At 72.9% G+C, this 57,671-nt stretch carries 46 protein-coding genes and 2 pseudogenes (1 of these 48 running past the window's edge); 28 read left to right on the forward strand and 20 right to left on the reverse strand.

Translation table 11 applies throughout. The annotated features are described in order from the left end of the window. Positions 1-176: 176 nt before the first annotated feature. The 4 genes and pseudogenes from EFE23_RS11350 to EFE23_RS11365 all read left to right on the forward strand — a co-directional run. Positions 177-797: pseudogene (locus EFE23_RS11350) on the forward strand (hypothetical protein); the annotation flags it as partial. A gap of 257 nt (positions 798-1,054) precedes the next feature. After that, positions 1,055-1,861 (forward strand): SDR family NAD(P)-dependent oxidoreductase, encoded by an 807-nt coding sequence (locus EFE23_RS11355; protein ID WP_123240911.1) that lies wholly within the window; start codon positions 1,055-1,057, stop codon positions 1,859-1,861. Between the two features lie 166 nt (positions 1,862-2,027). Continuing rightward, complete coding sequence (pyrE, locus tag EFE23_RS11360; protein ID WP_123240912.1) at positions 2,028-2,567, forward strand: orotate phosphoribosyltransferase; 540 nt, start codon at positions 2,028-2,030, stop codon at positions 2,565-2,567. 57 nt (positions 2,568-2,624) lie between these two features. Further along, positions 2,625-3,002: an ArsR/SmtB family transcription factor gene (locus tag EFE23_RS11365; RefSeq protein WP_007073957.1), complete on the forward strand. Its 378-nt coding sequence runs from the start codon at positions 2,625-2,627 to the stop codon at positions 3,000-3,002. A 181-nt stretch (positions 3,003-3,183) separates the two neighbouring features. On the opposite strand, the gene EFE23_RS11370 is transcribed toward EFE23_RS11365, so the two are convergent. The 5 genes from EFE23_RS11370 to EFE23_RS11390 all read right to left on the reverse strand — a co-directional run bounded on the left by EFE23_RS11370 (position 3,184) and on the right by EFE23_RS11390 (position 11,511). After that, positions 3,184-3,966 (reverse strand): DedA family protein, encoded by a 783-nt coding sequence (locus EFE23_RS11370; RefSeq protein ID WP_123240863.1) that lies wholly within the window; start codon positions 3,964-3,966, stop codon positions 3,184-3,186. 178 nt (positions 3,967-4,144) lie between these two features. Then, entirely contained in the window at positions 4,145-6,661 is a 2,517-nt protein-coding gene (locus tag EFE23_RS11375; RefSeq protein WP_123240864.1) for a polynucleotide kinase-phosphatase, read from the reverse strand. Next, on the reverse strand, positions 6,658-8,085 hold the full coding sequence (locus EFE23_RS11380) for a 3' terminal RNA ribose 2'-O-methyltransferase Hen1 (RefSeq protein WP_123240865.1): 1,428 nt from the start codon (positions 8,083-8,085) through the stop codon (positions 6,658-6,660). The genes EFE23_RS11375 and EFE23_RS11380 overlap by 4 nt, the downstream gene beginning before the upstream one ends. Before the next feature lie 111 nt (positions 8,086-8,196). Next, on the reverse strand, positions 8,197-9,768 hold the full coding sequence (locus tag EFE23_RS11385) for an LPXTG cell wall anchor domain-containing protein (RefSeq protein ID WP_123240866.1): 1,572 nt from the start codon (positions 9,766-9,768) through the stop codon (positions 8,197-8,199). Between the two features lie 201 nt (positions 9,769-9,969). Beyond that, the gene (locus EFE23_RS11390) at positions 9,970-11,511 is read right to left on the reverse strand and encodes an LPXTG cell wall anchor domain-containing protein (protein ID WP_123240867.1); all 1,542 of its coding nucleotides are present in this window, start codon (positions 11,509-11,511) and stop codon (positions 9,970-9,972) included. 177 nt (positions 11,512-11,688) lie between these two features. On the opposite strand from EFE23_RS11390, the gene EFE23_RS11395 reads away from it, so the two are divergent. Both EFE23_RS11395 and EFE23_RS11400 read left to right on the forward strand, forming a co-directional pair. After that, positions 11,689-12,171: a SigE family RNA polymerase sigma factor gene (locus tag EFE23_RS11395; protein WP_123240868.1), complete on the forward strand. Its 483-nt coding sequence runs from the start codon at positions 11,689-11,691 to the stop codon at positions 12,169-12,171. Continuing rightward, positions 12,171-13,220: an LCP family protein gene (locus EFE23_RS11400; protein WP_123240869.1), complete on the forward strand. Its 1,050-nt coding sequence runs from the start codon at positions 12,171-12,173 to the stop codon at positions 13,218-13,220. Before EFE23_RS11395 ends, EFE23_RS11400 begins: the two co-directional genes overlap by 1 nt. Positions 13,221-13,255: 35 nt before the next feature. On the opposite strand, the gene EFE23_RS11405 is transcribed toward EFE23_RS11400, so the two are convergent. Next, entirely contained in the window at positions 13,256-13,468 is a 213-nt protein-coding gene (locus tag EFE23_RS11405; RefSeq protein WP_123240870.1) for a hypothetical protein, read from the reverse strand. A 169-nt stretch (positions 13,469-13,637) separates the two neighbouring features. Here EFE23_RS11405 and EFE23_RS11410 point away from each other — a divergent pair, with 169 nt between their 5' ends. Both EFE23_RS11410 and fbaA read left to right on the forward strand, forming a co-directional pair. Next, complete coding sequence (locus EFE23_RS11410; RefSeq protein WP_123240871.1) at positions 13,638-14,021, forward strand: phage holin family protein; 384 nt, start codon at positions 13,638-13,640, stop codon at positions 14,019-14,021. A gap of 162 nt (positions 14,022-14,183) precedes the next feature. Further along, on the forward strand, positions 14,184-15,206 hold the full coding sequence (fbaA, locus tag EFE23_RS11415) for a class II fructose-bisphosphate aldolase (protein WP_123240872.1): 1,023 nt from the start codon (positions 14,184-14,186) through the stop codon (positions 15,204-15,206). Between the two features lie 61 nt (positions 15,207-15,267). On the opposite strand, the gene EFE23_RS11420 is transcribed toward fbaA, so the two are convergent. Next, positions 15,268-16,479, reverse strand: a complete 1,212-nt coding sequence (locus EFE23_RS11420; RefSeq protein WP_123240873.1) for an LOG family protein — start codon at positions 16,477-16,479, stop codon at positions 15,268-15,270. Positions 16,480-16,761: 282 nt separating this feature from the next. On the opposite strand from EFE23_RS11420, the gene EFE23_RS11425 reads away from it, so the two are divergent. Beyond that, positions 16,762-17,190 (forward strand): DUF3151 domain-containing protein, encoded by a 429-nt coding sequence (locus EFE23_RS11425; RefSeq protein ID WP_123240874.1) that lies wholly within the window; start codon positions 16,762-16,764, stop codon positions 17,188-17,190. A gap of 51 nt (positions 17,191-17,241) precedes the next feature. On the opposite strand, the gene EFE23_RS11430 is transcribed toward EFE23_RS11425, so the two are convergent. Together EFE23_RS11430 and EFE23_RS11435 are read right to left on the reverse strand one after the other, a co-directional pair. Next, complete coding sequence (locus EFE23_RS11430; RefSeq protein WP_123240875.1) at positions 17,242-19,302, reverse strand: chromosome partitioning protein; 2,061 nt, start codon at positions 19,300-19,302, stop codon at positions 17,242-17,244. Positions 19,303-19,376: 74 nt separating this feature from the next. Next, positions 19,377-20,372: a diacylglycerol kinase family protein gene (locus EFE23_RS11435; RefSeq protein WP_123240876.1), complete on the reverse strand. Its 996-nt coding sequence runs from the start codon at positions 20,370-20,372 to the stop codon at positions 19,377-19,379. A 122-nt stretch (positions 20,373-20,494) separates the two neighbouring features. Here EFE23_RS11435 and EFE23_RS11440 point away from each other — a divergent pair, with 122 nt between their 5' ends. The 6 genes from EFE23_RS11440 (at position 20,495) to EFE23_RS11465 (ending at position 32,399) form a co-directional block, all read left to right on the forward strand. Beyond that, positions 20,495-21,784, forward strand: coding sequence for an adenylosuccinate synthase (locus EFE23_RS11440; protein WP_123240877.1), 1,290 nt, complete (start codon positions 20,495-20,497; stop codon positions 21,782-21,784). A 181-nt stretch (positions 21,785-21,965) separates the two neighbouring features. Next, a complete protein-coding gene (locus tag EFE23_RS11445; RefSeq protein WP_123240913.1) occupies positions 21,966-22,901 on the forward strand; it encodes a type IV toxin-antitoxin system AbiEi family antitoxin domain-containing protein in 936 nt (311 codons plus the stop codon). Positions 22,902-22,986: 85 nt separating this feature from the next. Beyond that, the gene (purD, locus tag EFE23_RS11450) at positions 22,987-24,234 is read left to right on the forward strand and encodes a phosphoribosylamine--glycine ligase (RefSeq protein WP_123240878.1); all 1,248 of its coding nucleotides are present in this window, start codon (positions 22,987-22,989) and stop codon (positions 24,232-24,234) included. A gap of 255 nt (positions 24,235-24,489) precedes the next feature. Next, a complete protein-coding gene (locus EFE23_RS11455; protein WP_123240879.1) occupies positions 24,490-25,128 on the forward strand; it encodes a DUF1449 family protein in 639 nt (212 codons plus the stop codon). Between the two features lie 64 nt (positions 25,129-25,192). Then, positions 25,193-27,259 (forward strand): flotillin family protein, encoded by a 2,067-nt coding sequence (locus EFE23_RS11460; RefSeq protein ID WP_233600947.1) that lies wholly within the window; start codon positions 25,193-25,195, stop codon positions 27,257-27,259. Next, the gene (locus EFE23_RS11465) at positions 27,252-32,399 is read left to right on the forward strand and encodes a DNA repair ATPase (protein ID WP_233600948.1); all 5,148 of its coding nucleotides are present in this window, start codon (positions 27,252-27,254) and stop codon (positions 32,397-32,399) included. The genes EFE23_RS11460 and EFE23_RS11465 overlap by 8 nt, the downstream gene beginning before the upstream one ends. Before the next feature lie 55 nt (positions 32,400-32,454). On the opposite strand, the gene EFE23_RS11470 is transcribed toward EFE23_RS11465, so the two are convergent. The 3 genes from EFE23_RS11470 to EFE23_RS11480 all read right to left on the reverse strand — a co-directional run bounded on the left by EFE23_RS11470 (position 32,455) and on the right by EFE23_RS11480 (position 35,899). Further along, positions 32,455-34,020 (reverse strand): AMP-binding protein, encoded by a 1,566-nt coding sequence (locus tag EFE23_RS11470; RefSeq protein WP_123240881.1) that lies wholly within the window; start codon positions 34,018-34,020, stop codon positions 32,455-32,457. A gap of 209 nt (positions 34,021-34,229) precedes the next feature. Beyond that, complete coding sequence (locus EFE23_RS11475) at positions 34,230-35,444, reverse strand: acyl-CoA dehydrogenase family protein (protein ID WP_123240882.1); 1,215 nt, start codon at positions 35,442-35,444, stop codon at positions 34,230-34,232. A gap of 2 nt (positions 35,445-35,446) precedes the next feature. Next, a complete protein-coding gene (locus EFE23_RS11480) occupies positions 35,447-35,899 on the reverse strand; it encodes an SCP2 sterol-binding domain-containing protein (RefSeq protein WP_123240883.1) in 453 nt (150 codons plus the stop codon). A 68-nt stretch (positions 35,900-35,967) separates the two neighbouring features. Between EFE23_RS11480 and EFE23_RS11485 the strand changes: the two genes are divergently transcribed. Further along, the gene (locus EFE23_RS11485; protein WP_199737016.1) at positions 35,968-36,606 is read left to right on the forward strand and encodes a TetR/AcrR family transcriptional regulator; all 639 of its coding nucleotides are present in this window, start codon (positions 35,968-35,970) and stop codon (positions 36,604-36,606) included. A 119-nt stretch (positions 36,607-36,725) separates the two neighbouring features. Here EFE23_RS11485 and EFE23_RS11490 read toward each other — a convergent pair whose 3' ends face one another. The 3 genes from EFE23_RS11490 to EFE23_RS11500 form a co-directional block, all read right to left on the reverse strand. Further along, entirely contained in the window at positions 36,726-37,343 is a 618-nt protein-coding gene (locus EFE23_RS11490; protein WP_123240885.1) for a DedA family protein, read from the reverse strand. A gap of 60 nt (positions 37,344-37,403) precedes the next feature. After that, positions 37,404-38,312: a MaoC/PaaZ C-terminal domain-containing protein gene (locus tag EFE23_RS11495; protein ID WP_233600949.1), complete on the reverse strand. Its 909-nt coding sequence runs from the start codon at positions 38,310-38,312 to the stop codon at positions 37,404-37,406. 284 nt (positions 38,313-38,596) lie between these two features. After that, a complete protein-coding gene (locus EFE23_RS11500) occupies positions 38,597-39,955 on the reverse strand; it encodes a 3-oxoacyl-ACP reductase (protein ID WP_123240886.1) in 1,359 nt (452 codons plus the stop codon). 54 nt (positions 39,956-40,009) lie between these two features. Here EFE23_RS11500 and EFE23_RS11505 point away from each other — a divergent pair, with 54 nt between their 5' ends. From EFE23_RS11505 to purB, 3 genes are all read left to right on the forward strand, one after another. Beyond that, positions 40,010-41,302, forward strand: a complete 1,293-nt coding sequence (locus EFE23_RS11505) for an acetyl-CoA C-acetyltransferase (RefSeq protein ID WP_123240887.1) — start codon at positions 40,010-40,012, stop codon at positions 41,300-41,302. Between the two features lie 156 nt (positions 41,303-41,458). Further along, positions 41,459-42,055: a hypothetical protein gene (locus EFE23_RS11510; protein WP_123240888.1), complete on the forward strand. Its 597-nt coding sequence runs from the start codon at positions 41,459-41,461 to the stop codon at positions 42,053-42,055. 376 nt (positions 42,056-42,431) lie between these two features. Further along, positions 42,432-43,856, forward strand: a complete 1,425-nt coding sequence (gene purB / locus EFE23_RS11515) for an adenylosuccinate lyase (RefSeq protein ID WP_123240889.1) — start codon at positions 42,432-42,434, stop codon at positions 43,854-43,856. A gap of 132 nt (positions 43,857-43,988) precedes the next feature. On the opposite strand, the gene EFE23_RS11520 is transcribed toward purB, so the two are convergent. Both EFE23_RS11520 and EFE23_RS28845 read right to left on the reverse strand, forming a co-directional pair. Beyond that, on the reverse strand, positions 43,989-44,510 hold the full coding sequence (locus tag EFE23_RS11520; protein ID WP_199737019.1) for a YbjQ family protein: 522 nt from the start codon (positions 44,508-44,510) through the stop codon (positions 43,989-43,991). Positions 44,511-44,579: 69 nt separating this feature from the next. After that, positions 44,580-44,695: pseudogene (locus EFE23_RS28845) on the reverse strand (peptidase S1); the annotation flags it as partial. Between the two features lie 426 nt (positions 44,696-45,121). Between EFE23_RS28845 and purS the strand changes: the two are divergent. The 4 genes from purS to EFE23_RS11545 all read left to right on the forward strand — a co-directional run bounded on the left by purS (position 45,122) and on the right by EFE23_RS11545 (position 49,574). Beyond that, complete coding sequence (gene purS, locus EFE23_RS11530) at positions 45,122-45,385, forward strand: phosphoribosylformylglycinamidine synthase subunit PurS (RefSeq protein WP_123240890.1); 264 nt, start codon at positions 45,122-45,124, stop codon at positions 45,383-45,385. Next, on the forward strand, positions 45,382-46,065 hold the full coding sequence (purQ, locus tag EFE23_RS11535) for a phosphoribosylformylglycinamidine synthase subunit PurQ (protein ID WP_123240891.1): 684 nt from the start codon (positions 45,382-45,384) through the stop codon (positions 46,063-46,065). The genes purS and purQ overlap by 4 nt, the downstream gene beginning before the upstream one ends. A 67-nt stretch (positions 46,066-46,132) precedes the next feature. Continuing rightward, the gene (gene purL / locus EFE23_RS11540) at positions 46,133-48,814 is read left to right on the forward strand and encodes a phosphoribosylformylglycinamidine synthase subunit PurL (protein ID WP_123240892.1); all 2,682 of its coding nucleotides are present in this window, start codon (positions 46,133-46,135) and stop codon (positions 48,812-48,814) included. Positions 48,815-48,824: 10 nt separating this feature from the next. Next, positions 48,825-49,574, forward strand: coding sequence for a 2-phosphosulfolactate phosphatase (locus EFE23_RS11545; protein WP_123240917.1), 750 nt, complete (start codon positions 48,825-48,827; stop codon positions 49,572-49,574). 149 nt (positions 49,575-49,723) lie between these two features. Here the strand turns inward: EFE23_RS11545 and EFE23_RS11550 are convergent, their stop codons facing one another. Next, positions 49,724-51,631 (reverse strand): carboxypeptidase regulatory-like domain-containing protein, encoded by a 1,908-nt coding sequence (locus tag EFE23_RS11550; protein ID WP_123240918.1) that lies wholly within the window; start codon positions 51,629-51,631, stop codon positions 49,724-49,726. 163 nt (positions 51,632-51,794) lie between these two features. Here EFE23_RS11550 and EFE23_RS11555 point away from each other — a divergent pair, with 163 nt between their 5' ends. From EFE23_RS11555 to amcA, 5 genes are all read left to right on the forward strand, one after another. Next, positions 51,795-52,148: a sterol carrier family protein gene (locus EFE23_RS11555; protein WP_123240893.1), complete on the forward strand. Its 354-nt coding sequence runs from the start codon at positions 51,795-51,797 to the stop codon at positions 52,146-52,148. A 159-nt stretch (positions 52,149-52,307) separates the two neighbouring features. After that, positions 52,308-53,828 (forward strand): amidophosphoribosyltransferase, encoded by a 1,521-nt coding sequence (gene purF, locus EFE23_RS11560; RefSeq protein WP_123240894.1) that lies wholly within the window; start codon positions 52,308-52,310, stop codon positions 53,826-53,828. 62 nt (positions 53,829-53,890) lie between these two features. Beyond that, positions 53,891-55,045: a phosphoribosylformylglycinamidine cyclo-ligase gene (gene purM, locus EFE23_RS11565; protein WP_123240895.1), complete on the forward strand. Its 1,155-nt coding sequence runs from the start codon at positions 53,891-53,893 to the stop codon at positions 55,043-55,045. 123 nt (positions 55,046-55,168) lie between these two features. Further along, entirely contained in the window at positions 55,169-56,272 is a 1,104-nt protein-coding gene (amcB, locus tag EFE23_RS11570) for a cyclophane-forming radical SAM peptide maturase AmcB (RefSeq protein WP_199737022.1), read from the forward strand. Next, positions 56,241-56,477 (forward strand): multiple cyclophane-containing RiPP AmcA, encoded by a 237-nt coding sequence (gene amcA / locus EFE23_RS11575; RefSeq protein WP_123240897.1) that lies wholly within the window; start codon positions 56,241-56,243, stop codon positions 56,475-56,477. Before amcB ends, amcA begins: the two co-directional genes overlap by 32 nt. Before the next feature lie 145 nt (positions 56,478-56,622). Here the strand turns inward: amcA and EFE23_RS11580 are convergent, their stop codons facing one another. Together EFE23_RS11580 and EFE23_RS11585 are read right to left on the reverse strand one after the other, a co-directional pair. Then, complete coding sequence (locus tag EFE23_RS11580; protein ID WP_091081690.1) at positions 56,623-56,838, reverse strand: DUF3073 domain-containing protein; 216 nt, start codon at positions 56,836-56,838, stop codon at positions 56,623-56,625. 303 nt (positions 56,839-57,141) lie between these two features. Continuing rightward, positions 57,142-57,671: the final stretch of a Glu/Leu/Phe/Val family dehydrogenase gene (locus EFE23_RS11585; RefSeq protein WP_123240898.1), read on the reverse strand. The gene runs 553 nt beyond the window's last position; 530 of the gene's 1,083 nt are visible here — the last part of the coding sequence; its start codon lies beyond the right edge, outside the window; its stop codon occupies positions 57,142-57,144.

A 57,671-nucleotide genomic window follows, 5' to 3' on the forward strand; every position in this document is an offset into this window, starting at 1 on the left:
CGCCGGTGTCGGGCGAGAGCACCGCGCCGGGGTCGGCGGACCGGACCGCCCCGCCGCCCGGGTCGGGCGAGCGCCGCGAACCCGAGCCGCCACCCGGAAGCTGACTCCCGGATAAGAGCGACGCCGACGATCCCTCCGAGTAGGTTGCAAGCCGACGCCTACCGGAGGGATTCGTCGTGTCGTACCCCGTTCAGGCCGCGCCCCGCCGTCCGGGGGCGGTGGTCTCGGCCGCGGTGGTGCTGCTGCTGATGGCGGCCGGCGCCGTCGTGTACGCGGTCGCCGGCCTGGCGGTGCTCGGCGGCACGGTGAGCCGGTTCCGCGACGCGGCGAGCGCCGGCGGGGCCGGGCAGCGCGAGATCGACGAGGTGGTGTCGGTGCTGCGCGCCACCACGGCACTGTCCGCCGTGGTCGGCGTGGTGACCGGCCTGGTACTGGTCGGACTCGCCCTCGGGCTGCTCTCCGGCCGCCCGGGCGCCCGGGCGGGCACCTGGGTGGTCGCCGGCCTCGGCCTGTTCTGCGGCTGCTGCGGCCTGGCCGTGCTGGTCGGCCAGCGGTCGGCTCCGTTGCAGATCAGCGCCGACGGACGGGCCACCGCCGAGTTGTTCGGCCGGCTCGGCGACGCGTACCCGGACTGGTGGATCCCGGTGAATGCCGTCGTGGCGGTGGCGCAGGTCCTCGGTTACCTGGTGGTCGCCGCGCTGCTGCTCTCCCCGGCGGCCGGTGCCTTCCTCCGCCGCCACCCCGCTCCCGCCGGCCCGACCCCCGGCCACGGCCCGGCGTCCGCGCCGCCGGCTCCCGGTTATGGCCCGCCGTCCGCCCCGCCGCCCGGTTACGGCCCGCCGTCCGCCCCGCCGCCCGGTTACGGTCCGCCGTCCGCGCCGCCCGCTCCCGGTTACGGTCCGGCGTCCGCGCCGCCCGCTCACGGGCCGGCCGCGCCGGCATCCGGCCCGTGGTCGCCCTGGGCGCCTGCCGCGCCGACGACCCCGCCCGTGCCACCACCGACCGCGCCACCCACCCCGCCGTCCGGACCGACCCCGCCCCCCGAGGACCGCACGTGACCGACGTATCCCCCGCCCCGCGTACCGCCCTGATCACCGGGGCCAGCCTGGGCATCGGTGAGGCGTTCGCCCGCCGGCTGGCCGCCGACGGGTGGGACCTGATCCTGGTGGCCCGGGACGCCGACCGGCTGGCCGCCCGCGCCGCCGAGCTGACCGGTCGATACGGCCACCAGGTCGAGACCATCTCCGCCGATCTGTCCACCGACGACGGTTGTGCCGCGGTGGAGCGCCGGCTCGTCGCGGGGCCCCCGGTCGAGCTGCTCGTGAACAACGCGGGGATCAGCCTCAACACCCCGTTCGTCCGCTCGGCCGTCGAGGACGAGGCCCGCCTGCTCCGGCTGAACGTGCTCGCGGTGCTGCGGCTGACCCATGCGGCGCTTGGACCGATGATCGAACGGGGCAGCGGGGCAGTGATAAATGTCTCTTCGGTCGCGGGGTTCGGCGTGCCCATGCCGGGTTCGACGTACTCGGCCAGCAAGGCCTGGGTGACAAATTTCAGTGAGTCGATCGGCCTGTCGGTGGCTCCGCTGGGCGTACGGGTGATGGCTCTCTGCCCCGGCTACACCCGGACCGGCTACCACGAGCGGGCCGGCATCGACATGTCCCGCACGCCGCGCCGGCTCTGGCTGCGGGCCGACGACGTGGTCGACGAAGCGCTCCGTGACCTGCGAAAAGGCAAGCTGGTGAGCGTGCCGGACTGGAAGTACAAGCTCGCCGCCGCGGGCCTGCGGCACGCCCCGCGCCGGTTGCTGCGGGCCGTCTCGCGGGACACCCGGGGACGGGTCACGCGGGACGGCGACTGACCGGAAGCGCACCGGACGGACGTCCCGCGGGTGGGATCGGCGGCCGTCGGGGTCGGAGTGCGGTCGCACAGCGTAGTCGAACATCGCCACCCGTCGGTCGCCCGCAGGGTTGACCCAGGTGGACCCGACAGACGGCTCCCAGACTTGCGCAGTACCCTCTATCGCCATGGGGCACCGCGACGACCTGCGTAAATTCATCACTGAGCTGGCTGTGGTCCACGGCCGCGTGGTGCTCTCGTCCGGCCGTGAGGCGGACTGGTACGTCGATCTGCGTCGCGTCACGCTCCATCACCGGGCGGCACCGTTGGTCGGCCGGGTGATGTGCGACCTCACGGCCGACTGGGAGTACGACGCCGTCGGCGGTCTGACCCTCGGGGCCGATCCGGTCGCCGCCGCGATGCTGCACGCGTCGGCCGAGACCGACCGGGCGCTCGACGCGTTCGTGGTCCGCAAGGCGGGCAAGGCGCACGGACTCCAGCGGCGGATCGAGGGCCCGGACGTCGCCGGTCGGCGGGTGCTCGCGGTCGAGGATACGTCCACGACCGGCGGCAGTGTGTTGACCGCCGTCGAGGCGTTGCGTGAGGCCGGAGCCGAGGTGGTCGGTGTTGCGGTTATTGTTGATCGAGGCGCCGGCGACGCGGTGCGAGCCGCCGGATTGCCGTATCGGGCGGCCTATACGTTGGCTGACCTCGGCCTTGTGTCGTAAAAGTTTGCCGATTCGGATCTGCTGATATGCAGGCGGATCGATGCTGCTGGTGGAAGGATGGAATACGTGGGAACTGCGTTGGCTGAAATGACCATGCCTCAGATCTCGCCGCTTGCCGGCGAGCCGATCGAACGTGCCGATGCCGAGCGTCTCGCCGGGGTCCTCAAGGCCCTCGCCGACCCCGCCCGGCTGCGGCTGCTCAGCCTGATCCAGTCGGCGCCCGAGGGCGAAGCGTGCGTGTGTGACCTCACCGCGCCGCTCGGCCTCTCGCAGCCGACGGTCAGCCACCACCTGCGCATCCTCACCGAGGCCGGCTTGCTGGAGCGGGAGAAGCGTGGTGTCTGGGCGTACTACCGGCTGGTGCCGACCGCGATCGCCACGATCGCGGATCTGCTCACCCCGCCGCGCAAGCGGGCCACCAAGAAGGCCCGCTGAAACCGAAGGTGCCCGACCGACGGCCGCCCGCCGAACCCGGACGGCCGTAGACCGCCTCGACCGAGGGCGGTGCCGGGTGGCGTACCAGGGGTGGCGCCACACCGGACGGTGACGGCTGCTCGTCACACAGGTCGACGATGGCCGGCCCTCGAGAGGGGACCGGCCATCGGCGTACCCGGGATCAGCGGCGGTGCTGCCCGCCCTGCCCGTGCCGGTGGTCGTCGCCCTCGATCGCGTCCCGCACCGCCTCGACCGCGCCGGCCGCGCTGGCCGCCGCGATCACCGCGGCCGCCTCGCCGCGCTTGCGCGCCCGCCGGTCGCGGAGGAACTCGAAGAAGATCGGCAGCACCGAGATCAGGATGATCACCGCGACCACCGGCAGGATGTACCGGTCGATCTTGTCGCCGATGGCGTTGTAGATCTGGTCGGCCAGCAGGTAGCCGATCAGCAGGATGCCGTCCACCCAGAGGACCGCCCCGACCACGTTCCAGATGAAGAACTGCCGGGCGGGCATGCCGAGCACCCCGGCCACCGGGTTGAGGAAGGTCCGCACGATCGGGATGAACCGGGCCAGCACGACGGCCTTGGCCGGGCCGAACTTCTGGAAGTAGTACTCGGCCTTCTCCACGTACTCCCGCTTGAACAGGCGGGAGTTGGGCTTGTCGAACATCCGCCGGCCGTACCGGGCGCCGAGCCAGTGACCGAGTTGCGCCCCGGCGATCGCGCAGATCGGGCCGCCGATCAGCAGCCCGGCCAGGGACAGCCGGGTCCCGGCCCCGAAGATCGCGTCGGCCACCGGGGAAGCGGCCACCCCGGCCAGGAAGAGCAGCGAGTCGCCCGGGAAGAAGAAGCCGACCAGCAGGCCGGTCTCGGCGAAGAGGATCACCCAGACGCCGATCATCCCGAAGGTGTGGATCAGATCCTTCGGGTCGAGCGGGTTCAGAGCGACGCTCTCGGAGATCATCCGGGTCTTCTCAGCTGTGTCCACGGCCACAAAGGGTACCCGGGCCTGTTCCGGCGGCGCGCCGGACCGCCCCCCGGACCGGCGCCGGAAGCCGCACTTTCCCGGAAAGAGTGGCCATTCGACGTCGAATGACCACTCTTTCCGTGAATCAGGGCGCTCGGGGCCGCCGGGCGGGGGGTCAGAGGCGCGGGTCTACCGGTTCGGACTCGCAGGCGAGGATGGCGAAGACCAGCTCGTGGCGGCGCCAGAGCGGGGCGTCCTCGGCGAGCGCGTCCAGGGCGGCCAGGCCGAGGGCGTGCTCGTGCAGCGCCAGCCCGCGCTTGCGGCCCAGCGAGCGGTTGCGCAGCGCGGGGAGCCGGCCCGGCTCGGTGTACCCGGGGCCGTAGATGATCCGCAGGTACTCCCGGCCCCGGCACTTGATCCCCGGCTGGAGCAGCGACCCCTTCGGTGACCGCGCGGCCAGGCCGGCGTACGGCTTCACCACCATGCCCTCGCCGCCGGACCCGGTCAGCGCCAGCCACCAGTCGGTCGCCGCCGACACCGCCGCCGCTTCGGTCAGGTCCACCACCAGCCGCCGGGTCGGAGTGAAGAACTCCGGGTCGGCCGCGCAGAGCCGGTCGGCCAGGGTCAGGTGCCACCCGTGGTCGCGGTCTGCGTAACTCGCCCCGGCCCCGGCCAGCACCGCGAACGGCGCCAGGGTCACCCCGCGCAGCCCGTCGGTCGGCCCGACGTACGCCCGGTACGCCGCCGAGTACGCCTCGACCTCGGCCCCCCGGTCGGCCATCCGGCCGCGCAGCTCAGCCACCGGCAGGCCCCGCCCGGCGGCGGCGTCCAGCGCGGCGAGCACCGCCGGCACGGCGGCCCGGCCGGCCGCGCCGACCCCGGCGTACTGCTCCCGGATCAGGCTGCCCGCCTTCGCCGACCAAGGCAGCAGCTCGCAGTCGAGCAGCAGCCAGTCGGTGCCCAGCTCGGCCCAGAGGCCGGCGGCGGTGACCGCCGACCGGACCCGGGCCAGCAGCTCGTCGTCGAGCGGCGGCCCGAAGAACGGCCGGCCGGTACGGGTGTGCACCGCCCCGCCGCCGAACCGCCCCGGCTCCCGTTCCACCAGCACCACGGCCCGGGAGCCCATGTGCTTCTCCTCGCAGACCACCCGCTCGACGCCCGCCGCCCGGTAGTCGGCGAACGCCTGCTCCGGGTGCTCCAGGAACCCGTCGAGGGGCGACGTCGAGCACGGCGCCATGGTCGGCGGCAGCCAGACCAGCCGACCCGGGTCGAGCGCGTACCGGCTCATCACCTCGAGCGCGGCGGCGGCGTTCTCCGCCGGCACGGTCAGCGACCCGTACGCGTGGGTGAGGTGCCGACGCCCGGTGACGTCGGCCAGGTCCAGCACCGAGTCCGGGCGGGCGGGCGTGGCGGGGACCAGCGGCCGGGCCGGGGCGTACCACTCCTTGACCGCCGGGACGGAGACCAGCTCCTTCTCCGGGTAGCGCAGCGCGGTCAGCTTGCCGCCGAAGACGCAGCCGGTGTCGACGCAGATGGTGTTGTTCACCCACTCCGGCTCCGGCGTCGGGGTGTGCCCGTACACGACCGTGGCGGAACCCCGGTAGTCGCGCGCCCACGGGTAGCGGACCGGCAGGCCGTACTCGTCGGTCTCGCCGGTGGTCTCCCCGTAGAGCGCGAAGGACCGCACCCGGCCCGACGCCCGGCCGTGGTAGGCCTCCTTCAGCCCGGCGTGCGCCACCACCAGCCGGCCGCCGTCCAGCACGTAGTGGCTGACCAGGCCGTCGATGAAGGTCGCCGCCTCGGCCACGAAGCTCTCCGGCTCCGCCGCCAGCTGCGCCATCGTCTCGGCCAGGCCGTGGGTGAGCCGCACGTCCCGGCCGCGCAGCTTGCGCAGCAGCTTCTGCTCGTGGTTGCCCGGCACGCAGACCGCGTGGCCGGCCGCCACCATGCCCATCACCAGGCGGAGCACCCCGGGCGAGTCCGGGCCGCGGTCCACCAGGTCACCCACGAAGACGGCGGTACGCCCGGCCGGCGGCACCGCGTCCACCGGGCGGCCCGCGTCGTCGCGGTGCACGGCGTAGCCCAGCCGGACCAGCAGCGCCTCCAGTTCCTCGCGGCAGCCGTGCACGTCCCCGACGATGTCGAACGGCCCGGTCAGCTCGCGCCGGTCGTTGAACAGCTTCTCGTAGCGGATCTCCGCCGCGTCGATCTCCTCGGTCCCGCGCAGCACGTGCACCTTGCGGAACCCCTCCCGGGCCAGCCGCCCGTACGACTGACGCAGGTCCCGCTGCATCCGGGCGAGCACCTGCCGGCCGTGGGTCCGGTCGGCCCGGGCCTGCGTACGCTCCCAGGCCAGCGCCTCCGGCACGTCCAGCACGATCGCCACCGGCAGCACGTCGTGCTCGCGGGCCACCTTCACCAGGGCGGCCCGGGCGTGCGGCTGGAGATTGGTCGCGTCGACCACGGTCAGGTGCCCCCGGCGCAGCCGGATCCCGGCGACGTGGTGCAGGGCGTCGAACGCGTCGCCGGAGGCCGCCTGGTCGTTCTCGTCGTCGGCCACCATGCCCCGGAAGGCGTCCGAGGAGAGCACCTGGCTGGGCCGGAAGTGCCGGCGGGCGAAGGTGGACTTGCCGGAGCCGGAGACACCGACCAGCGCCACCAGGGCGAGCTCGGGAATGTCCAGGGTGGTCATGCGCTCATCTCCTCCTTCCGGCTCAGCACCGCGATCTGCGTCGGGCTTCCCACCTCGGGGTCCTCGTCCCCGACGCCGCCGATGGTGGCGGTGTAGCCGTGGCTGGTCGCCACCCGCTCGACCCAGGCGGCGAACTCGGCCCGGGTCCATTCGAACCGGTGGTCGGCGTGCCGGAACCGGCCCGCGCCCAGCCCTTCGTAGCGCACGTTGTACTCGACGTTCGGGGTGGTCACCACGACCGTGCCGGGCCGGGCGTGCCCGAACACGGCGTCCTCCAGCGCCGGCAGCCGGGGCGGATCGAGGTGCTCGACCACCTCCATCAGCACCGCCGCGTCGTAGCCGCGCAGCCGGTCGTCCCGGTAAGTGAGCGCCGACTGCCGCAGCGTGATCCGGTCCCGCTGCCGCTCCGGCAGCCGGTCCAGCCGCAGCCGCCGGGCGGCCAGGGTGAGCGCCTGGCTGGACACGTCGGTGCCGACGACCTCGGTGAACCGCCGGTCGGCGACCAGCGCGGTGAGCAGGGCACCGCCCCCGCAGCCCAGGTCGAGGACCCGGGACGCGCCGCTGTCCCGCAGCGCGGCCAGCACCGCCTCCCGGCGGCGTACCGCGAGGGACGCCCGAGGAGCCTCCGTGGCCGGCTCGCTCTCGACGCTGTCGTCGGCGGGCGGCTCGTCGGACAGCCGCAGCTCGGCCAGGCGGGCCAGCGCCGCGCCGGCCAGGGCCCGGCGGTGCGCCAGGTAGCGCCGGGTGATCAGGCTCCGCTCCGGGTGGTCGGCCAGCCAGCCGGCGCCGGCCCGGAGCAGCTTGTCCACCTCGTCCGGCGCCACCCAGTAGTGCTTGGCGTCGTCCAGCACCGGCAGCAGCACGTACAGGTGGTTGAGCGCGTCGGCGAGCCGCAGCGTGCCGGTCAGCGTGAGGTCGACGTACCGGCTGTCACCCCACTCCGGGTACGCCTCATCGAGCGGGATCGGGGTGGCCGCCACCGTCCAGCCCAGCGGGGCGAACACCCGTACGGCCAGCTCGGCGCCGCCCCGGCAGCGCAGCACCGGCACCCGTACCGCCAGCGGGATGGCGGCGGTGGCCAGCTCCGGCCGGTCCCGGGACTCGCCGCGCAGGGCCGACCGGAACACCTTGGCCAGCGCCGACGAGAGCAGGCTGGAGGCCGCGTACGGCCGGTCGTTGACGTACTGGCCGAGGGTGAAGCTCTCCGGGGTGGTCGCCTGCTTGCGGCCCCGGCCGCCGCCCAGCCGCAGCGGGTCGACCTCGACCAGCAGCGCCGCCGTGCACCGCTGCTCGTCCGCCTCCGGGTAGAACACGTGCGCGGTGCCGGCGGGCAGGTCGAAGCTCTGCACGCGGTCCGGGTGCTTGACGAGGAGGTGGCCGAGGTCGGTCGCCGGGCGGTGGGTCGTGGTCAGGGTCAGCAGCACCGGTCGATGGTGTCAGTCCCGTCGATCCCGCGTCGTCCCGTTTTCCGTCCCGGTACGAACGGCGACGCCCCGCCGACCGCAGTCGACGGGGCGCCGCTGGTGCCGTACGGGTCAGGCCACGAAGCGGGTCTTGCGGCGGCGGGCCACGACGTAGCCGCCGAAGCCGGCGGCGAGCAGCAGCGCGCCGAGGCCGGCGATCAGGCCGGTGGCGGAGCCGGTGATCGGCAGGGTGCCGCCGTCACCGCCACCCTGGCCACCGTCACCGGTCGCGTTCACCACGATCTTCGCGGTGTCGTTGGCCGGGTTGAGGTCCTGCACCAGGCTCTCGTCCGGGCCGCCGTGGAACAGCTCGACCTCGCCCGGGATGGCGCCGGCCTTGTCAATGCGGAGGGAGAAGGTGAACTCGACCTTCTTGCCGCGGTTGACCACCTCCGGCACGAAGCAGGCGTAGGCGGCGGCACCGGCCTTGCCGGAGTCCGCACCGAACTCGCCCTCGGCGTCGGCGCACTGCTCCGGCGCCTTCACGACCTTGGTGCCCTTCGGCACGGTGACCAGGGCCATCGTGTAGATGCCGTTCTCGCCACCGGCGTTGATCGCCGCCGGACCGTTGTTGGTGAAGCCGACCGTGACCGGGACGGTGTCGCCGACCGCGCCGCGCACGGTGGCGCCGTTGGCCGCCGCGTCGGCCTTCTGGTTGCCCTTGACCGTGAGCTTGATCATCGTCTCGTTGTTGTACGGGTCGACGTCGGTCTGCCCGGCGAGCAGGCGGGCCATGGTCCGGGAAGGGGCCGAAGCCTTCAGCGTGAGCGGGCCGGCGTCGCCCTTCGTGCCCTTGCCGAAGTCCGGAACCTGGGACCGGAACTCGTCCCAGTCCGCCGGGGTCATCCAGAGGGCGAAGCCGTAGTCCTCGTTCGGTGCCCACGCGTCACCGGGAACGGCGAAGGCGAACGAGTCGTCCAGCTTCGCGCTGCCACCCGCCGCCACGGTGGCGTCCAGCTTGCAGGCGTAGGCGTACGCGTCGAAGTTGTCCTCGAAGTACTCGCAGTTCTCGTACCGCTTGGCCGGGGCCAGGCTGTAGGAGCCGAAGAAGAAGAGGACGGCGCCACGGGCGTCGGTCTCGCCCTGGTTGCCCACCTCCAGCGGCGACTTCACGGTCTGGCCGGGAGAGCCGTTGAGGTGGACGAAGGGCTCGGAGGTCAGGTCGACGCCCTCGCCCACGCTGATGGTGGACTGGAAGGTGGCTGTGCCGGCCTTCTCCGTGCTGACGGTGTACTTGAGCTTGCCCTCCTGCCCGGCCTTGGCGGTGTCCCTGGCCAGCACGGTCAGGGAGAGCAGGTCGAGGTCCGGCTCAGGGTCGTTCTTGACGGGGCAGATCAGGACCGCGGCGATCTTTTCGCAGCCGTCCGGGCCCTTCACCTCGGCGAAGCTGTCGACGCCGCTGAGGTCCACCTTGACGGTGTAATCGGTGAACGGCTCGTTCACCAGCGAATACAGCGAGATCCACTTCTCCGGGCCGCCCGGCGCCACGATGACGTCGTTCGCGTACAGCGCGAAGCCTTCGGCCCTGGCGTCCGCGACGCGGGGGCGGGCATCGGTCGCGAGAGCAGGGGTGGCGGAGGCGGCGACGAACGCGCCTGCGACGCCGAGCCCGGCGAGCCAACGCCGGGTGGAGTTGGTGAGCATGTAGGGGGTTCCTCCCGTGGGGACTCAGGTGGAGCCCGTGGAGCTTAAAGATTTCTTAAGCAGTGCCGCTGCCCCGGGTTGCTCGAAAGATCGGATATTGGCCGAACGGCCGGTCGGCGTTGCCGTAACGGCTGCCCAGGCCTCGTGAACGGCGATGCCCCGCCGACCTCGGGCGACGGGGCATCGGTGGTGCCGTACGGGTCAGGCCACGAAGCGGGTCTTGCGGCGGCGAGCCACGACGTAGCCGCCGAAGCCGGCGGCGAGCAGCAGCGCGCCGAGGCCGGCGATCAGGCCGGTGGCGGAGCCGGTGATCGGCAGGGTGCCGCCGTCACCGCCACCCTGGCCACCGTCACCGGTCGCGTTCACCACGATCTTCGCGGTGTCGTTGGCCGGCTTCAGGTCGTTGAGGAAGCCGGCGTCGCACGCGCACGGGACGTTGATCTTCATGAGCCCGGTCGAGTTCGGGATCACCTTGTCGATGCGCAGGGTGAAGTCCAGCGTCGCCTTGTCCGCGGCCTTCAGGAAAGTGTCGAACCAGCAGATGTAGTGCGGCCGACCGGGAGTGCCGGGCTCACCCCAGTCGTCCCCGTTGGCCGGTACGCAGGTGTCCGGCACCCCAACGGCGGTGGTGCCCTTCGGCACGTCCAGCCCGAGGAGGGTGACCGGGCTGTCGCCGCGGCTCCGGTCGAGCGTGGCCGGGCCGTTGTTGCGCACCCCGACGGTCGCCTTCACCTTGTCGCCGGCCTTGCCCTTGACCGAGGCGCCAAGGGCCTCGAGGTCGGCGCCGTTCTTGCCGGTGACCTCCACGTCGAGGGAGGTCCAGTTGTTGTCCAGCTTGGTGTCCGCCTGGACGCCCTTGGTGCCGCTGTCCCGCAGGCTCAGCTCACCGTCCGTGCCCGGCTCGCCGATGGTCACCCCGCGGTGGTCCAGGTACGCCTGGTAGTCCTCGAACTCGGCCGGGGTCATCCACTGCAGCTCGCCGTACTTCGAGCCGGGAGCGTAGGTGTCCGCGCCGAGGACGTACGGGAGGGTGGTGCTGAAGCTGGCGCCGGCCGGGATCTCGTTCTTGAACTGGCAGGTGAGCAGCCGGTCGCCGACATAGGTGCAGTTGCTGAAGTGCTTGCCGGCGTTCAGGCCGTAGTCGTTGTGGAAGACGACCGTGGTGCCCTTGACGGTGGTGCCACCGGCGTTGGTGACCGTCAGCGGCGCGGTGAAGCTCTTGCCCGGGGCCACGGACTTCTTGACCGCCGGCCCGGCGGCCAGGTCCACACCCTCGCCGATCCGGACGCTGGCCTCGTGGCTGAGCGCGTCGAAGCCGTCGGCGCTCACCGTCGTCTTGAGCTTGCCGCTGTCGCCTTCCTTGGCCCCGGCGGTGGGGGTGAACTGGAGCGGGAAGATGCCGGCCAGGCCCCACTCGTCGACGCTCACCTCGTAGCGGGACACACAGAGCAGTTCGTGGTCCGACGGCTTGGTGCACTCGTCGGAGGTCGTGACGTCGGCCTTGCCGGCCAGGTCGCTGAAGTCGTAACGCACGGTGAGGTCGTGCAGCACGGCGGGGGCCGAGGCGGAGATGATGCCGTACTCGACCTTGCCGTCGCTGCCGGCGCCGATGGTGGTGTCGTCGAAGTACCAGCTCAGCTTTATCTGGGAGTCCGCGGCGGCGGCGGGGGCGGCGGAGGCGGCGACGAACGCGCCTGCGACACCGAGCCCGGCGAGCCACCGCCGAGTCGAACGGGTGAGCATAGGGGGGTTCCTCCCGTAAGAAATGCCAGGTGCGGCCTGTGGAGCTTAAAGATCCGTTAAGAGGCGCGCAGCCCCTGGCCGCCGTGACGAGCGGATGTTGACCGAACGGATGAGTGAGCCCCACGCAATGTTCGGCCGGCCCGTACCCGTCAACAGGGCGGGACACCGGGAGGTGCAGTGACGTACGAGGAGTTCGCCGACGCGCGGCTGAGCGCCCTGCTGCGGTACGCGGTCATGCTGACCGGCGATCCGCACCAGGCGCAGGACCTGGTGCAGGAGACGATGGTCCGGGTCCAGTTGAACTGGCGGCGGGTCGCCCGCAGCGACGCCCCGGAGCGGTACGTCCGCCGGATGCTCACCAACCAGTTCATCGACTGGCGGCGCGGATCGTGGGCGTGGCGGGTGCTGTTGCGGGGTGAACCCGACGAGGCGGTGCCGGTACCGACCGACCACGCGCAGTCCGCCGTGGACCGTGACCAGGTCTGGTCCTGGCTGTCCCGGCTGCCCCGGCGGCAACGCGCCACGTTGGTGCTCCGCTACTACGAGGACCTGCCCGATGCGGAGATCGCCGAGATCCTCGGCTGCGCCGTCGGCACCGTCCGGTCCTGCATCTCCCGGGCGCTGGCCACCCTCCGAGCCGAGTACGTGGAGGTTCACTGATGATCGAGGACGACCTGCGGGCCGCCTTCGCGCGGCACGAGGCGCTCACCCCGCCGACCGGCCCGCTCCGCGCCGCCATCGACCGCACGGTGGTCCGCCGCCGGCGTCGCCGCCTGCGCCTACGCCTCGGCGGTACGGCGTTGGCGCTGGTCGCCGCCACCCTGGGCGGTTTCACGACGCTGGCGCCCCGACCGCCGGTCCCCTCGGGCCAGGTCGGTGCCTCGGCGTCGCCGACACCCACCGGGGCACTGAACATGCTGCTGCTCGGCCTGGACGCGGCCGGCGGGGGCCGGCGGGCCGACTCCGTCCTGCTGGTGCACGTCCCGGCGGACCGGAGCCGGCTCTACCTCGTCTCGTTCCCGCGGGACCTGGTGGTGGCGATCCCCGGTCGGGGACGGGACAAGCTCAACGCGTCCTTCACCTTCGGCGCCGGGCCGGCCGGGGACCTCGCGGCGGGCTACCGGGTCACCCGGCAGGTGGTCACCCAGCTTACCGGCGTACGGATCGACGCCGGCGCGGTGCTCACGTACCCGACCACCCGGAAACTGACCGACGCGGTCGGCGGCGTGCCGGTCTGCCTGCCGGTTACGGTGCGCTCCGTGCACTCTGGCCGGCGCTTCCCGGCCGGCTGCCAGCAGCTCGACGGCGCGGCGGCGGTGGACCTGCTCCGGCAGCGGTACGGCCTGCGCGACGGGGGGCTGGACCGGGACCGCAACGCCGGCCGGTACGCGGCCGGGCTGCTCCGCCGGGTCCGTGACGAGGGCGTGCTGACCGACCCGGTGCGGCTCAGCCGGCTGCTCGCGCAGGTCGGCCCCGGCCTGGTCACCGACACCGGGGAGATGTCCCTGCCGGCGCTGGTCTCGGTCGCGGGGAAGGCGGCGACCGCCGAGCCGGTCGCGGTCGGGCTCCCCGTCCGGTTCGAGGACTGGGGACCGCACGGGTTCGAGTTGGACGCCGCCCTGGTCGCCAGCTTCCTCGCCGCGCTTCGGGAGGACCGGCTCGGTGAGTGGACCACCGCCCACCCGGACCAGGTGACCAGCCTGCGCTGACCGTGGGCGGGGCCGTACCGGCCCCGCCCACCACCTCAGCGGTAGTCGTCCTCGTCGGCGGCGACCACCCGGGCCTGCTCCATCGCGTCCCAGTCGCCGACCTCCAGGCCGCGGTGCGGCTCGCCGTCACCGTCGTCCGGGGTGACCACCACAGCCTGCTCGACCGCGTCGGCCGGCTCCGCCTCCAGGTCCCGCTCCTCCGGAGCGAGGTGGTCGCTCGGGGCGAAGTCCTCGTCGGGCTGACCCATCGTCCCTCCCTGGATCTCGGTGCGGACAGTTACCACCACACCGTACGGCCTGGCGCCGGGCACCGCTCGGCGCCGGCCGAACCGGCGGGGCGGCCCGGCGCGGGACGGCGACGCGGCGGAGTCGGCGGATTGTCCCGCCGTGCGCGGTGGCCGGTGCGAGGATGGCCAGGTGGGCTTCCTGATCCGACTGGTGATCACGGCGATCGCGTTGTGGATCACCACGCTGATCGTGCCCGGCGTGGCGGTGACCGGCCGGAACGGGGCGAACACCGCGCTCACCCTGCTCGCGGTGGCGCTCATCTTCGGTGTGGTCAATGCGGTGCTCAAGCCGGTCATCAAGGTGTTCGGCTGCGTGTTCTACCTGCTCACGCTCGGGCTGTTCGCGCTCGTGGTCAACGCCCTGCTGTTCCTGCTCACCGACTGGATCGCCCGGCAACTGAACCTGCCGTTCCACGTCGACGGCTTCTGGGCCGCCTTCTGGGGCGCCATCGTGATGGCGGTGGTGAGCTGGCTGATCAGCGTGGCGGTGCCGGACCGTTGGGAGCGTTCGTGAGCGGTTTCCGGGTCGGTTGTGCCCGCCGCCGCCTCCTACGGGATACTGCCCGCGGTGGACAGCGCGGTCCGGCGTACCCGTGGAAGTCAGCGGCCGGAACGGTCGCCGCCATGGAAGACAGCGGCCTGCACGGCCGAGAGCGGTAAGTAAGGAGCGTTCGACATGCCCATCGCTTCCCCCGAGGCTTACGCGGAGATGCTGGACCGGGCCAAGGCCGGCCGGTTCGCGTACCCCGCGATCAACGTGACTTCCTCGCAGACGCTGAACGCGGCGCTCAAGGGCTTCGCCGACGCGGAGAGCGACGGCATCGTCCAGGTCTCCACCGGTGGCGCGGAGTACCTCTCCGGTCCGTCGATCAAGGACATGGTGACCGGCGCGGCGGCGTTCGCCGCGTACGCCCACGAGGTGGCCAAGAACTACCCGGTCAACATCGCGCTGCACACCGACCACTGCCCCAAGGACAAGCTGGACAAGTTCGTCCGGCCGCTGATGGGCATCTCCCAGGAGCGGGTGAGGAACGGCCAGGAGCCGCTGTTCCAGTCGCACATGTGGGACGGCTCGGCCGTGCCGGTGGCCGAGAACCTGGAGATCGCCGAGCAGCTCCTCACCGAGGCCGCCAAGGGCAAGATCGTCCTCGAGATCGAGGTCGGCGTGGTCGGCGGCGAGGAGGACGGCGTCGAGAACGCCATCAACGAGAAGCTCTACACCACCGTCGAGGACGGCCTGGCCATGGTCGAGGCGCTCGGCCTCGGCGAGAAGGGCCGCTACATGGCGGCGCTGACCTTCGGCAACGTGCACGGCGTGTACAAGCCCGGCAACGTCAAGCTCCGCCCGCAGGTGCTGCACGACATCCAGGTGGCGGTCGGCGCCAAGTACGGCAAGGACAAGCCGCTCAGCCTGGTCTTCCACGGTGGCTCCGGCTCGCTGCTCTCGGAGATCCGGGAGGCGCTGGACTACGGCGTGGTGAAGATGAACATCGACACCGACACGCAGTACTGCTTCACCCGCCCGGTCGCGGACCACATGTTCCGCAACTACGACGGCGTGCTCAAGGTCGACGGCGAGGTCGGCAACAAGAAGATGTACGACCCGCGGGTCTGGGGCAAGGCCGCCGAGGCGGGCATGGCCGCCCGCGTCGTCGAGGCCTGCGAGGCCCTGCGCTCCACCGGCACCAAGATGAAGTGAGTTCCGGTTGAAAGGAGGGGCCCCTTTTTAACAGACGTCTGTTAAAAAGGGGCCCCTCCTTTCACCGCACCAGTACCCGGACCGCCTCGCGGACGTCGTCGGTGAGGTGCACGGTGGCCGACAGGTCGCCGAACGGGGAGGCGGCGAAGAGCGGTCGCAGCAGCGACTCGACCGGCAGCTCCGTGGTCCAGTACGTCCGGTCCAGGAAGACGTACGCCCCGCTCGCCCCGTCGGTGCCGTAGTAGGTCTTGGTGGCCGCCTGGAACACCTCCTGCACGGTCCCGGCCCGGCCCGGCGCGAAAACGATCCCGCCCCGGGCCAGCCGCAGGATCGTGTCCTCGCGGATGGCGTTGGAGAAGTACTTGGCGATCCGCCCGGCGAAGAGGTTCGCCGGCTCGTGCCCGTACAGCCAGGTGGGGATGGCCAGTCCGCCGGAGCGGGCCCACCCGGTGCCGGCGGCGGCCGGGCGCGGGGTGGGCAGCACGGGGCCGGCGGCGTACTTCGCCCGGACCCGCAGCGCCGCCTCCGTGTAGCGGTCGTGGTCGGTGAAGTCGGGGGCCGCGGCCAGCACGTCGATCGCCGCGTCCAGCTCCTCCGCCGGCCAGGCGGCGAGGAAGGCGCCCAGGTTCGCCGCCTCCATCACGCCCGGGCCGCCGCCGGTCACCACCAGGCGGTCGGCCCGCGCCAGCTCCCAGCCCAGCACCGCCGCCATCCGGTACGCGGCACTGCCGCGCGGCACCGCGTGCCCGCCCATCACGCCCACCACCGACTGCGGCCCGTGCACCCCCAGCCAGGCGCGGGTGGCGTCCGCCAGGGCGTTGTCCACCCCGTGGTCGTGCAGCCGCTGGCCGAGCGCCTCGCGGACGTCCGGCAGCGCCCCGCCGTGCGCCCGGAAGTGCGCGTACACCCGGGTGTCGTACATCCCGGCGAAGCCGCCCTCCGCGAAGCCGGCGGCCAGGTCGTCGGGGGTGTAGAGGTGGGCCGGCTGGGTCGGGTAGGGCAGCCCGGAGAAGGGCGGGACCACGTTCGCGCCGCGCCGGACCAGGTCCGCGCCGACCTCCCGGCCGGCGAACCGGCAGCCCACGAAGAGCGTGTCGGTCACGTCCGTCGAGGTCAGGTCGGGAACGGGAGCCAGGTCGAGGCGGAGTCCCTGCACGGTGAGCCCGACGAGGCTGCCGGTGGCCAGATGGCGGTCGAACTCGGCCCGGGTCTCGATCTCGTGGATGCTGGTGTCGTGCGGCTCGATGACGTCCGCGGGAGGTGGGGTCGGCACCAGCTCATCCTGCCCACCCGCGGCAACCCGGCAAACGCCGGCCGGATCGACAGGAGCCCGACGGCCAGGCCGCCGGGCTCCTGCGTAACCGGGTCCTGGGGAGGCTCCGGACCATTAGTTGTAGTGGAAAACAACTCCGCCTGGCATGGGCCGCCGGTACCGGACGGCGAGCCGCAGGTACGCGCGCGGCGGCCGCAGGCGTGACGTAACCCTCAGCCGTTCAGCCGAGCGGCTCGGCGAAGCCTCTCGCGGACCCGAGGGCGAAGCGGGTTGAATGGGGCGATGCAGAACCTGTTGCCTGAGCCACCGGACACCCTCCTGCCAGCGCACGAGGAGGCCGACGCCGCGCTGGCCGACGCCGCCGAGCAGGACAGCGACGAGGCGTTCGCCGACGTCGCGGCCCGCTTCCCGAGCCACAGCGCGGCCTGGGGGGCGCTCGCCGCCCGGGCGCTCGCCGCGGGCCAGGTCGTCCCGGCGTACGCGTACGCGCGTACCGGCTACCACCGGGGCCTGGACCAGCTGCGGCGCAGCGGCTGGAAGGGGCACGGGCCGGTGCCCTGGTCGCACCGGCCGAACCGGGGCTTCCTCCGCTGCCTCTACGTGCTGTCCCGGGCGGCGGGCGAGATCGGCGAGGCGGACGAGGCGGCGCGCTGCGCCCAGTTCCTTCGCGACTGCGACCCGGCCGCCGCGGACGCCCTCGCCAGCCGCTGACCGGGTGCGCGACGGCCGGTCCCGGCTCGCGGTCCGGCCGTCGCGCCCTGCTCAGAGCCCTTCCGCCACCGCGGCGGCGATCTTCAGCCACGCGTCCCGGGTGGCCGACGAGAGCTGGCCGTACCGGATCGGTTCGCCGGTGTCGATGAGCCGCTCGTACGGCGCCAGCAGCACCGCCCGGGTCCGGGCGGCGAAGTGCGCCTGGATCGCCGGCAGGTCGATCTCCTTGCGCGATGGTGGCATCGACACCACCGTCACCGCCTGCCGGACCAGCCGCTGCCGGCCGCTCTGCTCCAGGTGGTCCAGCATCCGGGCGGCGGTCTCCGCCGAGTCGTTCCGGGCCGACATGGTGACCACGAGCTGATCGGTGGCGTCCATCGCGGCCTGCCAGTTCTGCGCCCGGACGTTGTTCCCGGTGTCCACGAAGATCAGCTTGTAGAACCGGCTGACCACCTCGCGGATCTCGGCGAAGGCGGCGGCGGTCAGCATCTCCCCGCCGGTGGCCGACTCGTCCGAGGCCAGCACGTCGAACATGCCCTCGCCCTGCGAGCGGACGTACTGCGAGAGGTCGCCGACCCGGCCGTGCGGCCCCTGGAACTGGGCCAGGTCGCGCAGCATGTCCCGGACCGTACGGGAGTGGAAGTCCTGCTGGGCCCGCATGCCGAGGGTGCCCTGGGTCTCGTTGTTGTCCCAGGCCAGCACGTACCCGCCGCGCTTCTGTCCGAAGGTCATCGCGAGCAGCAGGATGGCGACCGTCTTGCCCGCGCCACCCTTGGGGTTGACCACGGTCACCTGGCGCAGCCCGCCGAAGTTGCGGCGCACCATCTCGATGTCCCGCTTGAGTTCCTGCTCGTGCCGGCCGGGCGGGAGCCGGACCAACCCGATCCGGTTCACCACCGCCCGTACCCCCATGGTGGCCACCGGATCGGCCGGCCTGGCCTGGCGGCGCCGGGCGAAGTCCTCGGCCGTCGGCGTCGCCCCGGCCTCCGGCGTCCAACCCGGCTCCGGGTAACCGGCCGGCGGCTGCGGCGGTGGTGGGGCCGGCTGCCCCGGCCCGGGCGCGGCCGGCTGCGGCGCGGCGGGCTGCGATGGACCCGGTTGCGGGGCACCCGCGTGCGGCCCTACCGGCGGATACCAGCCCGGGGGCGTCCCGGCCGCCTGCGGGGGCGGGTACGCCGACTCGCCCGGGTAGGCCGGCTGCCCGTTCCCGTACGGCGACGGCGGGCGCGGCAGCCCCGGCGCGGGCGGGAACGGCCCGAGCCGCGGCGGTGCGGAGGTGCCCGCCTCGGGCCGGGGCGTGGTGGGCCCGGCGGCTTCCGGTCCGGGTATCGGTCCGGCGGCTTCCGGTCCGGGCGCGGCGGGCGCGTTGGCGGAGGGGTGTCCGACGTTCGCCGTCGCGTCGGCCGGCGGCTCGGACGTACCGCCGTTCGGCCGCTGCGGTGGCTGTGCCCAGGGCGACGCGGTCCGCCCGTGGGCCGGGCCGGCATCGGCCGGACCGGAACCGTTCGGCGTCGCGCCGGTGGCCGGCACCGGGTCACCGTGGTCCGGCATCGGGCTGGCCGCCGCTGGCTGTGCCGCCGCTGGCTGCGCCGCCGGGTCAGCCAGGCTTACCGCGCCGGCCTGCGCCGGCCCGCCGACGGGAGCCGACCCGGGTGCGGGGGCCGGACCGTGGTCCGGCGGCGGGGGAGGAGCCGGGGATGCGGCGGCGGCCCGGGGCGGCGGCGCCGCGCCGGTGGCGGGCGGGTCGAGGGTGAACGGGAGGTCCAGGTCGACCGCGGGTGCCGGGCGCGGCGCCGGCCCGCCGTCGACGGCTCGCGTCGGGGCCGGAGCCGGTCCGGCAGCGGCTCCCTGCGGCCGTGGTCCGGTGGCGGTCACCGGCGGCCCGATCCCGGTGGTCGGGTCGACCGGCGGTGCGGGCCCGGGGGTGGTGGGGGGCGTGGCCGGGGCGGCCGGGACCGGCCAGGCGGGCGCGCCGGGCTGGGCGGGCGCCGCCCACGGCGGGGTGGTCGGGGCCGGATCGAGCTGCTCCGGCGGCCAGAGCGGTTCGATGTCCCGCTCCGGCACCTGCGGTTGGCCCGGTACGTGGGCCCGGTCGGTGTTCTCGTGCACCACGGATCCTCCCCCTTCCTCCCGCCGAGGATAGGCCGTCCGGTTCCCCGGGCGACCCGGTCGGGGATCGACGGGGGTCAGGACGTCCAGACCGCCCAGGCGCCCGGTTCTACCCACCAGGACCGCTTCCGGCTCAGCTCGCCCTCGACACCGTCGTCGAGGAAGGGCACCTTCTCGTCGCGCGGCACCACCGCCGCCGCCCGGCCCCGGGCCCGGCGCACCTCGAGTCGTACCTTCTTCCGGCCCAACGCGGACCGGGTGACCACGGAGACGGCCACCGCCACCTCCACCCGGCCGTCGGCCGGGTCCGGGTCCGCCAGCAGCGTCACGTCGTCCAGCCGCGCGTACCCGCCGGCGTTGCCGATCGCGCAGGCCAGGATCGGATCGTCGCCGTGGGAGAGGACCGCGTCGTCCACCTCGACCCGGGCACGCCAGTGCAGCGGCCGGCCCGCGTCGTCGGCCGCGCCGAGCAGCGCGCCGTCCAGGGTCACCGAACCGCCGTCGTTGCGCAGCAGGTCGAGCCGGCGGGGCGTGCCGTCCAGCACCGCAGCGGCCACCGCCGCCGGGTCGCGGGGCAGCCCGAGCTGCGCGGCCAGGTCCCGCGCCGCGCCGGTCCGGGCCGGATCGAGCGGGAGTACGCCGACCGGGGGCAGATCGGGGACGGTCCGGTTACCGGGCAGGTCGGCCGGCCGGCGGCTGGGCGGCGGGGCGTACCGGCGGACCAGCCGGCGCAGCACGGCGCGCAACTGTCCGTCACTGGCCGTGGCGATCACGAGCCGGGTCTTGGAGTCGGGGTCGGGCCAGCTGAGGCCGTCCGGGCGCGGCGCCCCGTCGAGCCGGGCCAGCACCTCGTCGATCTCGGCGTCCGAGCGGGCGGTGACCATCTCCACCCGCGCGCCCCCGGCGGTCAGCGCGTCCGCGCAGGCCAGCACCGGTACGCGCGGGGTCTCACAGCGCTCCTCCGGCTGCTCGCCGGCCGCCTCGACGCCACCGCAGCAGGCCCCACCGCTACCGCAGCCTCCGCCGGCGGCGTCACGCTCCGAGCCGAGGGTGAGCAGCACCACGTCGTACACGAAGGAGCCTCCTGCTTCTCGACGAACCCCTGCCGGTCCCGCCGTCACTACTTGTTAGCCTGACACCCCGGGCTCGCCAACCGGTCGCCACCTGGCACCCGAGCCTTCTGGAGGCGGAGAAGATGCCAGCGATCGTGCTCATCGGCGCTCAGTGGGGCGACGAGGGCAAGGGCAAGGTTACCGACCTGCTGGGTGAGCGGGTCGACTACGTGGTGCGCTACTCCGGCGGCAACAACGCCGGCCACACGGTGATCACCCCGGACGGCCAGAAGTACGCGCTGCACCTGATGCCGTCCGGTGCGCTCTCGCCGAACGCGATGATCGTGATCGGCAACGGCGTGGTGGTCGACCCGAAGGTGCTCCTGCAGGAGATCGACGGCCTCGCCGAGCGCGGCGTGGACGTCTCCCGGCTGCGCATCTCCGGCGACGCGCACCTGATCATGCCGCACCACCGGGCGCTGGACCGGGTGGTCGAGCGCTACCTCGGCTCCTCCCGGATCGGCACCACCGGCCGGGGCATCGGCCCCGCGTACGGCGACAAGGTCGCCCGGATGGGCATCCGGGTCCAGGACCTGCTGGACCCCGGCATCCTGCACAAGAAGCTGGAGCTGGCGCTCCGCGAGAAGAACCAGGTGCTGTTCAAGGTCTACAACCGCAAGGCGATCGACGTCGACGCGACGATCGAGGAGTACCTCGGCTACGCCGAGCGGCTCAAGCCGTACATCGCGGAGACCCGCGGCATGCTCTGGGACGCGCTGGACCAGGGCAAGACCGTGCTGCTGGAGGGTGCCCAGGCCACCATGCTCGACATGGACCACGGCACGTACCCCTTCGTCACCTCGTCGAACCCGACCGCCGGTGGGGCGTGCGTGGGCGCGGGCATCCCGCCGACCGCGATCACCAAGGTCATCGCGGTGAGCAAGGCGTACACCACCCGGGTGGGCTCCGGCCCGTTCCCCACCGAACTCTTCGACGACAACGGCCAGCACTTGGTCAAGATCGGCCACGAGTACGGCACCACCACCGGCCGGGAGCGCCGCGCCGGCTGGTTCGACGCCGTCGTCGCCCGGTACGCGTCCCGCCTGAACGGCGTCACCGACCTGGTGGTCACCAAGCTGGACGTGCTCACCGGCCTGCCCAAGGTGCCGATCTGCGTCGGCTACGAGATCAACGGCAAGCGGGTCGACGACATGCCGATGACGCAGACCGACTTCCACCACGCCACGCCGATCTACGAAGAGCTCGACGGCTGGTGGGAGGACATCACCAAGGCCCGCACCGAGGACGAACTCCCCGAGAACGCACGGCGCTACATCGCCCGCATCGAGGAACTCACCGGCACCCGCGTCAGCGTCGTAGGCGTAGGCCCCGGCCGCGAAGAAAACGTCCTCCGCCACCCCCTCCTCCCCTAACCCCCGCCCCCGGGGGGATCCCCGTTGATCATGGAGTTAGCGGCAGTTTTATAGATCCACTTCGCCGCTAACTCCATGATCAACCAGGCGGGCTGGTGGGCTGGTGGGTTGTCCACAGGGGTTGGGTGGGTTGTCCACAGGGGGTTCCGGCCCGGCGGTGGGGCGGGAAGCCTTGTCGGGCGTGAACCGCAGGGACTTGATCAGCGAGGTTGCCGCCCAGCAGGACGGCATTGTGACCCGCCGGCAGGCACTGGAGGCCGGGTTCACGCGGCACGAGATCGACAACTTCGTGATGTTCGGCCGGTGGAGGCGACTGGCCCGAGCCACCTACCTTGTCGACCCTTCCCTGGCGGCTGGTGCCGAGCGCCTCAGCCGCATCCGAGCCGCGGTGCTGTCGTGCGGTCCGCATGCTCATGCCGTACTCGCCACTGCGGCGGAGCTGCACGGCATCGGGGGGCTGCGCAGGGCGGAGGCCATCCATGTCGCCCTGCCGGGACGTGCGGCGAGACCGACTCGGGTCAAGGATCCGGCTGTCGTGCTGCACCAGTTCGAGCATCCGGACGACGCGTTGACCTGGATTGGCGACATCCCGACGACCACCGCCCTGCGCACCGTGGCGGCACTGATTCTCAGGGAGCGTCGCTACCCGGCGATTTCGTTGCTCGACTCGGCGCTGAACCGTCAACTGGTGAGCGAGGATGAGCTGCTCTCCGTGCCCGCACTGCTCAGAGGACGTCGAGGTGCGGTCGCGGCCCGGGGCTATCTGGCGGAGGCCAACGGGCTGGCGCAGTCCCCCCTGGAGACACGCGCCAGGCTGCGGTGCGTCGACGGGAAGATCCCGCCGGATGCCCTTCAGATCGAGATACGCGACGACGACGGCTACCTGCTCGGCATCGGGGACCTGGGGTGGCGCGCCGCACGAGTGGTGGCCGAGGCGGACGGCAGAGGTCCGCACGCCACCCCGCAGGCCCTTTTCGACGACCGCCGCCGGCAGAACCGCTTCGTCAACGCCGGCTGGACGGTCCTCCGCTTCACCTGGTCCGACACTCTCCGCCCCGACTACATCCCGGCAGTCGTCCGCGGCGCCATCGCCGCCCGGGCCGTACGTCGATCATGAAGTTGACGGCGAAGTCGATCTCAGATAGTGCCGCTAACTTCATGATCAACGGGAATGGGTGGGGCGGTCAGTAGGATGCGGGGTCGTGCGGGTACTTCTTGTGGGTGGTGGGGGGCGGGAGCATGCGCTCGCGCTCGGGCTCAGTCGTGATCCGGCGGTTGACGCGCTCGTCGCGGCGCCGGGTAATCCGGGGATCGCGGCGGTGGCCGAGCTGCGGGACGTCACGCCGACCGACGCCGACGCCGTGGCGGCGCTCGCCGTGGAGGTGGCGGCCGACCTGGTGGTGATCGGTCCGGAGGCGCCGCTGGTGGCCGGGGTCGCCGACGCGGTACGCGCCAAGGGCATCGCGGTGTTCGGCCCGTCGGCCGAGGCGGCCCGGCTGGAGGGGTCGAAGGCGTTCGCCAAGGACGTGATGACCGCCGCCGGCGTACCCACCGCGCGGGCGTACACCTGCACCGACCCGGAGAGCGTCGGGCAGGCGCTGGACGAGTTCGGTGCGCCGTACGTGGTGAAGAACGACGGGCTGGCCGCCGGCAAGGGCGTCGTGGTCACCGACGACCGGGCGGTTGCCGCCGCCCACGCGGCGGAGTGCGGCCGGGTGGTGATCGAGGAGTACCTGGCCGGCCCCGAGGTCTCCCTCTTCGTGGTCACCGATGGCGAGGCCGCCCTGCCGCTGCTGCCGGCCCAGGACTTCAAGCGGGTCGGCGACGGCGACACCGGCCCGAACACCGGCGGCATGGGGGCGTACGCACCGCTGCCCTGGGCGCCGCCCGGCCTGGTCGACGAGGTGATGCGGGACGTCGTGCACCCGACGCTGGCCGAGCTGCGCCGCCGGGGCACCCCGTTCGCCGGCCTGCTCTACGTCGGCCTGGCGATCACCGCGGCCGGCCCCCGCGTGATCGAGTTCAACGCCCGCTTCGGCGACCCGGAGACCCAGGTCGTACTCGCGCTGCTGGAGACCCCGCTGGCCGGGCTGCTGCACGCCGCCGCCACCGGCACCCTCGCCGCGCACCCGCCGCTGCGCTGGCGCGAGGGCGCCGCGGTCACCGTCGTGGTCGCGGCCGAGGGCTACCCGGCGGCGCCGCGCACCGGCGACCCGATCACCGGCGCGGACCGGCCGGGCGTCATCCACGCCGGCACCCGCCGGGACGCCGACGGCACGCTCCGCTCCGCCGGGGGCCGGGTCCTCTGCGGTACGGCCACCGGCCCCGACCTGGCCGCCGCCCGGGACGCCGCCTACGACCTGGTACGCGGCATCGAGCTGGCCGGCTCGCACCACCGCTCCGACATCGCCTCCGCTGCCGTCGAGGACCGGATCACGATTCCCGCCTGACCGGGCAGCCCGACGTCGCCTCCGGCTGAGCGGTGCGGCGACGGGGTGCTCCGTCGGATCCGGGTCCCGCGCCGACGTGGCGCCGGCCGTGCTCGCGGTGCGGTCCGCCGGCTCCGCCGGGTCGCGCCGTCGGTGCCGGCTGAGCTGCTCGGAGGGTCGGCCGTTCGGCGGGCTACGGGCATTGACCGACCATGTCACGATCACCGTGCTGGTGCGGTCGTCCGGGGCGACCGCCGGGGTACGGGGGTGGATCCGGTGGCCGACTTTCTCGGCGCGGCGCTGAGCTTCCCCACCGTCCTGTTCAGCTTCCTGCTGGTCGTCGTGGTCGGCTACTGGTTGCTGGTGCTCACCGGGGTGTTCGACCTGGGCGAGGATCTCGACGTGCACGGGGTGCCCGGCGGGATCCTGGCCGGCCTGGGCTTCGGCGGACTGCCCAGCGCCATCGTGTTCTCGCTGCTGGTCGGCGTGGCCTGGTTCGTCAGCCTGGCCGGCAGCGCGCTGCTGGACGGGTTCGGCTTCGGCGCGGGCGCGCGGATCGCCGTGTCCCTCGCCGTGCTGCTGGCCGCCCTGCTCTGCGCCTGGCTGGTGACCCGGCTGGTGGCGGTGCCGCTGAGCCGGCTCTTTCCGGCGGGCTCCGAGGCGAGCCGGCACGCCTTCGTGGGCCGGCTCTGTGTCATTCGCACCGGCCAGGTGACGGGGGACTTCGGCCAGGCCGAGGTCACCGCGGCGGACGGTTCGTCGGCCGTGGTCCAGGTCCGTCAGCATCGCGCCGAGCCGCTCCGGGCCGGCAGTTCCGCCCTCATCTACGACTACGACCCGGACGGCGAGTTCTTCTGGGTCATGCCGGCCGGGACCGCCTTCGATCCCGATCCGTCGCCGCACGTACCGATCTGATCCCCTCCCGGGACCGCGTCGCTCCGGCGCGCGGCCGGGGGACCGCATACCTCGCTGCGCCCCTGTGAAAGGAGGAAGCGCGGCCACCATCGCCGCGTACCCGCCCATGGATGTCGTCACCACCGGCCTCGGTGTACTCCTGGCCGTCCTGCTGCTCATCGCCCTCGGCGTGATCCTGCTCGTCAGCCGGCTGTTCCGGAAGGTCGAGCAGGGCAAGGCCCTCATCGTGTCCAAGGTGCGTCGGGTGGACGTCACGTTCACCGGCGCGGTGGTCCTGCCCGTGCTGCACAAGGCCGAGATCATGGACATCTCGGTCAAGACGATCGACATCGAACGGACCGGCAACGAGGGCCTGATCTGCCGGGACAACATCCGGGCCGACATCCGGATCACCTTCTTCGTCCGGGTCAACAAGACCACCGAGGACGTGATCAAGGTGGCCCAGGCGATCGGCACCGCCCGGGCCAGCGACCGGGAGACCCTGCAGGAGTTGTTCAACGCCAAGTTCTCCGAGGCGCTGAAGACGGTGGGCAAGCAGCTCGACTTCGTCGACCTCTACACCAAGCGCGACGAGTTCCGGGACCAGATCATCCGGGTGATCGGCACCGACCTCAACGGATACAGCCTGGAGGACGCGGCGATCGACTTCCTCGAGCAGACGCCGATGTCCCAACTGGACGCCGCGAACATTCTCGACGCCCAGGGCATCCGCAAGATCACCGAGCTGACCGCCATCGAGCACGTACGCACCAACGAGTTCCAGCGCAACGAGCAGAAGGAGATCACCCGGCAGAACGTCGACGCCCGGGAGGCGATCCTCGAGCTCGAACGGCGCCAGGCGGAGGCGGAGGCACGGCAGCGCCGCGAGGTGGAGACCGTGCGGGCCCGCGAGGAGGCCGAGATCACCCGGGTTCGGGCGGAGGAGCGGCTGCGGGCGGAGGCGGCCAACATCCGTACCGACGAGCAGCTCGGCGTCCAGCACGAGAACCGGGCACGGGAGATCGCGGTCGCCGAGAAGAACCGGGAACGGGTCATCGCGATCGAGACCGAGCGGATCGAGAAGGACCGGATGCTCGAGGTCATCGCCCGGCAGCGGGAGACCGAGCTGTCCACCATCGCCAAGGACAAGGAGGTCGAGGGCGAGAAGCGCTCGATCGCCGAAGTGATCCGGGAGCGGATCGCGGTGGAGAAGACGGTCGCCGAGCAGGAGGAGAACATCAAGCGCCTCCGGGTGGTCGAGGAGGCCGAGCGGACCCGCCAGGCCGTGGTGATCCAGGCCGAGGCCGAGGCGCAGGAGAACCTGGTCAAGGACATCAAGGCGGCCGAGGCCGCGGAGCAGGCGGCGAAGTTCAAGGCCCGCGAGGAACTCGTCCTCGCCGAGGCCCGGCAGCAGGCCGCCGAACTCGACGCCCGGGCCAAGATCCGGCTGGCGGAGGGTCAGCAGGCGGAAGCGGCCGCCGCCGGCCTGGCCGAGGTGCAGGTCCGCGAGCGGGGTGCCGAGGCGATCGAGAAGGTGGGCCGGGCCGAGGCGGCCGTCGAGCGGGAGAAGGCGCTGGTCACCGCCGAGGCGGTACGCGAGAAGCTGAAGGGCGAGGCGGAGGGCCTCACCGAGAAGGCCGCGGCGATGGCGGCGCTGGACGACGCCACCCGCGAGCACGAGGAGTACCGGCTTCGGCTGGAACTGGAGAAGGACGTCCGGCTGGCCGGCCTCGATGTGCAGCGGCAGGTCGCCGAGGCGCAGGCGAAGGTGGTCTCCACCGGCTTGGAGAAGGCCAACATCGACATCGTCGGCGGCGACAGCGTCTTCTTCGACCGGCTGCTCAGCTCGATCTCGCTCGGTAAGAGCGTGGACGGGTTCGTCGCGCACTCCGACGTGGCCCGCAGCATCGCGCAGCCGTGGCTGGACGGACAGGCCAGCTTCACCGACGACCTGGCCCGGGTGCTGGGCTCGTTCAACCCGGCGGACGTGCAGAACCTGACCCTCTCCGCCTTCCTGCTCCAGCAGATGCGGGCCGACGGCGCCGACAAGGGAAAGCTGAAGGAGCTGCTCACCGCGGCCCGGAAGCTGGGCCTGGCGGAGGCGCCGGTGGCGGCGTTGAGCGGGCAGCGGCAGCCGCGGGCGGGTGAGTGAACCGGTGACCGACCGCGAGACCGGGTCCGCCGCCGACGGCGCGGTGGACCCGGCCGGCCTGGACGCCGGCACCTACGAGGTGCTGCGCAAGCGGCTCGCCGAGCAGGCCGCCGAGCTGACCCGGCGGGCGGAGCTGCTGAACGTCCGGCGGCTGGAGGTCTTCGGCAGCACCGAGCTGCGCCTGGTCAGCACCGAGCGGATCCGGACCGAGCACAACTGCGTACCGCGGGACATCGTGCCGGTGGGCGGGCTGATGCTGTTCGGCTACAACGTGTTCATCGGGCTCAAGCCCGAGACGACGGTGGACGACGTCTTCTCGCTGCACCGGTTCGTGCGGGCCGAGGACGCCGGCGCGGACGGCTTCCGCTTCGACCAGGTCGACCCCGCCGAGGTGCCCGGCCTGCTGCGCGACCCGCAGTTCGAACGGGACTTCGCCGAGCTGTACCGCTACTACCGGCAGACCCGGCTGCTGCAACTGCGCCGGCTCGACGGCCGGTTGCTGGCGGTGTTCCAGACCGGCCCCCGGACGGATGACATCCGGGTGCTGCGCTGGCGGATCGACCACGACGGCACGGTGGCGTACCTGGACAACCGGGGTGAGCGGGACCACGTCTTCCCCCCGGCGCACGACTTCGAGTGGATCGCGACCACCCGGGACGACCACGTGCTCGGCCGGCACCCGCACATCTCCATCCAGGGCGAGGTCTTCGTCGAGACGGTCGGCGGCAACCTCACCGTCAAGGTGGAGAACAACACCGAGACCGGCGAGGGTGTCTACAGCGAGCCGGTCGACGAGCCGTTGCAGAGCCTGGCGGACGCCGATGTCAGCTACGCCCGGGTCGGCCCGCTGATCCTGCTGCGGATCCTCCCGTACAAGGAGACCGACTGGCGGCACCTGGTCTTCAACACGCTCACCCGGGAGGTGGTCCGGCTCGACGGGATCGGCCAGGCCTGCCAGCGGCTGCCCGAGGACCACGGGATCATCTTCCCCGGCGGGTACCACCTGGCCACCGGGCTGACCCGTACCTTCGACACCGACGTGTCCCGCCTGGAGTTCGAGCGGGTGGTCCGCGCCCCCAACGGCGAGGACGTGCTGTACGTCTTCCACGCCCGGGACGAGGGCCGCTCGCTGCTGCTGCCGTACAACGCGATCCGCAAGGAGGTCTCCGCGCCGATCCCGTGCCACGGCTATTCGATCTTCGACGACGGCACGATGGTGGTCTTCCGGGCGATCTCCGACGAGCCGACGCGCGTCCACCCGATGCAGGTCTGGCAGACCCCGTACGCGTCGGAAAGCTACGCCGCCGCGCAGCCGGCGGGCACCGGGCCGCTGGAGCGGATCGGCAACGCGGATCTGGTCCGGGGCATCTCCGACTGCCTGTCGGTGGCCCGGATGGCCGACGCCACGACCCCGGCTGCCGGGGTCTACCAGGCCCTGATCGCCGCCGGCACCCGCGCCTTCGACCACTATCACTGGCTCGACGACCCCGAACTCGGCAACCTGGCCGAGCCGCTGGCGGCGGTCCGCGCCACCGCCGCCGGCGTCCTCGACGAGTACGAGAAGGTGCGGTCGCTGACCGGGCAGGCGGCCCAGGCGGTGGACGAGAGCGCCGAGCGGATCGCCTCGCTGACCCGGCGGGTACGGGGTGAGGCGCCGCTGACCGCCGACGAGTGGGTACGCCAGCTTGCCGGCCTGCGCCAGGCGCAGGGGCATCTGGTGACCCTGCGCGAGCTGCGCTACGTCGACCTGGACCGGGTCGACGAACTGGCCGTCCAGCTCGACGGCGAGCTGGCCGAGGCGGGCCGCCGGGCGGTGGACTTCCTGCGCCGCGACGACGCTCTCACCGGCTACCGGACGGAGGTCGAGCGCCTCGGCGAGCGGGCCGCCGCCATCACCACGGTCGCCGAGGCGACACCGGTCCGGGACGAACTGGCCGAGCGGGCCGAAGGGTTGCAGACCATCACCGAGGTGGTGGGCGGCCTCGACATCGCCGACGCCACGGTCCGGACCGGGATCCTCGCCCGGATCGGCGAGGTCCTCGGCGGGGTGAACCGGGCGCGTGCGGTGCTGGAGAACCGCCGGCGGGAGCTGACCCAGGCGGAGGGTCGGGCCGGTTTCGCCGCCGAGTTCGCCCTCCTCGGGCAGGCGGTCACCGGGGCCCTGGCGGCGGCCGACACCCCCGAGCGGTGCGACGAGCAGCTCGGCCGGCTGCTGCTCCAGGTGGAGAACCTGGAATCCCGGTTCGGCGAGTTCGACGACTTCCTCGCCGAGCTGGCGACCCGGCGGGCGGACATCTACGAGGCCTTCTCGTCGCGGAAGCAGGCCCTGCTCGACGAGCGGGCCAGACGGGCCGACCGGCTGGTCGCCTCCGCCGACCGGATCCTGCTCAGCGTCCAGCGGCGGGTCGCCACCCTGGACTCGCTCGACCAGATCAACACGTACTTCGCCTCCGACCCGATGGTCGGCAAGCTCCGCTCGGTCGTCGACGAGCTGCGTACGGTGGGCGACCAGGTCCGCGCCGAGGAGCTGGACGGCCGGATCCGGGCCGCGCGGCAGGAGGCCGGCCGCACCCTGCGGGACCGGACGGACCTGTACGCCGACGGCGGCGAGACGATCCGGCTGGGCCCGCACCGGTTCGCCGTCAACACCCAGCCGGTCGACGTGACGGTCGTCCCGCACCAGGGGCGGATGGCGGTGGCGGTCACCGGCACCGACTACCGGTCGCCGGTGCGCGACGAGTCGTTCGAGCGGACCCGCCGGTTCTGGGACCAGTTGCTCGTCTCCGAGTCGCCGGAGGTGTACCGGGCGGAATACCTCGCCACGTCGATCCTGGCGGACGCCGAGGCGGGTCGCGGGACCCTCACGCTGGACGCGTTGCACGCCGCGGCGGTCGACGGCGGGAAGCTGGCCGAGCTGGTCCGGGCGGTGGCGGACACCCGGTACGACGAGGGCTACGAGCGTGGCGTGCACGACCAGGACGCCACCGCGATCCTGCACACCCTGCTGCGGTTGCACGCCGCCGCCGGGTTGCTGCGCTGGCCGCCGGCCGCACGGGCCGCCGCGCAGCTGTTCTGGCGGTACGGCACCGACGAGGCCGCCCGGCGGTCCTGGTCGGCGCGGGCGGTGTCGCTGGCCCGGGCTCGGGACCGCTTCGGCCGGCCGACGGCCCACGGGGCCGGCGCGCGGGGCGTGGTGCCCGGGGCCGGTCCGCTGGACGGGCCGCTCGGGAGCGGCCGGCCGGAGCCTGGCGCGGCCGGCGCCGGGGCGGTGGCCGGGGAGGACCAGGGCACGGAGCCGCCGGTGATCGGCGGCGACGCCATCGACCGGCTCCGGGCCGAACTGGCCACCCGGGCGGCGCGATGGCTGCGGGATGCCGGGCTTCCCGGCCTGGCGGCCGAGAGCGACCTGGCCGGCGGGTACCTCCTCGAGGAACTGGCCCGGGCGCCGTTCGGCTTCGTCACCGGCGCCGGGGCGCGCGGCCTGCTGGAGCGGTTCCGGCGGGCGCTGGGCGGCCCGCAGGCGCGGTCGAGCATCGAGTTCGACGAGGACCTGCGGGCCCTCGGCGACGACCTGGCCAGCCGGTACCAGCTGGTGGAGGCGTGGCTGGGCGGGTTCCTGGCCACCGCCGGAGGTGAGCTGTCCGGGTACGACCTGCCGGAGGCGATCGCCGTCGAGCTGTGCGGGCCGGAGCTGCCCCGGCACGAGTCGGCGGCCACCCTGACGGAGACGGTGACCGGGCTGCTCGGCGCCCATCCGCGGATCGACGGATCGGCGCTGACCCTGCGGCTGGACGAGACGCTGGCCCGGACGCACCGGTTCCGCACCGAGCGGGTGCCCGCGTTCCGGGACTACCAGCGGCGGCGCAACGAGCTGGTGGCGGCCGAGCGCGAGCGGCTCCGGCTGGCCGAGTACCAGCCGAAGGTGATGAGCACGTTCGTCCGCAACCGGCTGCTCGACGAGGTCTACCTGCCGCTGATCGGCGACAATCTGGCCCGGCAGCTCGGGGCCACCGGGGACGCGAAGCGGGTAGACCAGATGGGCCTGCTGCTGCTGATCTCCCCGCCCGGCTACGGCAAGACCACCCTGATGGAGTACGTGGCCAGCCGGCTCGGACTGGTCTTCGTCAAGGTCAATGGACCGGCGCTGGGCAGCCGGGTGACCTCGCTCGACCCGGCCGAGGCGCCGGACGCCACCGCCCGGCAGGAGGTGGAGAAGATCTCCTTCGCGCTGGAGTTGGGCAACAACGTCCTGCTCTACCTGGACGACATCCAGCACACCTCTCCGGAGCTGCTGCAGAAGTTCATCCCGTTGTGCGACGCGCAGCGCCGGATGGAAGGGGTGTGGGAGGGCCGGACCCGCACGTACGACCTCCGGGGCAAGCGGTTCGCGGTCTGCATGGCCGGCAACCCGTACACCGAGTCGGGGCAGCGGTTCCGGGTGCCCGACATGCTCGCCAACCGGGCCGACGTGTGGAACCTCGGCGACGTGCTCTCCGGACGGGACGAGGCGTTCGCGCTGAGCTACATCGAGAACGCGCTCACGTCGAACCCGACGCTCGCTCCGCTGTCCGCCCGGGACCGGGGCGACGTGGAGCTGCTCGTCCGGCTGGCCCGGGGGGACGAGACGGTCCGGGCCGAACAGCTCTCCCACCCGTACTCGGCGGTGGAGCTGGAGGGGATGGTCGCGGTGCTGCGCAAGCTGCTGCACGTGCAGCGGGTGGTGCTGACTAACAACCAGGCGTACATCGCCTCGGCGGCGCAGGCCGACTCCTCCCGCACCGAGCCGCCGTACCAGCTCCAGGGCTCGTACCGGAACATGAACAAGCTGGCCGAACGGGTCGTCCCGGTGCTCACCGACGAGGAGCTGGAGGCGGTCATCGACGACCACTACCTGGGTGAGGCGCAGACGCTGGCGGCGGGGGCGGAGGCCAACCTGTTGAAGCTGGCCGAGCTGCGCGGACGGCTGAGCCCCGAGCAGGCGCGGCGCTGGGTTGAGGTCAAGGCGGCCTTCGTACGGGCCCGGATGCTGGGCGGATCCGACGACCCGCTGGACCGGGCGGTGGGCGCGATCGGCCTGCTCGCCGATCGGGTCGGCGGGGTGGAGGCGGCGATCGGCCGCGCGTCCGGGCAGCGGACCTGACGGCCGCGCGGCGGGTCGCCGCGAGCTGGACCCCGCCCCGCCACGGGTGACGTGCTCAGCCGTAGTAGCGGCGCAGCTCGCGGCTGAGCACCTTGCCGGTGGCGTTGCGCGGCAGGTACTTCACGAAGACCACGTCCCGAGGTACGGAGAACCGGGCCAGGTAGTGGCGGACGTACTCGCGTACCGCCTCGGGGTCGAGCTGCTCGCCGGGGTGCAGGGCGAGGAACGCGGCCAGCCGCTGGCCGTATTCCGGGTCCGGGACGCCGATCACGGCGACCTCGCGTACCTGGGGGAGCCGGGCGATCAGGTCCTCCACCTCGGACGGGAAGACGTTCTCCCCACCGGAGACGATCATGTCGTCGGCCCGCCCGTCGACGAAGAGCAGCCCGTCGGCGTCGACCCGGCCCAGGTCGCCGGTGTCGAGGAGGCCGTCGTGGCTTTCCCGGGTGGCCCCGGAGGTGTATCCCTCGAAGAGCATCTCGTTGCCCACGAAGATCCGCCCCACCTGCCCGGTCGGGACCGGCCGGTCGGCGTCGTCGAGGATCTGCAGCCGGGTCCCGTGCGGCGGGCGGCCAGCGGTGGTGGGCGCCCGCCGCAGGTCCGCGGGGACGGCGATGGACGCCCAGGAGACCTCGGTCGAGCCGTAGAGGTTGTGGACGACCTCGCCGTAGCGGTCCATGAAGGCGGTGGCGAGCCCGCCGGGGAGGGCGGAGCCACTGACCGCGACCACCTTCAGCGGCGGGCGCGGGTCCGGCGGCGGCACCTCCATCAGCCGCTGCAGCATCACCGGTACGGCGAAGAGCGCGTCGCAGGAGTGGTTGGTCAGGGCGGCGAGCGTGGCGGCCGGGTCAAACCGGCGGTGCAGCACGATCGTGGCGCGCAGCGCGAAGGAGACCTGGAGGGCGGCGTACCCCCAGGTGTGGAAGATCGGCGCGGCGATCATCACGGTGTCCCGTGCGTGCAGCGGGATGCGGTCGATGATGGACACCAGCGGACCGAAACCGTGCGGGGTGGGCCGGCGGGCTCCCTTCGGGGCGCCGGTGGTGCCGGAGGTGAGCACGATGGTGCGGCCGTCCCGGTCCGGCGGCTGGAGCTGGTCGCCGGGGAGGGCGCCGGCGATCAGCTCCTCCTGGCCGCGCTCATCGACCCGGTGCACCTCGGCGGGGAGACCCAGGAGGCGCTCGGCGAACTCGGCGTCGTGCACCAGCGCCCGGAGCTGCTGCTCCTCGGCCACGGTGGCGAGCTGGGCGGCGGACAGCCCGGTGTTGACCAGTACGGCGTCCGCGCCGAGCAGCATCGCCGCCACGATGGCCTCGATGAGGCCGTGGTGGTTGCGGCAGAGGACGCCGACCCGGTCACCGGACTTCACGCCGAGACCGGACCGCATGGAACGGGCCAGCCGGTCCGACCGGTCCAGCAGGTCCTGGTACGTCAGCGTGGCGCCGTGCTCGTCGACCACGGCGATCCGCCCGGGGTCGCGCGCGGCGGCCTGGCGCAGCTCACCGGCGAGGCTCCAGCCCCAGCGGCGCAGCGCGTTCAGTTGCGAGGCGACCCGGATCGGGCGGCCTGGGGTGAGCAGTCCGCGTCGGGTCAGCGTGGCGACGATGAACGGCAGGTCCAAGTCGCGGCCCTCCTTCGCGAAAGTTTCTCCCGATCATGCACCTGTGGTGGCGGGACGCCCAGTCGAGGTGATCATTCGCCCAGCCTGCGGACACCCTGGGCCGACGGGGCTGTGACGGACGGTGCGGGCCGGACCGGCGGCCCGACCCGCGACGCCGTACCGCCCGGCACGGCGGGGGTGTCGCGGGTCGGGTCGGGGTCCGCCGGCGATCAGCGGATCTGCATCCCGGAGATAGCCCGGGAGATGACCAGCCGCTGGATCTCGGAGGTTCCTTCGAAGATGGTGTAGATCTTGGCGTCCCGGTACCAGCGCTCGACCGGGTGGTCCCGGAGGAAGCCGGCGCCGCCGAGCAGTTGGACCGCCCGGTCGGTGACCGAGACGGCGACCTCGCCGGCCTTGAGCTTGGACATCGAGCCCTCGCCCGCGGTGAACGGCCGGTTGTTCCGGCCCATCCAGGAGGCCCGCCAGACCAGCAGCCGGGCCGCGTCGATCTCCATCTTCATGTCGGCGAGCGCGAACGCGACCGCCTGGTTCTCGATGATCGGCCGTCCGAACTGGACCCGTTCCTTCGCGTAGTCCAGCGCGTACTCGTAGGCGGCGCGGGCCACGCCGAGCGCCTGGGCGCCGACGGTCGGGCGGGACAGTTCGAAGGTACGCATCGCCGCCTGGCCGGAGGCGCGCTGCCCGGACCGGGCCCGGGCCAGCCGCTCGTCGAGGGCCTCCTTGCCCCCGAGCAGGCAGCGCCCCGGCACGCGTACGTCGTCGAGGAAGACGTCGGCGGTGTGCGACGCGCGCAGCCCGAGCTTGCGGAGCTTGCGCGTCGCGGTGAGCCCGGGCGTGCCCGGCGGTACGACGAACGCGGCCTGCCCCCGCGAGCCCAGCTCCGGCTCGACCGAGGCGGTGACCACGTGCACCCCGGCGATCCCGCCATTGGTGGCGTACGCCTTCTGCCCGTTGAGCACCCACTCGTCGGTGGCCTCGTCGTAGACCGCGCGGGTCCGCATCGAGCCGACGTCGGACCCGGCCTCCGGTTCGGTGGTGCAGAACGCGGCGACGGCCGGCTGGTCGACGTCGCCGAAGCACTGCGGGACCCACTCGACGAGTTGGTCCGGGGTGCCCGCGCCGTAGATGGCGGCGACCGCGAGCGAGGTGCCGAAGATGCTGAGGCCGATGCCGGCGTCGCCCCAGAAGAGCTCTTCGCTGGCGATCGGGAGGGAGAGGCCGGTGGGGTCGGCCCAGCAGGTGGCGAGGAACTCGAAGCCGTAGAGGCCGACCTTCGCCGCCTCCTGGATGATCGGCCAGGGAGTCTCCTCCCGGGCGTCCCACTCGGCCGCGGCCGGGCGCACGACCTCGGCGGCGAAGCCGTGCACCCAGTCGCGGAGATCCCGCTGTTCCTCGTTCAGGTCGAGCGAGAACTCGGCCATGGTCAGGCCTTGGGGATGTCGAACAGGTTGGCGATGTTGGCCGCCAGGCCCAGGTCGCCCTTGGCCTTCAGCTTGCCCGTCATGAACATCATGACCGGGTTGGCGCCACCGGAGACGATCTTCAGGAACTCGACCGGGCCCATGGTGAGGCTCAGCTTCGGGTCCCGGGTGGGGGTCTCCGAGACGGTGCAGGTGCCGTTCTCGATGACGATCTCGTAGGTGTCGGTGCCGCCGTCCGGGCGACCGGTGATGTTCCAGTGGATGACCGCGTTGGTCGAGCCGGCGCGGTCGGCCCGGAACAGCGTCGGCATCCGGTTGAAGACCTCGCTCAGCACCTTGCCGCGCGCGTCGCCCGACATGATCTCGGCGATCTTGTCGTCGGGGGTGGACTTGACCAGCTGCGCGAACTCCTTGGGGCCGACGTTCGCGAAGTTGGCCGGGTCGAAGTCAGTCATGGGGGAGGCACCTCTCGACTTTGGTTACTCTGGCGTAACCTTACGCACGAGTAGGTATGCTCGCAAGGGTGTCCAGCACACCCACCTTCAAGCGCCTGCCCCGGGCCGTCCGCGAGCAGCAGATGCTCGACGCGGCGGTCAAGGTCTTCTCCCGCCGGGGCTTCCACGCCGCCAGCATGGACGAGATCGCCGACGACGCCGGCATCTCCAAGCCGATGGTCTACGCGTACCTGGGGACGAAGGAGGAGCTCTTCGTCGCCTGCCTGCACCGGGAGGGCACCCGGATGATGGAGGCCATCGCCGGGGCGGCCGCCCCCGACCTGCCCGCCGACGAGCGGCTCTGGCGCGGGCTGCGCGCCTTCTTCGGCTTCGTCGGCGCGCACCGGGACGGCTGGGCGGTGCTCTACCGGCAGGCGCGGGGCGAGCAGCCGTTCGCCGCCGAACTGGCCACCATGCGCGGCCGGCTGGTCGAGGTGGTGGCCGGCATGCTCGACCACGCGCTCCGCGCCAAGGGCCGCGAGGTCGGCGCCACCGACCTGGAGGTCGTCGCGTACGCCCTGGTCGGTGCCACCGAGTCCCTCGCCGACTGGCTCGCCGACCACCCCGAGGCGGACGCGGAGAAGACCGCCACCCGGATGATGAACGTGGCCTGGCTCGGCGCCGACCAACTGCTGCGCGGCATCACCTGGCACCCCCCGGCCGACTGACCCATTGCACCCGGCCGTCCCGGCGGGCCGGCGTCCCGGATTGCGGCAACACGCGTGGTCCGTGTCCTTCCCGGGCCGCGGCTTGCCGCATCCCGAGTCGGTCATCCCGGGCCGCGGGGTCAGCGGCGGGCGGCGGTGCGGGTGCGGGCGCGGCGGCGGGCCCAGCGGGCGACCTCGAACAGGCCGGTGACCAGCAGGGAGAGGCCGATGCCGGCGAGCAGGCCCTGGACCGGGTGGTCGGTGAAGGCCAGGCCCCCGAACCAGCCGAGCAGCCCGCAGTAGATCGCCCAGGTGCCGCAGGCGAGCGCGTCGTACATCAGGAAGCAGCGCACCGGATAGCGGACCGCGCCCATGGTCAGGGTGACCGCGGTCCGACCGCCGGGAACGTACCGGGCGGTGGTCAGGATCATGCCGCCGCGCCGGTCCACCGCCCGGCGGGCCCACTCCGAGCCGGCCCGCCGCCGGCTGTCCGCCGGCAGCCGGGCCAGCCGGTGCGCGCCGCCACCGCGCCCGATCGCGTACGAGACGTGGTCGCCGAGCAGCGCCCCGAGCGCGGCCGTCGCGATGACCGCGACCAGATTCGGCTCCCCACCGGCGGCGAAGACCGCGGCGGTGATCACCACGGTCTCGCCGGGGATCGCCGGAAAGAACGCGTCGACCGCGGTGACCGCGATGATCACCAGGTACACCCACGGCGAGGTGACCGTCCGGTGCAGCAGGTCGAGCACGTCCGCCATCCCCCCATGCTCCGGGGTGGCGGTGTTAGCAGGGGGCCCTTCCTATACAAAGGGCGTTAACTAACCAGGGCCCCCTCCTTCTCCCGCGACGGTGCCGACCAGGTGCGGCCGCCCGTCCTGCGCGCTGTGCAGGGCGAAGTCCCAGTCGGCGCCGGTCGCGGTGGCACTGAAGGCCAGCGTGGACGGCAGCGGCACCGGCAGCTTGAACGCCACATCCACCGTGTACGCCTCCGGCAGCCGGCTCTCCAGCGCGGCCAGGCAGCGGGCCTTGCTCCACATGCCGTGCGCGATCGGGCGGGGGAAGCCGAACAGCCGCGCGCCCAGCTTCGAGGTGTGGATCGGGTTGTGGTCGCCGGAGACCCGGGCGTAGTCGGTACCCACCCGGGGCGTCACCCGCCAGTGCGCGGAGGCGGCCGGCGGGGCCGGGCGGTCACCGGGGGCGCGCCGCGGGCCGCCGGCCCGCCGCTCCCGCCCGAGGTACGTCGAGACGCCCCGCCAGACCTCCTCGCCGTCGACCGAGCCGACCAGCACCACGTCGAGCTGCCGGCCCCGCTCGTGCGGGCGCAGGTTCTCGGCGTACGTGCGGAAGTTTACGGTCTCGCCGGCCTCGACCGGCCGGTGCACGGTGATCCGGTTGGCCACGTGCACCACCCCGGTCAGCGGGATGGGGAACTCCGCCGCCGTCATCAGCCGCAGCGACAGCGGGAACCCCAGCACGTGCAGGTACGTCCCGGGCAGCCGGTCGGCGAGCCGGAACCCGCACACCCGGTCGTAGTCGGCCAGGTGGGCCCGGTCGACCGTCACCCCGGCGACGCCCAGCTCCACCTCGGGCACGTCCGCGCCGCGCCGGCCGCCGAGCCCGGGCAGCGCCCCGAGCAGGGCCCGCCGGTAGAGCGCGCCGGCCGCCGGGAGCCGGGGCAGGTCGACCCGGACCCGCCCCTCCGGGGTGGTCCGCTCCGGCGCGGTCAGGGTGGCCGCCGTCGGGTCCGCGCCGAGCGCCGCCGCCGCGCCCGAGAGGTCCCGGGTCCGGTCGCCGGCCAGAGCGGAGAGATCCTGGGTGCGGTCGTTCGCCAGGGCGGAGAGGTCCTGGGTCGCCTCGGTGGCGAGGGTGGGCAGTTCGTCCGCCGGCTCCCCGCCCGCCCGGGCGGCCAGCGCGTTCCGCGCCGCCGTCAGGTCCATGGTGGGGCCGTCGATCAGCTCGTGCACCGACAGTTCCTCGGCCGGCTCCTCGGGCCGCCGCTTACGCCGTGCCATCACGCCCCCAGCAGGCTCTGGCCGCAGACCCGGACCACGTTGCCGGTCACCGCGCCGCTGGCCGGCCAGGCGAGCCAGCCGATCGTCTCCGCCACGTCCACCGGCAGGCCGCCCTGCGCCATGCTGTTCATCCGCCGGCCCGCCTCCCGGATCAGCAGCGGTATCCGCGCGGTCAGCCGGGTCTCGATGAAGCCGGGCGCGACCGCGTTGAGGCTGATGCCCCGCTCCCGCAGCACCGGGGAGAGGGAGTCGACCAGGCCGATCACGCCGGCCTTGCTGGTCGCGTAGTTGGTCTGGCCCCGGTTGCCGGCGATGCCGGCGATCGAGGAGACCGAGACGATCCGGCCGCCGGCCGGGATCAGGTCGCGCTCCAGCAGCACGTCGTTGATCCGCTCCTGGCTGGACAGGTTCACGTCGATGACCTGGTCCCAGCGGTCCGCGTCCATCCGGCCGAGGGTCTTGTCCCGGGTGATGCCGGCGTTGTGCACCACCACGTCGACCCGGCCGTGTCGGCTCGCCAGGTGCTCGGCGAGCCGGGTCGGGGCGTCCGGCGCGGTCAGGTCGAGCTGCACCGCGCTGCCGCCGATCTCGTTGGCCACCTCGGCCAGCGCGTCCCCGGCGGCCGGGACGTCCAGCGCCACGACCTTGGCGCCGTCCCGGGCGAGCACTCTGGCCAGCGCCGCGCCGATGCCCCGGGCGGCCCCGGTGACCAGCACGACCTGCCCGTCCAGCGGCCGGTCCCAGTCGGCCGGCGCGGTGGCGGTGCCGGCGCCGACCCGGATCACCTGGCCCGAGACGTACGCGGACCGGCCGGACAGCAGGAAGCGCAGGGTGGCCTCCAGGCTGACCGGGGTGCCGGCGTCCCCGTCCCTGGTCACGTACACCAGTTGCGCGGTGACGCCCCGGCCGAACTCCTTGCCGATGCTGCGAGTCAGCCCCTCCAGCGCCCGCTGGGCGGTCGCCTCCCGGGGGGTGCCGCACTCGGCCGACGGGGTGCCCAGCACGATCACCCGCCCGCTGGGCAGCAGCGCCCGGGCCTGCGGGTGGAAGAAGTCGTAGAGCTGCCGCAGCCCGGCGGAGTCGGTGATGCCGGTGGCGTCGTACACCAGGGCGGCGTAGCGCGCCGTCGCGTCGGTGGCCGCGGCCGGGTCGCGCAGCTCGACGCCGGCGAGGGTCAGCAGCTTGGTGACCTGCTCGGCGAGCCGGCTGCCGGCCGCGGCGCCGAGCAGGACCGGCCCGGGGACGAGCGGGTCGCCCGGCGTGTGCCGGCGCAGTCGAGGTGGGTCGGGCAGCCCGAGGCGCTTGACCAGCGCGCGACCGGCCCCCGATTGGACGAAGCTCGCGTACCTGTCGGTCATAGGCGTAGCCTACTGGCGAGTAGGGTTCGGGCAACACCTTCGAGGAGGCCGATCGTGCAGAGTGTCCGGCGGGTCGCGGTCATCGGCGGCAACCGCATCCCCTTCGCCCGGTCCAACTCGCGCTACGCGCACGCGTCCAACGCCGACATGCTCGGCGCGGCCCTGGACGGTCTGATCGCCCGGTTCGGCCTCGCCGGGCAGCGGGTCGGCGAGGTGGTCGCGGGTGCCGTGCTCAAGCACTCCCGGGACTTCAACCTGACCCGCGAGGTGGTGCTCGGCTCCCGCCTCGACCCGCACACCCCCGCGTACGACATCCAGCAGGCCTGCGGCACCGGGCTGGAGGCCGCCATCCTGGTCGCCAACAAGATCGCCCTCGGGCAGATCGAGGTCGGCATCGCCGGTGGCGTGGACACCACCTCGGACGCGCCGCTGGCGATCAACGAGGACCTGCGCCGTACCCTGCTCCAGCTCAACTCCGCCCGGACCCTCGGCGAGCGGCTGAAGGTCGCCGCGAAGCTGCGCCCGCACCAGCCGTTCCGGCCGGAGATCCCGCGCAACGCGGAGCCCCGTACCGGACTGTCCATGGGGGAGCACGCGGCGCGGACGGCGCTGCGCTGGAACGTCGACCGGCAGGCGCAGGACGAGCTGGCGCTGCGCTCGCACCAGCGGCTCGCCGCCGCGTACGAGCAGGGGTTCTTCGACGACCTGATGACCCCCTACCTGGGGTTGACCCGCGACCAGAACCTGCGGCCGGACACCAGCCTGGAGAAGCTCGGCTCGCTCCGGCCGGTCTTCGGCGCCAAGGGCCCGGACGCCGAACGGGCCACCATGACCGCCGGCAACTCCTCGCCGCTCACCGACGGCGCGTCCACCGTGCTGCTGGCCAGCGAGGAGTGGGCCCGGGAGCACAACCTGCCGGTGCAGGCCTGGTTCTCCTGGTCGGAGACCGCCGCGGTCGACTTCGTGCACGGCGACGAGGGGCTGCTGATGGCCCCGGCGTACGCGGTGCCCCGGATGCTGGCCCGGGCCGGCCTGAGCCTCCAGGACTTCGACTTCTACGAGATCCACGAGGCGTTCGCCTCGCAGGTGCTGGCCACCCTGGCCGCCTGGGAGTCGTCGGAGTTCTGCAAGGAGCGGCTGGGTCTGGACGCCCCGCTCGGCGCGATCGACCGGGACAAGCTGAACGTCAACGGCTCGTCGCTGGCCGCCGGCCACCCGTTCGCCGCCACCGGCGGGCGGATCGTGGCCACCCTGGCCAAGCTCCTCGATCGCAAGGGCGGCGGGCGGGGCCTCATCTCCATCTGCGCCGCCGGTGGGCAGGGCGTGACCGCGATCCTGGAGCGCTGAACCGGCGAAGCGGTCGAATGATCCCTTTTCAGTAGTGAAAGGGACACCGCCCGCACCGTCCGCCCCGCGCCGTCCTGAGCCATTGCCGGCCGTGATTACCGTGTACGCCAGCCCGCCCGGACCGGACCCAGCGGCGGCACGTGCGAGGGAGTCGTCATGCGCCGGCAAGCTCTGCTCCGTACCCCCGTCGTCGCGCTGGCCGCCGCGCTGGCGGTCACCGGTTGCTCAAGCGGCACCAGCGATACGGAGGCCACCGCCACGACGTCGGTCACCGAGGCCCCCGGAGGTGCGACGGCGACGGCCGACGCCGGCGGGGTGGCGGCGACGCCCGGCGGCGCAGGCACCACCGGCGCCGGGACGCCGCGCGGCGGCACCGGCAGCAGCGGTGGCGGGTCCGGCGGCAAGCCGACGACCGGCGCCCCGACGGGGGACGCCCCGGGCATAACCTACTTCCGGGTTGCCCAGCAGCCGTCCTGCCCGGGCGGGACCACCGCCAACCCGATCGCTGGCACCCCCGCCGTCGTCGAGTGGAAGACCAGCGACGTCGACTCCGTCACCCTCTCTGTCGACGGCCCGGGCGTGTACGCCGACAACCTCCCGCCCACCGGCAGCGAGACGCTCAACTTCCCGTGCTCCGGCGCGGAGGGCGACGTCCAGCGGCACACCTACCTGCTGACGGTGCGCAACTCCGCCGGCAAACGGACGAAGACGCTCGTGGTGAGCGCGACCGTGCACGAGATCAAGCAGGTCTGAGCAGCCGGGTCGGCGAGCCGGCGGCTGGCCGCCCTTCCGGGCGGGGCCGGCTCGTCGGCGGCGGCCCGATCGGACGGCGATGCCCGTCCGGGTGCCACCCGTACGGGCATCGGTCGCTGTGCCGCGGGGTGGTGGTGCTGGTCCGACCGATGAGGAAGATCCGGCATGGTCCCGGAGGTGGATGGGGGCATGATCCCAAGCGGTCCCGGGTCCGGCCGCCTGCCCGGCATACCGGACAGCCCACCCACAATGGCCTTTCCCGCTGGGCAGGCACGAACAGGCTCCGGTGTCGCGGCAGTTGGGCCGCCGTGACGCTGGGGAGGCGCGGGCGTGCCCGCCGAGGCGGCCGCCCCGCGGGTACGAAAGAATGAGGGCCGTGACGACGATCCCGAACGTGCTCGCCAACCGGTACGCCTCGCCCGAACTGGTCGCCCTCTGGTCGCCCGAGGAGAAGGTACGGATGGAGCGACGGCTCTGGCTCGCCGTGCTGAAGGCCCAGCGGGACCTCGGCGTGTCGGTGCCGGACGGCGTGGTCGAGGCGTACGAGCGGGTGGTCGACGACGTCGACCTGGCCTCGATCGCGGCCCGTGAGCGGGTCACCCGGCACGACGTGAAGGCCCGGATCGAGGAGTTCAGCGCCCTCGCCGGTCATGAGCACGTGCACAAGGGGATGACCTCCCGGGACCTCACCGAGAACGTGGAGCAGCTGCAGATCCGCGCCTCGCTGGAGCTGATCCGGGACCGGGTGGTGGCCACCCTGGTCCGGCTCGCCTGGCACGCCCACGAGTACTCCGGCCTGGTGATGACCGGCCGGTCGCACAACGTCGCCGCGCAGGCCACCACGCTGGGCAAGCGGTTCGCCTCGGCCGCCGAGGAGCTGCTGATCGCGTACGAGCGGCTGGCGGACCTGATCGACCGCTACCCGCTGCGCGGCATCAAGGGGCCGGTCGGCACCGCCGCCGATCAGCTCGACCTGTTCGACGGTGACGCCGACAAGGTGGCCGAGCTGGAGCGCCGGGTGGCCGAGCACCTCGGGTTCAGCCGGGTGCTGGACAGCGTCGGCCAGGTCTACCCGCGCTCGCTGGACTTCGACGTGCTCTCCGCGCTGGCCCAGGTGGCCGCCGCGCCGTCGTCGCTGGCCACCACCATCCGGCTGATGGTCGGCCAGGAGCTGGTCACCGAGGGCTTCAAGCCCGGTCAGGTCGGCTCCAGCGCGATGCCGCACAAGATGAACACCCGCTCGTCGGAGCGGGTGAACGGCTTCGCGGTGATCATCCGGGGTTACCTGTCGATGGTCGGCGAGCTGGCCGGTGACCAGTGGAACGAGGGGGATGTCTCCTGCTCGGTGGTCCGGCGGGTCGCCCTGCCCGACGCGTTCTTCGCCGCGGACGGGCTGTTCCAGACCTTCCTCACCGTGCTGGACGAGTTCGGCCCGTACCCGGCGGTGATCAACCGGGAGCTGGAGCGCTTCCTGCCGTTCCTGACCACCACCAAGCTCCTGGTGGCGGCGGTCCGGCGCGGGGTCGGCCGGGAGGTGGCGCACGAGGTGATCAAGGAGCACGCGGTCGCGGTGGCGCTGGCCATGCGGGAGAAGGGTGCGACCGAGAACGACCTCTTCGACCGCCTGGCCGCGGACGGCCGCCTCGGCCTGACCCGCGCCGAGATCGACGCCCTGGTCGCCGACCGCAACGCCTTCGTCGGCGCCGCCGGCGCCCAGGTGGACCGGGTGACCGCCCGCATCTCCAAGATCGCCGAGCAGCACCCAAAGGCCGCCGCCTACTCCCCACCCCCCATCCTCTAACCCACCCCCCCCCACCCCCACCCCCACCCCCCCCCGTTGATCATGAAGTTAGCGGCACTGGAGGAGATCCACATCGCCGCTAACTTCATGATCAACGGGGCGAGAGGTGGGGTGGGTGGGTGGGTGGGTGGGTTAGGGGTTGCGGGTGGGGGTTTCGGCGGCTGAGGAGAGGTTGGGGGCGGAGGCGGGCTCGGCGATTCCGCCGGGGGCCTCGGCGATCTCGGGCTCGTGGGCCGTCTCGGCCGCGATCATGGGCTGGTCGGGCGGCATGACGTCCGGCGTCTTGGGTACCACGATCACCGCCGTGCCGTACGCGCAGATCTCCATCCACATCTCGCCGCAGTCCCGGCTGTCGAAGCGCATGCCGATCACCGCGTTCGCGCCCAGCCGGCGGGCCTCCTCGCCCAGCCGGGCCACCGAGTCGGTCCGCCAGCGGGTCAGGTTGTCCGGCGCCATCGGGTCGTAGGCGCCACCGCGCAGGTTCTTGACCCCCTCGCGGTACGGGTTCCTGGTCCTCGCCATCGAGGAGACCACTTCGCCGAGGATCTGGCGGATCTCGTAGCCGGGCAGTTGATCCGTCGTCACGACCAGCACGTTTCCGATGCTGTCAGTCGTTGGACGGGCGGTTCGTGAGCCGTGTTCACCTGCCCGGATGCTGCAAAACGGCGCGGCGCGGACGGCCGGGGTGCCACCGGCCCATCCGCGCCGTACCGGCCCTAACCGTCAGACACCGGCCACCGAGGTGATCCAGGCCCGGTTGTACGCGCACTGCCGTGGTTCTGGATGCTCACGCCGTCGGCCGTGGAGGCGACGCCGACCTGCCGGCCGTTGTGGAACTGCTTCCACGGAGGTGGCTCGGGGTGCGGGCCAGGGTCCGGTCGATGGATTATCGATGCTTGACGATGCAAGGTAGGGCCGCTGGGAGGTCCGTCACAAGATGTCGATCGATATCTGACCGATCAATAGCGCCCGCTCCCCGTCGCCTGGCCGTGGCGCTGTCGGAAATCGGTCCCGCGATCGGTGCCGACCGGCAAAATGCCTGGTGAGGAGGGCTGCCACCGGAACCGGGCCGGGCGGTCCGGCAACGAATCCGTATCGAGGTCGCAACGAACCCGCATCGGCGTTCCGTCCGCGCGGCCGGTCACGTCGATCACTGCCTGAACCGGCCCCGGCCGGTTCGGGCCAGGCGGTATCTGCCAGGTAGGCTGGCTGCGCTCGCCCGTAGTGGGCCGGCACCCAACTGCGTACACAGTCAGGAGTGCCCCGTGCCTCGCGTCGTCGTCGACGTCATGCTCAAGCCCGAGATCCTCGATCCTCAGGGCCAGGCCGTCGCAAACGCGCTGCCCCGGCTCGGCGTCAGCGACGTCGCCTCGGTTCGGATCGGCAGGCGGATCGAGATCGAGTTCACCGGCGAACCGGACCTGGACCGGGCCCGGGAGATCGCCGACAAGCTGCTCGCCAACCCGGTCATCGAGGACTTCACCGTCCGCCTGGTCGAGACCGACGAGACCGCGGACGCGCACTCGTGACCGCCCGGGTCGGTGTGGTCACCTTCCCCGGCTCGCTCGACGACGCGGACGCGGCCCGGGCCGTCCGGATCGCCGGCGCCGAGCCGGTCCGGCTCTGGCACGGCGACCCGGGGCTGCACGGGGTGGACGCCGTCGTCCTGCCCGGCGGTTTCTCCTACGGTGACTACCTGCGCTGCGGAGCCATCGCCCGGTTCGCCCCGGTGATGGAGACGATCGTGGACGCCGCCCGGGGCGGTCTCCCGGTGCTCGGCATCTGCAACGGCTTCCAGATCCTCTGCGAGGCCCACCTGCTGCCCGGCGCGCTCACCCGCAACCAGCACCTGCACTTCCGCAACCGGGACCAGATCCTCCGCATCGAGGCTGTCGGCACCGCGTGGACCAACGCGTTCCAGCCGGGCCAGGAGGTGCTGGTCCCGGTCAAGAACGGCGAGGGCTGCTACGTCGCCGACCCGGCGACGCTGGACCGGCTGGAGGCCGAGGGCCGGGTGGTCGCCCGCTACCTCGGCGGCAACCCGAACGGTTCGCAGCGCGACATCGCCGCGATCACCAACGAGGCCGGCAACGTGGTCGGCATCATGCCGCATCCCGAGCACGCGGTGGAGGCGCTCACCGGCCCCTCCCTGGACGGTCTCGGCTTCTTCACCTCGGTGCTCAAGCACCTGGTGGGGGCGCCGGCGTGAGCGTGCGCGGCGGGACCATCGGTCGGCTCACCCGCCGCCACGGCGGCGAGCGCAGCGAGGAGACGTCATGACCACCCACCCGGACCCGGCCCTGCGGGAGACGCCGGCGGTCGCGCCGCAGGCCGGCCCGGCCGACGACTGGGCCCGCGGCGTGGACACCGTGCCGCAGGCCGTCGACACCCCGGACGAGCTCCAGCCGTACGCGGAGCTGGGCCTCCGCGACGACGAGTACGACCGGATCCGGCACATCCTCGGCCGCCGGCCCACCCAGGCCGAGCTGGCCATGTACTCGATCATGTGGAGCGAGCACTGCTCCTACAAGTCCAGCAAGGTGCACCTGCGCCAGTTCGGCGAGAAGGCCCCGCCGAGCGACCGGCTGCTCGCCGGCATCGGCGAGAACGCCGGCGTGGTCCGGGTCTCCGACGAGCTGGCGGTGACCTTCAAGGTCGAGTCGCACAACCACCCGAGCTTCGTCGAGCCGTACCAGGGCGCGGCGACCGGTGTCGGCGGCATCGTCCGGGACATCCTCGCCATGGGCGCCCGCCCGGTCGCCGTGATGGACCCGCTGCGCTTCGGCGCGGCCGACCACCCGGACACCGCCCGGGTGCTCCCCGGCGTGGTGGCCGGTGTCGGCGGCTACGGCAACTGCCTGGGCCTGCCGAACATCGGCGGCGAGGTCGTCTTCGACCCCTGCTACCAGGGCAACCCGCTGGTCAACGCGCTCTGCCTCGGCGTGCTGCCGGTCGACCGGCTGCAGAAGAAGGAGGCCGCCGGCCCCGGCAACGTCGTGGTGCTGATGGGCGCCAAGACCGGCCGGGACGGCATCGGCGGCGTGTCGGTGCTGGCCAGCGCCACCTTCGACGAGGGCAGCGAGCAGCGCCGCCCGTCGGTCCAGGTCGGCGACCCGTTCATGGAGAAGCTGCTGATCGAGGCCTGCCTCGAGCTGTACGACGCCGAGCTGGTCGTCGGCATCCAGGACCTCGGCGGTGCCGGCCTGACCTGCGCGTTGACCGAGACCGCCGCGTCCGCCGGCACCGGCATGCGGGTCTGGCTGGAGCGGGTCCCGCTGCGCGAGGCGTCGATGACCCCGCACGAGATCCTGGCCAGCGAGTCCCAGGAGCGCATGCTGCTGGTGGTCGCCCCGGACAAGCTGGAGGCGGTGCTCAAGACCGCCGAGAAGTGGGGCGTCTGGGCCACCGCGATCGGCGAGGTCACCGCGCCGTCGCCGGACGGCCAGCCGGGCCGGCTGGTCATCACCTGGCGCGACCAGCTCGTGGTGGACGTGCCGCCGGGCTCGTTGGTCGACGACGGGCCGGTCTACGCCCGCCCGATGCGGGAGCCGGCCGACCTCATCCTGCTCCAGGCCGACCGGGCCGAGACGCTGCCCCGGCCGAGCGACCCCGACGCGCTGCGCGAGACCGTGCTGCGGATGATCGCGTCGCCCAACCTGGCCGACAAGACCTGGGTCACCGAGCAGTACGACCGGTACGTGCTGGGCAACACCGTGCTGGCCCAGCCGGAGGACTCCGGCGTGATCCGGATCGACGAGCGGACCGGCCTCGGTGTCGCCCTCTCGCTCGACGGCAACGGCCGGTACGCCCGCCTCGACCCGTACCACGGGACGAAGCTCGCGCTGGCCGAGGCGTACCGGAACGTGGCGGTGACCGGCGCGACGCCGATCGCCGTGACCAACTGCCTCAACTTCGGCTCGCCGGAGGACCCGGGCGTGATGTGGCAGTTCGCCGAGGCCGTCCGCGGCCTGGCGGACGGCTGCCTGGAGCTGGGCATCCCGGTCACCGGCGGCAACGTCAGCTTCTACAACCAGACCGGCGCGGCGGCCATCCACCCGACCCCGGTGGTCGGCGTGCTGGGTGTGCTGGACAACGTCGCCGACCGGGTGTCGATGGGCTTCGTGCCCCGCCCGGCCGGCGACCACGACCAGCTCTTCCTGCTCGGCGAGACGCACGTCGAGCTCTCCGGCTCCGAGTGGGCCTGGGTGACCCACGAGCACCTCGGCGGCATCCCGCCGCAGGTCGACCTGGGCCGCGAACGGCAGCTCGCCGAGCTGCTGGCCGCCGCCGCCCGGGTGGGGCACCTCAGCTCCGCGCACGACCTCTCCGACGGTGGTCTCGCCCAGAGCCTGGTCGAGTCGTGCCTGCGGCGCGGCGTGGGGGCCCGGATCGCCGTGCCGGAGCAGTTCGCCGGCGGCTCGATGCCGTTCGTCTTCCTGTTCAGCGAGTCCGCCGGCCGGGTGCTGGTGTCGGTGCCGCGCGGGCACGAGAAGGCGTTCACCGCCCTCTGCGCCGAGCACGGTGTGCCGTGGGAGCCGATCGGGGTCACCGACCCGGCCGGGGGCGCCCTGGAGGTACACGGCCAGTTCCGGATCGGCCTCGACGAGCTGCGCGCGGCGCACAGCGAGACCCTGCCGCGGCTGTTCAGCGGCGCGGAGACGGCCCAGGTGGCGGTGGAGGCGACCCGTACCGGAACCACCACCGTCCTGCCGGCCACCGCTGAGCAGCCGGTGGACGTCGACCCCGAGGCGGTGGCCGCCGAGCCGATCGCCCGGGCCGGCGAGGCCCCGGTCGAGGTGGACGACGCGGCGGAGCCCGTCGAGGCCCCGGTCGAGGCCGAGGGGGTGCCCGCAGGGTCGGACGACGTGGCGACCGACGCCGCGCCCGAGGCCGGGCCGGAGGGGTCCGCGTCGGCTTCCGGTGAGCCGGACCAGCCCGCCGCGCCCGATCAGCGCTGAGGCGCTGGCCTTGGCCGTCTACGCCCAGCCCGGTTCCGGCGCCCGGTTCGACTGGGGGCTGACCGGGGCGGCGGAACTCGGCCGGGTGTGCGCGGCCCTGGTGGTGGTGGACGTGCTCTCGTTCACCACCGCCGTCGAGGTGGCGGTCGGCCGTGGCATGCGGGTGCACCCGTTTCCCTGGGGGGAGCAGGCCGCCGATTACGCCCGCCGGGTGGGTGCGGTGGCCGCGGTCGGCCGCCGGCAGATGACCCCGGAGCATCCGTGGTCCCTCTCGCCGGCGGCGTTGCGGACCGCGCCGGTCGTCCACGACCTGGTGCTGCCCTCGCCGAACGGCTCGGCCATCAGCGCCGCCGCGAGCGCCACCGGCGTGCCGGTGGTCGCGGCGTGCCTGCGTAACGCCCGCGCCGTCGGGCGCTGGCTGCGGGGCCAGGGGTACGGCTCGATCGACGCCCCGGTGGGCGTGGTGGCCGCCGGGGAGCGCTGGCCGGACGGCTCGCTGCGGCCCTGCGTGGAGGACCAGTTGGGGGCGGCGAGCGTGCTGGACGCCCTCGCCGGGGTGCCGGGTGGGCTCTCGGTGGAGGCGGCGATGGCGCTGGCCGCCCTGGCCAGCACGCCCGACGTGCCGGCCGCCGTGCGGGGCTGTGTCTCGGGGCGCGAGTTGACCGAGGGCGGCTTCGCCGAGGACGTGTCGGTCGCCGTCCAGGTCGGGGTCTCCGACGTGGTGCCGGTGCTCCGCCAGGGCTATTTCGCCGCCGCCTGATCCCTGCTGTTCCGCCGGTCGGGCGTCTTTGCAGCGACACTCGAGCGATCGGCGGCGCGGCCGATCGCCGGAGCAGCCCGGGAAGCGCAGTGGCCGCCCGGAGGAACCGGGCGGCCACTGTCGGGTTCGGGGCGTCGAGCCCCGGGTGGTCAGTCGTCCAACCAGTCGAGCCGGCGACCGCCGCGCTCCGGCGGGACGTCACCCCGGCCCCGGCCGGCCTGCGCGGGGTCGGCGTAGTGGCCGGGGCCCTGCTCGTAGCCGTGGTTGTCGTACCCGCCGCCCCGCTGCTGCGGGGGCTCCTGGCCGTAGCCGCCCTGCTGGCCGTAGCCACCCTGCGGGGCCTGGCCGTAACCGTCGTTGCCGTAGCCGCCGCGCTGGTCGTAGCCGTCGTAGCCGCCGGACGGGCCGCTGTCGTAGCCGCCGCGGCCCGGGCCGTTGTCGTAACCGCCCTGGGCGCCGTAGCCGCCGCCCGCCCCGTAGCCGTTGTCCGGCTCCGGACCACGGCCGTAGTGCCCCTGGTCCGGCTGGCCATAGCCCGGCCCCTGGTCGGGCTGGTAGGTGCTGGTCGGGTACGGGTCGGCCGGCGGGGCGTACGCGGTGCTGTCGCCGGTGTAGCGGCCGGTCGGCTCGTCGTACCGCTCGCCGCCGTAGCCGCCGCCCTGGGCGGGCGGGTAGCCGCCGGCCCCGGCGTCGTAGTCCCGGCTGCCGTAGCCGCCGCCCGAGGCCGGCGCGTTGCCGTAGCCGCCACCCGCGTTGCCGTAGCCGCCGCCCGAGGAGGGGGCGTTGCCGTAGCCGTTGCTGCCGTAGCCACCTTGGGCGGGTTCGTCGCCGTAGCCGCCGCCGGCCCAGCCAGCCGGGCCGCTGCCGTACCCGGACGCCGGCGCGCCGTACGGGTCCGGCGGGACGTCGTCCACGACCGGGCGGTGCATCATCGTCGGCGCGTCGCTCAGCGAGGCGCCACCGACCATCGTCGGCGCCGGACCGGCGCCCATCCCGTTGACCACCCGGGTCTGGTCTTCGACGCCCCGGTAGCCGCCCCGGGCGACCGGCACGGCCCCCGCCGCGACGGGCCCGGCGGGGCCGTCCCCGTCGTCCTCACCCTCGTTCTTGCGGCGCATGTAGAGCAGCACGATGGTGCCGACGCCGACGGCCACGAAGAGACCACCGAGCAGGATCAGCAGCCACGAGCCGAAGCCGCCGGAGTCCTCGTTGGCGGCGGGCTGCTGGGCGGCGGGCGCCTCGCTGGCCGGCTCGTCGGTCGCCTCCTCGGTCGCCTCGTCCGTCGGCAGGGCCTCTTCGGTCGCCGACGGGGTGACGCTCGGGCTGGCCTTCACCTCGATCGGCACGCCGAGTCGGACGCCGGTGACGGACTGGCCGGCGGAGGCGTTGATCGACTTGGTGTCCGTCTTGCCGTCCTTGCTGGCGCCGAGATCGATCCGGCCGGGCGCGATCGGGTCCGAGGTCGAGCCGGTGAAGCGGAAGTTGCCGCTGCCGTCCGTGGTGGTCTGGCGTTGCTTGCCCTGGCTGTCCCGAAGCATGACCAGCGCGCCGGACACCGGCTCGCTGTTGGCCGCGATGATCACCTTGCCGGAAACCGACTTAACGGTCTCCGGCTGCTGCGGCTGCTCGGGAGCGCCCTTGACGGTCATGTCACGAGCGTCGCTGGCCTGGTCGCCACCCGACTTGGCGGAGACCCGCACCTGGCCGGACTTGGTTGCGCCCGCAGGTAGGTTGTCGGCGACCAGGGTCACGGTGATCGAGACCGCGTTGTTGGGCGTGAGGACCCGGGCCGGCACATTGCACTCGCCCTGACACGACAGGCCGCTGAAGGTGTCGACGTTGATGCTGAAGGGGCTCGGCGTGTCGTTCTTGTTGGTGACGGAGAACGTCATCTGAGTCGACTGACCGCTCTGCAGCGTGCCCGTCGACAGGCCGGTGATCGACACCTCAGGGTCGGTCGCCAGGGCGGGTGTCGCGGGGACGGCGAGCAGCGCGCCGAACACCAGCGCCACGACCACACCGGCCCGCTGCTTCCAGGCACGTCGGTGTGTTGACACGTCCACCGCCTTCCGGGTCTGATCTCCTGACCGGCCGGGTGCCGGACCAAGGTTGATCACTCACGGTACGAATACGCCGTCGGCAACTATGCCTTGTCTGACCGGATCATCTCTACCCAGGGCCGGCCTCGACCGGGGTGTTGTGGAGTCGTATCGTCCCGTCGTGTCCTCTCCGCACAGTAAGTCCGCCGCGGTTGCGGCAGCCTTGACGGCGCTGGACGAGGGGCGTACGCCCGAACGGCCGGTGTTCCGGGAGGCGGTCCGTACCCTCTTGGCCACCCTCGCGGAGCGCGCCCCCGGCCGATCGGTGGAGGTGCGGGTTCCACCCTACGGTGCGGTGCAGTGCGTGGCGGGGCCGCGACACACCCGTGGTACGCCGCCAAATGTGGTGGAAATGGATCCGGCGACCTGGCTGGAACTGGCCACCGGCCGGCTCGGCTGGTCGCAGGCGGTCACGGAGGGTCGCGTACGCGTGAGCGGGGTCCGTGCCGACCTCTCCGCGCACCTACCGCTCTAGCTGGTCGCTCCCGCCGATCGGCGTCACCTTCGGTGGACTAATCGTGACTGTCGGTGTCGACTCGGATTCGCGTACACTGTCAGGCGACGACGGTCCCGGCCGACCACGCGGAGCTTGCCCCCCGACTCCGCCAGGCCAGTCCAGCAGAGGGAGCGGCAGGTGCCCCGAGGCGATGGCCGGCTGAGCCACGACCTTGACCCCCAACGACCCGGCCCGCAGGACGCGTGTGGCGTCTTCGGCGTCTGGGCGCCGGGGGAGGAGGTCGCCAACCTGACCTACTTCGGGCTCTACGCCCTCCAGCACCGCGGCCAGGAGGCCGCGGGCATCGCGGTCAGCGACGGCTCGGCGGTGGTGGTCTACAAGGACCTCGGCCTGGTCGCCCAGGTCTTCGACGAGCCGACCCTGGCCAGCCTGCGCGGGCACGTCGCGATCGGCCACGCGCGCTACTCGACCACCGGCGGCTCGACCTGGGAGAACGCCCAGCCGACGATCCGCGCGACCACGGCCGGCACCACCATCGCGCTGGCCCACAACGGCAACCTGGTCAACACCGCCGAGCTCCAGCGCGAGGTGGCCGAGCGGGGGATCGACCCGGACAGCTCGACCAACGACACCTCGCTGGTGACCATGCTGCTCGCCAGCCGGCCGGACCTCTCGGTCGAGGCCGCCGCGCTGGAGGTGCTGCCGCAGTTGCGCGGCGCGTTCAGCTTCGTCTTCATGGACGAGTCGACCCTCTACGCGGCCCGCGACCCGCATGGCGTCCGCCCGCTGGTGCTCGGCCGCCTGGAGCGCGGCTGGGTGGTCGCCAGCGAGACGGCCGCGCTGGACATCGTCGGCGCGAGCGTGGTCCGCGAGGTGGAGCCGGGCGAGCTGATCGCCATCGACGAGGACGGGCTGCGCTCCAGCCGGTTCGCCGCCCCGGAGCCCAAGGGCTGCCTCTTCGAGTACGTGTACATCGCCCGCCCGGACGCCACCATCGCCGGGCGCAACGTGCACGCGGCCCGGGTGCAGATCGGCCGCCAGTTGGCCAAGGAGCACCCGGTCGAAGCCGACCTGGTGATTCCGGTGCCCGAGTCCGGCACCCCCGCCGCGATCGGCTACGCCGAGGCCTCGGGCATCACCTACGGCGCCGGCCTGATGAAGAACCCGTACGTCGGGCGCACCTTCATCCAGCCCTCGCAGACCCTGCGCCAGCTCGGCATCCGGCTCAAGCTCAACCCGCTGCGGGAGAACGTCCGGGGCAAGCGCCTGGTGGTGGTGGACGACTCGATCGTCCGGGGCAACACCCAGCGGGCGATCGTGCGGATGCTGCGCGAGGCGGGTGCGCTGGAGGTGCACGTCCGGATCTCCTCCCCGCCGGTGAGCTGGCCGTGCTTCTACGGCATCGACTTCGCCACCCGGGCCGAGCTGCTGGCCAACGGGCTGGACAACGAAGGCGTCCGGCGGGCGATCGGCGCCGACACGCTGGGCTACGTATCACTTCCCGGTCTCATCGCCGCGACCGAGCAGCCGAAGACCCGGCTGTGCCGGGCGTGCTTCGATGGGGAGTACCCGATCGAACTGCCTGCCGGGAACCTGATCGGCAAGCACGTACTCGAAGGAGTGGGCCGCCGGGTCGCCGCCGAAGCGGCGGGCGACGCCCCGGAGTCCACCGCACTGGCCGCCACCCACCGCCCATAGCACCACCCACGCGGGACCGGCCGCCACAGGCGGGCCCGCGGGAACCACAAAAGGGGAGAACCGTGACCCACGTGTCCGAGCGCAGCGGCGCAGGAACCAGCCCGACGGGCGCCGGCGGCGACCGCCAGCCCTGGACGGCCGGCACCAGCCGCGCGACGCGCAAACGCTCGGTCTCGTACGCCGACGCCGGGGTGTCGATCGAGGCGGGCGACCGCGCGGTCGAGCTGCTGAAGTCCAAGGTCAAGCAGACCCGGCGCCCGGAGGTCATGGGTGACCTGGGCGGCTTCGCCGGCCTGTTCCGGCTGGACACGACGAAGTACAAGAACCCCATCCTGGCCTCGTCGACCGACGGCGTCGGCACCAAGCTGGTGATCGCCCAGCAGATGGACATCCACGACACGGTCGGCATCGACCTGGTCGCCATGGTCGTGGACGACCTGGTCGCCTGCGGTGCCGAGCCGCTCTTCCTGCTCGACTACATCGCCACCGGCGAGGTCGTCCCGGACAAGGTCGCCGAGATCGGCGCGGGCATCGCCGACGGCTGCCGGTACGCGGGCTGCGCCCTGCTCGGCGGCGAGACCGCGGAGCACCCGGGCGTGCTGCGCCCCGACGAGTACGACATCTCCGCGACCGGCGTCGGCGTGGTGGAGGAGAGCGAGATCCTCAGCCCGGAGCGGGTCGAGGTGGGCGACGTCGTGATCGCGATGCGCTCCTCCGGCCTGCACTCCAACGGCTACTCGCTGGTCCGGCACGTGCTGCTGGGCGTCGCCCGGATGCGGCTGGACGTGGTGATCGAGGACTTCGGCCGGCAGCGGACCCTCGGCGAGGAGCTGCTCACCCCGACCAAGATCTACGCGCAGGACTGCCTCAAGCTGATCGCCGAGGCCGAGGTGCGGGCGCTGGCCCACGTCACCGGCGGCGGCATCCCGGGCAACCTGGTCCGGATCCTGCCCGAGCACGTCGACGCGGTGGTCAACCGGTCGACCTGGAAGCCGCAGCCGATCTTCGACCTGATCCAGTCCAAGGGCCGGATCGAGGACCCGGAGATGGAGGCGACGTTCAACATGGGCGTCGGCATGTTCGCCATCGTCTCCGCCGAGGACGCCGACCGCGCGCTGGCCACCCTGACCGGCCGTGGCGTGGACGCCTGGCAGGCCGGCGAGATCATCGAGGGCTCCGGCAACGTGCAGATGATCGGTCAGCACACCCGCGGATGATCACCCTCTGGTGATCATCCGGCCACCTGATCGGGGGTTCACCCGAGTGGCCACCGCCGCCTAGCCTGAAGGGTCTGAGGGCTGGACGGGGGAGGGTTGATGGCTGCTCGTACGCATCCGGGGATGCGCGGGATCGCCGCGGTTCCCTCGTACGTGGTGATGCAGCCGACCACGCTCTGCAACCTGGACTGCGTCTACTGCTACCTGCCGATGCGGGCGGTGGACCGGCGGATGCCGGTGGCGGTCGCCGAGGCGGTGGCGGCCTCGGTGAACCCGTGGGCGGCCGCCGGGCGCTTCTCGGTGGTCTGGCACGGCGGGGAGCCCCTCGCGGCCGGCAGGGAGCATCTGGCCGCCCTGCTGGGCCCGTTCGCGCCGGAGGTGGAACACCACGTCCAGACCAACGCCACGCTGATCGACGACGCCTGGTGCGAGTTCTTCGCGGAGCACGGCGTCCGGGTCAGCGTGAGCGTGGACGGGCCGCGGGAGCGCAACACCGAGCGCGTCACCCGGGGCGGGCGGCCGGCGTACGAGCGGATCCTGGCCGGGGTGGCGACGCTGCGCCGGCACGGGCTGCCCTTCTCGGCCCTGGCGGTGGTCTCCCGGCCGGCGCCGGGCCTCGCCACCGAGCTGTACGACTACTTCCTCGACCTCGGCTGTGACGTGCTCGGCGTCAACATCGAGGAGACCGAGGGGGTCAACACCCGGACGAACGCCCGGGACGCCGCGGCGGTGACCGGGTTCTGGGCGGAGCTGGTGGGCGCCTGGCGCAGGGATCCGCGGATCCACCTGCGCGAGGTGGAGTGGTCGCTGCGCTACGCCGGGGCCGTGCTGGACGGCACCGCGGAGGACCTGCTGCCCCGCCGGCTGGATCCCATCCCGACCGTCGCCCAGGACGGCTCGGTGGTCGTGCTCTCCCCGGAGCTGGCCGGCTTCACCGACCCCCGGTACGGCGACTTCAGCAGCGGCAACGTGCTGACCACCCCGCTGGCCGAGATCCTGGCCGGTGCCGGGCGTACGCCCTGGGTGGGCGAGTTTCTCACCGGTGTCGAGGCGTGCCGGTCGTCCTGCCCCTACTTCGGGTTCTGCGGTGGTGGCCACGCGGCCAACCGCTACTTCGAGCTGGGGCGTTTCGACGGTACGGAGACCGAGCACTGCCGCAACAGCAAGATCCGCCTACTGGAGGGAGTGTTGGAGCATGCCCGAGACCACGAGTCACCGGCAGCCTGAGCGCGTCGCGGGAGCCCACCCGGACCTGGTCGCGGACCGGGTGCGGGAAGCCGCCGTGGGGTTGACCGCACTGCTCCACGAAGCGGAGGCCGCACGGCTGCTGCGGGCGGAGGTGTCGGGCGGCGACGGGGCCAGCGCGGTCTGCGCCTGGAACCACTTCGAGAACATCCCGACGTTCTACAACTGGAACAACCGGCCCCGCTGACCGTACGAGCCCGCGATCAGGGACCTGCCGATCGTCCGGAGTGCTCCGGGGTGGCGAGGTCCCTGATCGTCGGCTTGGCGCTGCCTGGGACGGGCACATGCGTGAGCACGCGGGGAGTCACCGCGTGCTCAGATGCGACCGGAGGTCAGCGGGTCGGACGCGCCCAGGGATCCGGGTCGTCGTCCGCGTGGTCCTCATCATCGTCGTCGACATACTCTTTGTAGTCGTCGTCGAAGTTGTGCTCAGACTTACCAGCACCCGCCAACTCGCGCTGCAAGGCGGTGAGGTCGGTGTTCGGGGAGTGGTACTTCAACTCCCGGGCCACCTTCGTCTGCTTGGCCTTAGCACGGCCGCGCCCCATGGCTCGACCCCCTCGCACAGAATGCGGGGCAGCCCGAAGGCGGGCCCCGATGACGTCAGGCATCTCTCGTGGCTCTTACGGTACATGGGGATGCCACCGTTCGGCACCTCGGGTTACCGTCAGCCGGCCCTGCGCGTCGCAGTCATCCGGCCGTCACAAAGTGTACCCGGTAAGGAGCGATGCCTGGGGTTGGCCGTGACGGCGGGCAAACCGGCACGAATCGTCCCATCTCCCAGCTTAACGCCGGGGCGGCCGGGCTCGTGACCCGGGGGCGGAGCGGGTGCCCCGCCCCCGGCGTGACGTTCAGCGCAGGTGGATCGTGCGCAGCCGCCCGACCTCGGCCATCCGCCGCTCGGCGAGCCGGTCCGCGGCCACCGCCGGCGGGACGCCCTCGTCGTCGGCGAGGCGGAGGATCTCCCGGGTGGTGTTGTAGATGCGGGTGGCCCGCAGCTTCGCCCGCTCGAAGTTGAAGCCCTCGATCTCGTCGGCGACCTGGATCACACCGCCGGCGTTCACCACGTAGTCCGGGGCGTAGAGGATGCCCCGGTCGGCGAGGACCTTCTCGATGCCCGGGTGGGCGAGCTGGTTGTTCGCCGCGCCGGCGACCACCTTGGCCCGCAGCACCGGCACCGTGTCGTCGTTCAGTGCGCCACCCAGCGCGCACGGGGCGTACACGTCGATGTCGGAGGCGACCAGGGCGGCGGTGTCGTCCACCAGCTCGACCTGCGGGTGGGTGGCGCGCACCCACTCCAGGGCCTTCGGGTTGACGTCGGTCGCCACCACCTCGGCGCCGTCCTCCAGCAGGTGCGCGGTGAGGTACTTGCCGACCTTGC

It is taken from the genome of Micromonospora solifontis, assembly GCF_003725545.1.
Classification (GTDB): Bacteria; Actinomycetota; Actinomycetes; order Mycobacteriales; family Micromonosporaceae; genus Micromonospora; species Micromonospora solifontis.

Coding starts and splice junctions, on each gene's coding strand:
- fbaA (WP_123240872.1), top strand. CDS start 14,184: ATGCCCATCGCTTCCCCCGAGGCTTACGCGGAGATGCTGGACCGGGCC.
- EFE23_RS11405 (WP_123240870.1), bottom strand. CDS start 13,468: ATGGGTCAGCCCGACGAGGACTTCGCCCCGAGCGACCACCTCGCTCCG.
- amcB (WP_199737022.1), top strand. CDS start 55,169: ATGCGCGGGATCGCCGCGGTTCCCTCGTACGTGGTGATGCAGCCGACC.
- EFE23_RS11490 (WP_123240885.1), bottom strand. CDS start 37,343: ATGGCGGACGTGCTCGACCTGCTGCACCGGACGGTCACCTCGCCGTGG.
- EFE23_RS11475 (WP_123240882.1), bottom strand. CDS start 35,444: ATGGCCGAGTTCTCGCTCGACCTGAACGAGGAACAGCGGGATCTCCGC.
- EFE23_RS11425 (WP_123240874.1), top strand. CDS start 16,762: ATGCAGAACCTGTTGCCTGAGCCACCGGACACCCTCCTGCCAGCGCAC.
- pyrE (WP_123240912.1), top strand. CDS start 2,028: ATGGGGCACCGCGACGACCTGCGTAAATTCATCACTGAGCTGGCTGTG.
- EFE23_RS11440 (WP_123240877.1), top strand. CDS start 20,495: ATGCCAGCGATCGTGCTCATCGGCGCTCAGTGGGGCGACGAGGGCAAG.
- amcA (WP_123240897.1), top strand. CDS start 56,241: ATGCCCGAGACCACGAGTCACCGGCAGCCTGAGCGCGTCGCGGGAGCC.
- EFE23_RS11375 (WP_123240864.1), bottom strand. CDS start 6,661: ATGACCACCCTGGACATTCCCGAGCTCGCCCTGGTGGCGCTGGTCGGT.
- EFE23_RS11385 (WP_123240866.1), bottom strand. CDS start 9,768: ATGCTCACCAACTCCACCCGGCGTTGGCTCGCCGGGCTCGGCGTCGCA.
- EFE23_RS11500 (WP_123240886.1), bottom strand. CDS start 39,955: ATGACCGACAGGTACGCGAGCTTCGTCCAATCGGGGGCCGGTCGCGCG.
- EFE23_RS11480 (WP_123240883.1), bottom strand. CDS start 35,899: ATGACTGACTTCGACCCGGCCAACTTCGCGAACGTCGGCCCCAAGGAG.
- EFE23_RS11400 (WP_123240869.1), top strand. CDS start 12,171: ATGATCGAGGACGACCTGCGGGCCGCCTTCGCGCGGCACGAGGCGCTC.
- EFE23_RS11580 (WP_091081690.1), bottom strand. CDS start 56,838: ATGGGGCGCGGCCGTGCTAAGGCCAAGCAGACGAAGGTGGCCCGGGAG.
- purL (WP_123240892.1), top strand. CDS start 46,133: ATGACCACCCACCCGGACCCGGCCCTGCGGGAGACGCCGGCGGTCGCG.
- EFE23_RS11365 (WP_007073957.1), top strand. CDS start 2,625: ATGGAATACGTGGGAACTGCGTTGGCTGAAATGACCATGCCTCAGATC.
- EFE23_RS11390 (WP_123240867.1), bottom strand. CDS start 11,511: ATGCTCACCCGTTCGACTCGGCGGTGGCTCGCCGGGCTCGGTGTCGCA.
- EFE23_RS11510 (WP_123240888.1), top strand. CDS start 41,459: ATGCGCCGGCAAGCTCTGCTCCGTACCCCCGTCGTCGCGCTGGCCGCC.
- EFE23_RS11370 (WP_123240863.1), bottom strand. CDS start 3,966: ATGATCTCCGAGAGCGTCGCTCTGAACCCGCTCGACCCGAAGGATCTG.